General features: G+C 72.7%; 53 protein-coding genes, 2 pseudogenes and 1 riboswitch (1 of these 56 only partly in view). Of the genes and pseudogenes, 33 read left to right on the top strand and 22 right to left on the bottom strand.

The window, feature by feature from the left end; all coding sequences use genetic code 11:
- The 4 genes and pseudogenes from ACFWRO_RS01070 to ACFWRO_RS01085 form a co-directional block, all read right to left on the bottom strand.
- A protein-coding gene (locus ACFWRO_RS01070; protein ID WP_384503100.1) for an NUDIX domain-containing protein crosses the window boundary here: on the bottom strand, positions 1–254 show its 5' portion. It extends 184 nt beyond the left edge of the window; only the first 254 of its 438 coding nucleotides appear in the window; its start codon is at positions 252–254; its stop codon lies off the left edge, out of view.
- A 30-nt stretch (positions 255–284) separates the two neighbouring features.
- Positions 285–891, bottom strand: a pseudogene (locus tag ACFWRO_RS01075) (SDR family NAD(P)-dependent oxidoreductase).
- A 176-nt stretch (positions 892–1,067) separates the two neighbouring features.
- Positions 1,068–2,168 (bottom strand): serine hydrolase domain-containing protein, encoded by a 1,101-nt coding sequence (locus tag ACFWRO_RS01080; RefSeq protein ID WP_384503101.1) that lies wholly within the window; start codon positions 2,166–2,168, stop codon positions 1,068–1,070.
- 256 nt (positions 2,169–2,424) lie between these two features.
- Entirely contained in the window at positions 2,425–3,531 is a 1,107-nt protein-coding gene (locus ACFWRO_RS01085) for a LuxR C-terminal-related transcriptional regulator (RefSeq protein ID WP_384503103.1), read from the bottom strand.
- A gap of 189 nt (positions 3,532–3,720) precedes the next feature.
- Here ACFWRO_RS01085 and ACFWRO_RS01090 point away from each other — a divergent pair, with 189 nt between their 5' ends.
- Entirely contained in the window at positions 3,721–5,145 is a 1,425-nt protein-coding gene (locus tag ACFWRO_RS01090; RefSeq protein WP_384503104.1) for an FAD/NAD(P)-binding protein, read from the top strand.
- Between the two features lie 69 nt (positions 5,146–5,214).
- Positions 5,215–5,643, top strand: a complete 429-nt coding sequence (locus tag ACFWRO_RS01095; RefSeq protein WP_384503106.1) for a transposase — start codon at positions 5,215–5,217, stop codon at positions 5,641–5,643.
- A 298-nt stretch (positions 5,644–5,941) separates the two neighbouring features.
- Here the strand turns inward: ACFWRO_RS01095 and ACFWRO_RS01100 are convergent, their stop codons facing one another.
- On the bottom strand, positions 5,942–6,433 hold the full coding sequence (locus ACFWRO_RS01100) for a MarR family winged helix-turn-helix transcriptional regulator (RefSeq protein WP_384503108.1): 492 nt from the start codon (positions 6,431–6,433) through the stop codon (positions 5,942–5,944).
- Positions 6,434–6,491: 58 nt separating this feature from the next.
- Between ACFWRO_RS01100 and ACFWRO_RS01105 the strand changes: the two genes are divergently transcribed.
- The 3 genes from ACFWRO_RS01105 (at position 6,492) to ACFWRO_RS01115 (ending at position 9,935) form a co-directional block, all read left to right on the top strand.
- Entirely contained in the window at positions 6,492–7,616 is a 1,125-nt protein-coding gene (locus tag ACFWRO_RS01105) for a hypothetical protein (RefSeq protein WP_384503110.1), read from the top strand.
- Positions 7,613–8,377 carry an alpha/beta fold hydrolase gene (locus ACFWRO_RS01110; protein ID WP_384503111.1) on the top strand — a complete coding sequence of 255 codons (765 nt, stop codon included), beginning with the start codon at positions 7,613–7,615 and terminating at the stop codon, positions 8,375–8,377. The genes ACFWRO_RS01105 and ACFWRO_RS01110 overlap by 4 nt, the downstream gene beginning before the upstream one ends.
- A 166-nt stretch (positions 8,378–8,543) precedes the next feature.
- Entirely contained in the window at positions 8,544–9,935 is a 1,392-nt protein-coding gene (locus ACFWRO_RS01115) for a condensation domain-containing protein (protein WP_384503112.1), read from the top strand.
- Between the two features lie 133 nt (positions 9,936–10,068).
- On the opposite strand, the gene ACFWRO_RS01120 is transcribed toward ACFWRO_RS01115, so the two are convergent.
- Entirely contained in the window at positions 10,069–10,239 is a 171-nt protein-coding gene (locus tag ACFWRO_RS01120; protein ID WP_384503114.1) for a hypothetical protein, read from the bottom strand.
- Between the two features lie 45 nt (positions 10,240–10,284).
- A complete protein-coding gene (locus tag ACFWRO_RS01125; protein ID WP_384503116.1) occupies positions 10,285–10,641 on the bottom strand; it encodes a PRC-barrel domain-containing protein in 357 nt (118 codons plus the stop codon).
- A gap of 320 nt (positions 10,642–10,961) precedes the next feature.
- Between ACFWRO_RS01125 and ACFWRO_RS01130 the strand changes: the two genes are divergently transcribed.
- Positions 10,962–11,519 carry a DUF5994 family protein gene (locus ACFWRO_RS01130; protein ID WP_384503117.1) on the top strand — a complete coding sequence of 186 codons (558 nt, stop codon included), beginning with the start codon at positions 10,962–10,964 and terminating at the stop codon, positions 11,517–11,519.
- 118 nt (positions 11,520–11,637) lie between these two features.
- Entirely contained in the window at positions 11,638–11,904 is a 267-nt protein-coding gene (locus ACFWRO_RS01135; RefSeq protein WP_384503119.1) for a hypothetical protein, read from the top strand.
- A gap of 7 nt (positions 11,905–11,911) precedes the next feature.
- Here the strand turns inward: ACFWRO_RS01135 and ACFWRO_RS01140 are convergent, their stop codons facing one another.
- A complete protein-coding gene (locus tag ACFWRO_RS01140; protein ID WP_384503120.1) occupies positions 11,912–12,721 on the bottom strand; it encodes a hypothetical protein in 810 nt (269 codons plus the stop codon).
- Positions 12,722–12,955: 234 nt separating this feature from the next.
- Here ACFWRO_RS01140 and ACFWRO_RS01145 point away from each other — a divergent pair, with 234 nt between their 5' ends.
- The 4 genes from ACFWRO_RS01145 to ACFWRO_RS01160 all read left to right on the top strand — a co-directional run bounded on the left by ACFWRO_RS01145 (position 12,956) and on the right by ACFWRO_RS01160 (position 16,813).
- Positions 12,956–13,078, top strand: a complete 123-nt coding sequence (locus tag ACFWRO_RS01145) for a hypothetical protein (protein WP_384503122.1) — start codon at positions 12,956–12,958, stop codon at positions 13,076–13,078.
- Between the two features lie 2 nt (positions 13,079–13,080).
- Positions 13,081–13,542: a hypothetical protein gene (locus ACFWRO_RS01150; protein WP_384503123.1), complete on the top strand. Its 462-nt coding sequence runs from the start codon at positions 13,081–13,083 to the stop codon at positions 13,540–13,542.
- 348 nt (positions 13,543–13,890) lie between these two features.
- On the top strand, positions 13,891–14,463 hold the full coding sequence (locus ACFWRO_RS01155; RefSeq protein WP_384503125.1) for a hypothetical protein: 573 nt from the start codon (positions 13,891–13,893) through the stop codon (positions 14,461–14,463).
- A gap of 151 nt (positions 14,464–14,614) precedes the next feature.
- Positions 14,615–16,813: a choice-of-anchor A family protein gene (locus ACFWRO_RS01160; RefSeq protein WP_384503126.1), complete on the top strand. Its 2,199-nt coding sequence runs from the start codon at positions 14,615–14,617 to the stop codon at positions 16,811–16,813.
- Positions 16,814–16,905: 92 nt separating this feature from the next.
- Here ACFWRO_RS01160 and ACFWRO_RS01165 read toward each other — a convergent pair whose 3' ends face one another.
- Positions 16,906–17,223, bottom strand: coding sequence for a hypothetical protein (locus ACFWRO_RS01165; protein ID WP_384503128.1), 318 nt, complete (start codon positions 17,221–17,223; stop codon positions 16,906–16,908).
- A 131-nt stretch (positions 17,224–17,354) separates the two neighbouring features.
- Here ACFWRO_RS01165 and ACFWRO_RS01170 point away from each other — a divergent pair, with 131 nt between their 5' ends.
- On the top strand, positions 17,355–18,119 hold the full coding sequence (locus tag ACFWRO_RS01170) for a PP2C family protein-serine/threonine phosphatase (RefSeq protein WP_384503702.1): 765 nt from the start codon (positions 17,355–17,357) through the stop codon (positions 18,117–18,119).
- 7 nt (positions 18,120–18,126) lie between these two features.
- On the opposite strand, the gene ACFWRO_RS01175 is transcribed toward ACFWRO_RS01170, so the two are convergent.
- Positions 18,127–19,494, bottom strand: coding sequence for a hypothetical protein (locus ACFWRO_RS01175; RefSeq protein ID WP_384503130.1), 1,368 nt, complete (start codon positions 19,492–19,494; stop codon positions 18,127–18,129).
- Between the two features lie 150 nt (positions 19,495–19,644).
- Here ACFWRO_RS01175 and ACFWRO_RS01180 point away from each other — a divergent pair, with 150 nt between their 5' ends.
- Positions 19,645–20,604: a D-2-hydroxyacid dehydrogenase family protein gene (locus ACFWRO_RS01180; RefSeq protein ID WP_384503132.1), complete on the top strand. Its 960-nt coding sequence runs from the start codon at positions 19,645–19,647 to the stop codon at positions 20,602–20,604.
- 102 nt (positions 20,605–20,706) lie between these two features.
- The gene (locus ACFWRO_RS01185) at positions 20,707–21,669 is read left to right on the top strand and encodes a nucleoside hydrolase (RefSeq protein ID WP_384503134.1); all 963 of its coding nucleotides are present in this window, start codon (positions 20,707–20,709) and stop codon (positions 21,667–21,669) included.
- Between the two features lie 30 nt (positions 21,670–21,699).
- Here the strand turns inward: ACFWRO_RS01185 and ACFWRO_RS01190 are convergent, their stop codons facing one another.
- On the bottom strand, positions 21,700–22,566 hold the full coding sequence (locus ACFWRO_RS01190) for an alpha/beta fold hydrolase (protein WP_384503136.1): 867 nt from the start codon (positions 22,564–22,566) through the stop codon (positions 21,700–21,702).
- 184 nt (positions 22,567–22,750) lie between these two features.
- Between ACFWRO_RS01190 and abc-f the strand changes: the two genes are divergently transcribed.
- Positions 22,751–24,337: a ribosomal protection-like ABC-F family protein gene (gene abc-f / locus ACFWRO_RS01195; RefSeq protein WP_384503137.1), complete on the top strand. Its 1,587-nt coding sequence runs from the start codon at positions 22,751–22,753 to the stop codon at positions 24,335–24,337.
- Positions 24,338–24,350: 13 nt separating this feature from the next.
- On the opposite strand, the gene cobN is transcribed toward abc-f, so the two are convergent.
- Positions 24,351–27,953: a cobaltochelatase subunit CobN gene (gene cobN / locus ACFWRO_RS01200; protein ID WP_384503139.1), complete on the bottom strand. Its 3,603-nt coding sequence runs from the start codon at positions 27,951–27,953 to the stop codon at positions 24,351–24,353.
- Between the two features lie 36 nt (positions 27,954–27,989).
- A riboswitch (cobalamin riboswitch) is annotated at positions 27,990–28,129 on the bottom strand.
- Positions 28,130–28,172: 43 nt separating this feature from the next.
- Between cobN and ACFWRO_RS01205 the strand changes: the two genes are divergently transcribed.
- Genes ACFWRO_RS01205 through ACFWRO_RS01215 form a run of 3 tightly spaced genes read left to right on the top strand, consistent with a single transcriptional unit; the run spans position 28,173 to position 31,659 of the window.
- Positions 28,173–29,492, top strand: a complete 1,320-nt coding sequence (locus ACFWRO_RS01205) for a cobalamin biosynthesis protein CobG (RefSeq protein ID WP_384503703.1) — start codon at positions 28,173–28,175, stop codon at positions 29,490–29,492.
- 14 nt (positions 29,493–29,506) lie between these two features.
- Entirely contained in the window at positions 29,507–30,148 is a 642-nt protein-coding gene (locus ACFWRO_RS01210) for a precorrin-8X methylmutase (protein WP_384503704.1), read from the top strand.
- Entirely contained in the window at positions 30,145–31,659 is a 1,515-nt protein-coding gene (locus ACFWRO_RS01215) for a precorrin-2 C(20)-methyltransferase (protein ID WP_384503141.1), read from the top strand. Before ACFWRO_RS01210 ends, ACFWRO_RS01215 begins: the two co-directional genes overlap by 4 nt.
- Positions 31,660–31,728: 69 nt before the next feature.
- Here ACFWRO_RS01215 and ACFWRO_RS01220 read toward each other — a convergent pair whose 3' ends face one another.
- Positions 31,729–32,490, bottom strand: a complete 762-nt coding sequence (locus tag ACFWRO_RS01220; RefSeq protein WP_384503142.1) for a cobalt-precorrin-6A reductase — start codon at positions 32,488–32,490, stop codon at positions 31,729–31,731.
- Positions 32,491–32,511: 21 nt separating this feature from the next.
- Here ACFWRO_RS01220 and ACFWRO_RS01225 point away from each other — a divergent pair, with 21 nt between their 5' ends.
- Together ACFWRO_RS01225 and ACFWRO_RS01230 are read left to right on the top strand one after the other, a co-directional pair.
- The gene (locus tag ACFWRO_RS01225) at positions 32,512–33,639 is read left to right on the top strand and encodes a cobalt-precorrin-5B (C(1))-methyltransferase (protein WP_384503144.1); all 1,128 of its coding nucleotides are present in this window, start codon (positions 32,512–32,514) and stop codon (positions 33,637–33,639) included.
- Positions 33,640–33,718: 79 nt separating this feature from the next.
- Positions 33,719–33,793: a 50S ribosomal protein bL37 gene (locus tag ACFWRO_RS01230; RefSeq protein WP_100661309.1), complete on the top strand. Its 75-nt coding sequence runs from the start codon at positions 33,719–33,721 to the stop codon at positions 33,791–33,793.
- Positions 33,794–33,856: 63 nt separating this feature from the next.
- Here the strand turns inward: ACFWRO_RS01230 and cobM are convergent, their stop codons facing one another.
- Together cobM and cbiE are read right to left on the bottom strand one after the other, a co-directional pair.
- Positions 33,857–34,606 carry a precorrin-4 C(11)-methyltransferase gene (cobM, locus tag ACFWRO_RS01235; protein WP_384503146.1) on the bottom strand — a complete coding sequence of 250 codons (750 nt, stop codon included), beginning with the start codon at positions 34,604–34,606 and terminating at the stop codon, positions 33,857–33,859.
- Positions 34,603–35,862 (bottom strand): precorrin-6y C5,15-methyltransferase (decarboxylating) subunit CbiE, encoded by a 1,260-nt coding sequence (gene cbiE, locus ACFWRO_RS01240; RefSeq protein ID WP_384503148.1) that lies wholly within the window; start codon positions 35,860–35,862, stop codon positions 34,603–34,605. The genes cobM and cbiE overlap by 4 nt, the downstream gene beginning before the upstream one ends.
- Before the next feature lie 225 nt (positions 35,863–36,087).
- Between cbiE and ACFWRO_RS01245 the strand changes: the two genes are divergently transcribed.
- The 4 genes from ACFWRO_RS01245 (at position 36,088) to ACFWRO_RS01260 (ending at position 38,791) form a co-directional block, all read left to right on the top strand.
- Positions 36,088–37,176: an LLM class flavin-dependent oxidoreductase gene (locus ACFWRO_RS01245; RefSeq protein ID WP_384503149.1), complete on the top strand. Its 1,089-nt coding sequence runs from the start codon at positions 36,088–36,090 to the stop codon at positions 37,174–37,176.
- A 37-nt stretch (positions 37,177–37,213) separates the two neighbouring features.
- The gene (locus ACFWRO_RS01250) at positions 37,214–37,840 is read left to right on the top strand and encodes an FMN reductase (protein ID WP_384503151.1); all 627 of its coding nucleotides are present in this window, start codon (positions 37,214–37,216) and stop codon (positions 37,838–37,840) included.
- Positions 37,841–37,922: 82 nt separating this feature from the next.
- Complete coding sequence (locus ACFWRO_RS01255) at positions 37,923–38,354, top strand: universal stress protein (RefSeq protein WP_384503153.1); 432 nt, start codon at positions 37,923–37,925, stop codon at positions 38,352–38,354.
- A 65-nt stretch (positions 38,355–38,419) separates the two neighbouring features.
- Positions 38,420–38,791, top strand: a complete 372-nt coding sequence (locus ACFWRO_RS01260; protein ID WP_384503154.1) for a VOC family protein — start codon at positions 38,420–38,422, stop codon at positions 38,789–38,791.
- A gap of 13 nt (positions 38,792–38,804) precedes the next feature.
- On the opposite strand, the gene ACFWRO_RS01265 is transcribed toward ACFWRO_RS01260, so the two are convergent.
- The 6 genes from ACFWRO_RS01265 to ACFWRO_RS01290 all read right to left on the bottom strand — a co-directional run bounded on the left by ACFWRO_RS01265 (position 38,805) and on the right by ACFWRO_RS01290 (position 43,853).
- Entirely contained in the window at positions 38,805–39,671 is an 867-nt protein-coding gene (locus ACFWRO_RS01265; protein ID WP_384503156.1) for an ABC transporter permease, read from the bottom strand.
- A complete protein-coding gene (locus tag ACFWRO_RS01270) occupies positions 39,668–40,636 on the bottom strand; it encodes an ATP-binding cassette domain-containing protein (RefSeq protein ID WP_384503157.1) in 969 nt (322 codons plus the stop codon). Before ACFWRO_RS01270 ends, ACFWRO_RS01265 begins: the two co-directional genes overlap by 4 nt.
- 229 nt (positions 40,637–40,865) lie before the next feature.
- Entirely contained in the window at positions 40,866–41,246 is a 381-nt protein-coding gene (locus tag ACFWRO_RS01275; protein ID WP_384503159.1) for a hypothetical protein, read from the bottom strand.
- Between the two features lie 122 nt (positions 41,247–41,368).
- On the bottom strand, positions 41,369–41,803 hold the full coding sequence (locus tag ACFWRO_RS01280; RefSeq protein WP_384503160.1) for a RidA family protein: 435 nt from the start codon (positions 41,801–41,803) through the stop codon (positions 41,369–41,371).
- A 95-nt stretch (positions 41,804–41,898) separates the two neighbouring features.
- Positions 41,899–42,372 carry an RrF2 family transcriptional regulator gene (locus ACFWRO_RS01285; protein WP_384503705.1) on the bottom strand — a complete coding sequence of 158 codons (474 nt, stop codon included), beginning with the start codon at positions 42,370–42,372 and terminating at the stop codon, positions 41,899–41,901.
- A 68-nt stretch (positions 42,373–42,440) separates the two neighbouring features.
- Entirely contained in the window at positions 42,441–43,853 is a 1,413-nt protein-coding gene (locus ACFWRO_RS01290) for a PLP-dependent aminotransferase family protein (protein ID WP_384503161.1), read from the bottom strand.
- Between the two features lie 97 nt (positions 43,854–43,950).
- Between ACFWRO_RS01290 and ACFWRO_RS01295 the strand changes: the two genes are divergently transcribed.
- From ACFWRO_RS01295 to ACFWRO_RS01330, 8 genes are all read left to right on the top strand, one after another.
- Positions 43,951–44,760 carry an alpha/beta fold hydrolase gene (locus ACFWRO_RS01295; protein WP_384503163.1) on the top strand — a complete coding sequence of 270 codons (810 nt, stop codon included), beginning with the start codon at positions 43,951–43,953 and terminating at the stop codon, positions 44,758–44,760.
- A gap of 38 nt (positions 44,761–44,798) precedes the next feature.
- Positions 44,799–45,239 carry a hypothetical protein gene (locus tag ACFWRO_RS01300; protein WP_384503165.1) on the top strand — a complete coding sequence of 147 codons (441 nt, stop codon included), beginning with the start codon at positions 44,799–44,801 and terminating at the stop codon, positions 45,237–45,239.
- Positions 45,236–45,682 (top strand): hypothetical protein, encoded by a 447-nt coding sequence (locus ACFWRO_RS01305; protein WP_384503166.1) that lies wholly within the window; start codon positions 45,236–45,238, stop codon positions 45,680–45,682. Before ACFWRO_RS01300 ends, ACFWRO_RS01305 begins: the two co-directional genes overlap by 4 nt.
- A gap of 16 nt (positions 45,683–45,698) precedes the next feature.
- Positions 45,699–46,718: an endonuclease/exonuclease/phosphatase family protein gene (locus tag ACFWRO_RS01310; protein WP_384503168.1), complete on the top strand. Its 1,020-nt coding sequence runs from the start codon at positions 45,699–45,701 to the stop codon at positions 46,716–46,718.
- Between the two features lie 17 nt (positions 46,719–46,735).
- Positions 46,736–46,984, top strand: a complete 249-nt coding sequence (locus ACFWRO_RS01315; RefSeq protein WP_384503170.1) for a DUF2630 family protein — start codon at positions 46,736–46,738, stop codon at positions 46,982–46,984.
- A 104-nt stretch (positions 46,985–47,088) separates the two neighbouring features.
- Positions 47,089–49,056, top strand: coding sequence for an FUSC family protein (locus tag ACFWRO_RS01320; RefSeq protein WP_384503172.1), 1,968 nt, complete (start codon positions 47,089–47,091; stop codon positions 49,054–49,056).
- Positions 49,057–49,329: 273 nt separating this feature from the next.
- Entirely contained in the window at positions 49,330–50,802 is a 1,473-nt protein-coding gene (locus ACFWRO_RS01325) for an APC family permease (protein ID WP_384503173.1), read from the top strand.
- Positions 50,803–50,932: 130 nt separating this feature from the next.
- Complete coding sequence (locus tag ACFWRO_RS01330; RefSeq protein ID WP_384503174.1) at positions 50,933–51,934, top strand: hypothetical protein; 1,002 nt, start codon at positions 50,933–50,935, stop codon at positions 51,932–51,934.
- Positions 51,935–51,977: 43 nt separating this feature from the next.
- On the opposite strand, the gene ACFWRO_RS01335 is transcribed toward ACFWRO_RS01330, so the two are convergent.
- The gene (locus ACFWRO_RS01335; protein WP_384503175.1) at positions 51,978–54,053 is read right to left on the bottom strand and encodes a PhoX family protein; all 2,076 of its coding nucleotides are present in this window, start codon (positions 54,051–54,053) and stop codon (positions 51,978–51,980) included.
- Between the two features lie 320 nt (positions 54,054–54,373).
- Between ACFWRO_RS01335 and ACFWRO_RS01340 the strand changes: the two are divergent.
- Positions 54,374–55,665 (top strand): annotated as a pseudogene (locus tag ACFWRO_RS01340) (hypothetical protein); the annotation flags it as partial.

Below are 55,665 nucleotides of genomic sequence, written 5' to 3' on the forward strand. Positions count from 1 at the left end.
GTCGCGATGCGGGCGAGGTAGAAGAGCTGACCCTCGGTGTCGGACTCCATCGTGTGCAGGAGGCGGACGATGTCGGCCTTCCCCGCGATCTCCTCGTGGATCTCCCGGTGGAGAGCGGCCTCCCGGGACTCGTCGCTCTCCTCGACCCCGCCGCCGGGCAGCACCCAGTACACGGGGATTCCGGGCTTGGTGCGGCGGATGACCAGCATCGTGTCGTCCGCGGTGACGAGGACGGCTCGGACTCGTTCGATCATTTCGCTCTGTCTCCTTGCTTGTTGACGGTCTCAGTGCAGCAGCCAGCCGCCGTCGACGTGGACGGATTGCCCAGTGATGAACGACGCGGACGGGCCGACGAGGAACGCCACCAGGGCCGCCACGTCTTCGGGGCGTCCGCGGCGAGGGACGCACTGGCGGTTGATCTGGCCTTCCGGGCGAGCGCGGTGGTGGGCGGGGACGGCGGTCTCGGCTTCCACCTCGATGGCGCCGGGCAGGACGGTGTTGACGCAGATGCCGTACGGGCCGAGCTCACGGGCCAGGGAGCGGGTCAGGCCCAGGAGGCCGGCCTTGGCGGTGCTGTACGCGACGAGGTTGGTGCGGCCGGCGCGGGCGTTGACGCTGCCGGTGTTCACGATCCGGCCCCAGCGGCGTTCGATCATGCCAGGGGACGCGGGGGTAGGAGCCGGCGTTGTTGACGAGGATGTCGACGGGGCCGATCTCGGCGCGGACGAGGTCCGCCATCGTCTGCACGGCGGTCAGGTCGGTCAGGTCGGCGTTCACCGCGATGCCAGGGCTTCCGTCACGCTCCAAGGCGGCGAGGAGGGCGTGGGCCTCGGGGTCCTGGCCGAGGTGGTTGACGGCGACGGTGGCTCCGGCGGTCGCGAGGGCTCGCACAGGCTGACGACGGCGAACGGCCAGAGGTCGACAGGAGCGCCGTACGGGGCGCTGTCAACGTAATACCTTCTGCCGGCGCGGGAACTGGACCAACTGGAGCAAAGCCCCAGGTCAGCGACCTGGGGCTTGCTTATTGTCTAGACCTCTCAGGGCGTAGAAGCGGCTGCTCCAGGCGGCTAGCGCTTCTTGGCGCACAGGGCCGCGTCCACCGCCCCTTGGAGGTGGCGAAGGCTTTCGCCTTCGGCCGCCCAGGTCGTGGTGTAGACGGTCACGGTGCCGCGGCCCGCCGTGGCGCGGCCTCCGCCCACGGAGTCGCCGGGCAGGTCGCCGCCGTGGCCCCAGTAGACGCCGCCGCAGCTGAGGGGGATCGAGGCGATGCCGTAGCCGTAGCGGCTGCCCGCCGGGTAGACGTCGCGTCCACCGACAGCGGTGGTGTCCCGGGTCATCTGGCGCACCGCCCAGCCGGGCAGGAGGCGGCCGCCCAACAGCCCGTCCCAGAAGGCGTTGAGGTCCTTGGGCGTGGAGACGAGGCCGCCGGATGCCCCGAATTCGTACCCGGGAAGCTCGGTGACGTCCACCCGGCCGGCCTCCGGGGCGGCCGGGTGGATGCCGTAGTTGCGGGCGTGCGGTCCGCGCAGGGACAGCTCGCCAGGCGTGGGCCAGTAGGTGTCGTCCAGGTGCAGCGGGCGCAGGATCGCGCGCTCGATGTACGTGCGGAAGCCGACCCCCGACGCCTTGTCGATCACCATGCCGAGCGCGAGGTAGTTGGTGTTGGAGTAGCCCCAGCCGGTGCCGGGCTCGAAACCGGGCTTCTCCTTGAGCACGAGGGCCAGATAGTCCTCGGGCGTGCCGGGCCGGGTCCAGTCGACCAGCGTGGCGTACTCCGGCAGCCCGCTGGTCTGCTTGAGCAACTGCCTGATCGTGATCCTGTGCTCGGAGAGCTGTGGCACGTACCGGCCGGCGCGGTCGTCCAGCCGTATCCGCCCGTCCGCCACCAGGCGCATCACCGCTGCCGCGGTGAACGCCTTGGTGTTGCTGGCCACCCGGATCCGCCCCCGCTCATCGACCATGGGCCGGCCCGACTCCAGGTCCGCGACACCGGCGGTACGCGTCGTCCTGCCGTCGTAGGCCAGGGCGCCCGGGACCTTGTCGGCGTCGACGAGCAGATCCAACTGCCGCTGTACCGGGTCGATCGGCCGAGCCGCGGCCGCCGGAACGAACGCCCCGATGGTTGTTGCGGCGAGCAGAACCGCGGTGGCGATGCGCTTGCGGTACATGTGTCTTCCCCCTGGTCGTGGCCGGCCTGTACGGGCCGCTCGGTCGCTTGACGACGACTCTGCCAGGACACCGGCACAAGATCATTGGGCCCAACCCCCGAACAGGCGGGCGGCCAACCCCCTTGACACGTCGCGGCTTGCCACGTCAGTTCATCGGCCGGCCTGACCGGCTGCCGCATGTGTGCGGACGCTCGCCCCGTACCTCGGTCACATCGAGACCTCCCGCCGCCGCTTCGACGCCTGACGGGTGGGGCACTCACACGGGCCGGTAGTGCTCGGCGAAGAGTCGTGCGACGAGTTCGCCTCGGGTGGAGACCTCCGCCTTGCCGAAGACGGCCTTGAGGTGGTCGCGCACGGTGTGCGGGGAGATGAACAGCGTCGAGGCGATCTCGGTGGTGGGCAGCCCGCGCGTGATGAGCTGGGTGATTTCCAGCTCGCGCGGCGTCAGGCCGTACGCCTCGGCGATGAGGACCGCCCGGTCGCCGGCGGCCGTCTGCTCGATGACGAGTGCCACGGGGCCGGGTTGCCCGGCGGGGCCGCTGAGACAGGAGGCGTGGCAGGTCAACCAGCGGCCGTCGACGGTTCGGATGCGCACTCGCGCGCCGCCTGCTCGGTCGCGGCCCCGGGCGATCGCCCGTGCCTGCAGCGCGGTGGCGACCACCCAGATCGGCAGCCTCAGGCCCAACTGCGAGGGGATGGAGGGGCCTTCAGGGAGCTGCGAGAGGTGCTGCCGCGCCTCCTCGTTGATCGACGTCGGTTCGCCGGAGGGATCGAAGAGCACCAGTCCGGGCGCGGGTGCGTCGGTTGCGCCGCCGGACGCGGACGGGCGGGCGAACCGGCGTACCCGAGAGGCCAGCAGACCGGACAGGCCGGCGAGCAGCGTGGTCTCAGCCGGGCCGAACGGGGGGCCACCGCGCATGCGGAACAGGCTCACCACGGCCCATGGCCGGTCGCCGACCCGCAGCACGGCCCGTAGTTCGTCATCCACGCCCTGGCTCCCGAGCAGCCGGCGGAAGCGCGCGCTGCGTGCCGGCAGGTCGCCGGTGGCCGCGCGCAGGCCGGCCGCCGGGACGGCGGCGCGGGCGAGGTCCCGAAACGGGAGGACGTTCTCCTCCAGGAGTTCGCTTTCCCAGTATTCGGCGCAGCGCTCGCTGGAGCCGAGGTTCTCCACCAGCATCGGCGCGGTGATGAGGCCGGTCTCCGGGTCGGTGGCCGCCCATACGGCCGAGTCGAACGTCATGAGCCGTCGCAGGTGGGCGGACGTCAGGCTGAAGAGTTCGCGTGTGTCTGTGGCCCGCTCCGCACTCGACAGCACCTTGGCGTGACCTGACAGCACCTCGGCGTGGCTGCGCGCATCGGGCATGGAGATCCCTCCCGTGGTGTGGATGCAGGCCAGCCTGCCCGCCCTCCTGTCCTGCGCCAACCCCCCGTTTGAGGGGGTCATTCCCGGCAGGTCACCGCTCGTGGGGGATGGGGCTCGGCATGGGCGGCGGCGAGGCTCGAAGAGGCCGCGGCTCCTTTCGGTGGCGGCCTGGAATGTGAAGGGAAGAACATGGACATCGCAATCGTCGGAGCGGGTGCTGCCGCGGTCGGCCTGCTGGACACGCTGGCGGCCAGCGCCGACAGCCCTGGCGCCATCACGGTGTTCGAACCGTCCCCGCATCTTTGGCGAGGCCGCCCCTACGGCCCGGACCTGGACACGGTGTTGGTCAACGCACCACCGGCCATCATGTCGATCCGCCATCTGGACTTCGGGCACTACGCGGCCTGGCTGGGCACGCGTGGCCCGGCTCACCTCGACGACCGGCTGGGCCGGCCGCTGGTTCCGCGCGCGCTCTACGGCGAATACCTGACGCACACCGCGGAGACGGCGTTGGCCACCCTGCGCGAAGACGGCTGGCGGGTTCGCATCGTGACCGCCCGCGTCACCGGGGTAGCCCGGTCCGGGGCCAACTGGTCGCTGCGCACCGAGGACGGACGTGGGCACGAGGCCGGCCACGTGGCGCTGTGCGTGGGCGGGGGGACGCCGCAAGACCACTACGGTCTCGGCGGCGCCTCCGGTTTCGTGGATGATCCGTACCCGCTGGCACGCACACTCGACAGGGTGCCGCCCGGCAGCGACATCGCGGTCATCGGGAGCGGCCTGACCGCGGTCGACGTCGTCGTGTCGCTCGCCGCGCGCGGGCACACCGGGCCGATCACGCTGCTGTCCCGCAGCGGTGTGCTGCCCCACGTCTGGCAGCGCCCGGTCGAGCACCGGCCGCAGCATGTGACCGCCGAGCGGGTGGCGGCGCTGCACCGAAGGCACGGTGTCGTCACCCTCGAGGATCTCATCGGGCTGATGCGCGCCGAGCTGGCGGAGACGGGAGAGGACTTCGAAGCCTTCGCGGCCGAACTGCTGGCGACCACAACCGAAGAGCCGGTCCGGCGCTTGCGGGCGCAACTGGACGCAGTCGACGACTCCAGGATCGGCCGCCGGGTCCTCCAGGAGACGGCGCACAGTGTTGGTCCGTACGCGTGGCCGCTGCTGCCCGAGCCCGACCGCGTGCGGCTGCGGCATCACTTCCGTATGGCGACGAGCGTGGCCTCACCGATGGTCCCGGTGAACGCCGCCACCATGCTGCGGCTGTTGGACTCCGGGCAACTCACCGTCGTCGCGGGCGTCCGCAAGATCGAGGTTGCGGATGGGGTGTTCCGGGTGCACGGCGACGACGGCGTACGCACTTATGACGTCGTCGTCAACGCCGTGAATCCGCTGCCTCGAGCGATCCCTCGGACGGCCGCCTCGCTGGTCACGGCCCTGCTGGCCGACGGCTCGGCCGAGCTGCACCCGGCCGGGGGGCTGGTTCCTGCTGACCCGCGTCTGCACGTGGTGGGAGACCTCGCCGGGGGTGGTTCGTTCATTACGTCGAGCATTGCGGGCATCGCGGCCCAAGCGGCAGGGGTCGCGCGGACGATCGTCGCGGCCAGGGACTGAATCCCCACCCAGCCTGGCTGGAAGGCAGGGTTGGGCAGCCCGAGGGCTGCTGCCACCGCCAGATGCTCGATGCGATCCGTTCCCCTGGTCGCGGGCGGGATCTCCTGGCGGTCGATGTCCGCAGAGTTCCCCCATTGGGCCCGGGTCCATGCCATCTTCCGTTGCTGGCGCGAGAACGGGCTGGTCGCAGAGTTCCACGACCGGCTGCGCGGCCGGGTGCGGGAGCGTGAGGGGCGCGAGGCGGCGCCGACGGCGGGGGTCATCGACGCGCAGTCGGTGAAGGCCGCCGCCTCGGTGCCCTCAGCCTCACGCGGCTTCGACGGCGGCAAGTTGGTCAACGGAAGGAAGCGGCACATCGTGACCGACTGCCTGGGCCTGCTGCTGGTCGTGGCCGTGATCGCCGCGAACGTGGGCGACCGCGAAGCGGCCACCGGCCCGCTGACCCGGCTCCGCGAGCTGCACCGGAACATCTGCCTGGTCTGGGCCGACGGCGGCTGACCGCCGACTGACCGGAAGCAGCCGCAGACCATCCCCGCCTGAAAACGGTCAGGACGCGGCGAGGCCGGGAGGCGAGGGCCCAGGAGACAGGCGCTTCGAAGGGTCGATTCCCGCAGGTCAGGAGCCATGCGAACAGGTTCCGTGCCATAGATTCCCAAGCTTATGGCGCGGGTTCGATTCCCGTCATCCGCTCTTCTACGAAGCCCCAGGTCAGCGACCTGGGGCTTCGTCGTTGCCCGGGCCTCTCAGTGCGGGCTTCGATGTCCGGCGGTCGCCCGCGGAAGCGCGCACGGCACGCTCACCTCTGCACTTCGCTGACCCAGGCCGTGAGCCCCGTCAGGAATCCCGCCTTCTCCTCGGGCGACAGTCCCTCCAGTGCGCGCAGCAGGGGCTCGGTCCGTCGGACGATGAAGGCTTCCAGTGGCAGGCGGTGTTCTTCGGCCAGGGTCACCAGGACGCGGCGGCGGTTCGCCGGGTCCTCGGTCCTGTCCACGATGCCGGCCCGGCTCAGGGCTCCGACCAGTTCGCTGGCGGTGGACAGTGACACCTGAAGCCGTCGGGCGATCTCGCTGACGGCCAGCGGCTGTCCGGCCAGCAACTGGGGCAGTACCGCGCCGTGGCGCGGCGTCAGGCCGTGCGCCTCCATGGCGCCTCGCAAGGGCTCCGGCATCAGGTCCCGTACGACCGCACCGCGGAAGAACGGCTCCAACAGCGGTACGAGACCGGCGACTTCAAGCTCGTCCGGGGTCGGCTTCCGTGACGCCTTCCCGGCGTTCTCGCTGTGCGGCATGCTACAAGCGTATATGGTTTGGATATCCGAACTGTTTGGCTATACGAAGGGTTCTTCTATGCCGTCGATCAGTTACAGCGATGCGCTCAACGACGCCCTGGAACGCATGGACGACCTGGGCTACGAGCGAGGGCAGGGGGTGGATCTCGCCAACCACGGCCCGATGGGTGCCGAGGCGCTCGCCCTGCTCGGGCAAGTGGACGAAGTCGCCCGGTGGGTGGGGCGCTACCGGAAGGCGATGGAACACCACGAGCCTCCGGCGGCCCGCTTCGCCCTGGACCCCGCGGACGAGTCCTCGTGGCGTCCCGCCCTCGGCGTCTTCCGGCGGGCCAGGGACTGGGAGCGGCTCTTCGTCCGCGAACTGGCCGAGGCGCACTGGCGCGAGGTGCTCGTGCGCTGGTGGCCCCGCCTGCTTCCGGGGCTGTTCGCAGGCCTCACGCACGGCGTCATCCGCACCGCGCACGCCGTACGCGGCCTGTACGCGACCGGCGACGGAACCACAGCGCTCCAGCTGAAGGAACTGGCCCGGGGCCTGGCCTACTGGGCGGCCCGCTACAGCGAACTCCCCGGCCGCCCGCGACTGCACGGCCCCCACGAGCTGCCCGACGCGGTCGCCACGCTGCCCCGCGTACCGCTCGACGGCCCGATGGGGCCGGGTACCGCCCTCCACCGCCTGGACACGCTCGCCGAACTCCCCGGCTACGGCGCGTCCTTGGAGACGCTGGCCCCGCAGCAGGCACCCCGGCTGCTGAGCGAGATGACGGCCCAGTTCGCCGATGTCTATCTCGGCCACCCCGAGGTGTATCCCGTCCCGCTGATCCACGGCGTCACGGCCCCCGCCGCCGTCCGCCTCGTACTCCCGCATCTACCGCACGAGCTGCACGAGCCGACGCTGGCCCGGCTCTGGCAGGTGCAGTCGGCGTTCCTGTTCGCCTTCACCTCCGACCGGCGCGACGAGGGAACGGCGGCCTGGCAGTCGGAGATTCCGGATCTGCCCCCACTGGACGAGCTGGGCGCCCGCGCCGCCGAGCACGGCGACGAGCACGTCATCAAGTTCACCGAAGCGTGCCTGCGCGAATACGCCCTGCGGCCCGACCCGCGCTATCCGGCCGCCGCCTTCGCCGCGCAGCGGCGCATCACCCGCCTCGACGCCGGCGGCGGGGTCCGGGGAGCCGCGTCATGACGCACGGGCTGTCCTGCCTGTCGGCCGGCGAAGGACCGCCGTTGATCGTCCTGCTCTTCACGCCGGAGGCGGCCGTCCCCACCGGTGCGAGCCGCCGGCTCACCCTGCGGATGCTGCGACCCTTCTCCGAGCGGTTCACCACTCACCTCCTCATACGCCCGCCCGGCCTGCCGCCGACGACAACGATGGCCCAGCTCGCCGCTGTCCACGCCGACGCGATCCGGGCGACCTTCAGCGGCCCGGTGAACGTGCTGGGCCTGTCCACCGGAGGATCGCTCGCCCTCCAGCTCGCCGCCGACCACCCCGAGCTGATCGACCGCCTCGTCCTTGGCGGTACGGCCTGCACCCTCGGCCCGGTCGGCAGGCGCGCCCAGCGCCGCTACATCGAGCGCGCACGGCAAGGCAAGCGGCCGAGCCCCGCACTGGCCGAGATGCTCACCGGTTCGACGATCGGCCGGACGGCGCTGGGGGGCCTGCTCTGGCTCATGGACGGCAGCCGCGAACACCTCGACGCCGCCACCATGCTGGGTGCCGAGGACGGCTTCGACCTGCGCGGTCGACTGCACGAGATCAAAGCACCCACGCTGCTTCTCCAGGGCGAGAAGGACATCGTCTACCCACTCGACCTGGCCCGGCAGACCGTCAAGGGCATTCCGGACGCCCGGCTCGTCGTCTACCAGGACCGCAGCCATAGCGGAACCTTCACGGACAAGCGGTTCTCCGCCGACGCCCTGGCCTTCCTGCGGAACGATCAGACCTAGTACGGGCCGGCTCGCGATCACCGTCATTGTCGGCGCGCCCCCGGTCAGGCCCGCTCAGGCCCGGCCTCGCCTCCACGGCCCCACGTGACCCGAATCCTCCGGTGTCGTTGTTGGTTCGGGCGCCACATATGTGGTGACCTCGCCTTCCCGTGATCGGAGCCGCCTCGTGCGTGTCACAGACATCCAGCGGTGTGAGGTCAGGCCCGGGCGGCTCGTGGAATGGACGCTCTCACCGGCCACCGTCGCCAAGGCCGCGGCGCTGCCCGAGGACTCCCGGCCCCCCGCGTACCTTCAGGAATCCCACATCAGGACGTCCAGGAGCGTGCGTGAGGGCGGGCTGTTCGTGCCGACCTGGCTCGGTATCGCCTTCGACCTTCCCGGGCGGGTCGATCTCGATGTGCTGGAGGACTCGCTGCGCCGCTGGACGCTGCGGCACGAGACGCTGCGCAGTGGGTTCCGCTGGGTCGGCGACGAGATGCGGCGGTTCACGCTGTCCCCCCAGGACGTGGCGCTGCAGCGCGAGCCGGTCGGCGACTTCCCCGACGCGACGGGACTCGTCCAGCACCTCCAGGACCGGTTCGACGTCGCGGCCGACCCGCTCGGCTGGCCCAACTTCCTGTACACGGCGGTCGTCCGGGATGACGGCGCCAGCGTGTACATGGCCTTCGACCACAGCAACGTCGACTCGTACTCCCTTCAGCGCGTACCCGCCGAGATCCACGAGCTCTACGCGGCCGGAGTCGAGCGACGCGCCGTGGAGGAGACCCCGCCGCCCGGTAGTTACGTCGACTTCTGCCAGGTCGAGCGGGGGGACGCGGACCGGATCGACGAGGAGCACGACGTCGTCGTCCACTGGCGGGAGTTCATCCGCCGGTGTGGTGGAAGGCTTCCGAGTTTCCCCCTCGACCTCGGCCAGGATCCGGGGACCCTGACGCCCCAGACGCTCATGAGCGAGATGCTCGTCGACGCGGACGCCGCCGCCGCGTTCGAGGCGTACTGCCGGCCCTACGGAGGGAGCCTGATCGGGCTCCTGGCCGCCACCGGACTCATCGCCCACGAGATCGACGGTCAGCCCGTGTACCGCACGGTCGTGCCCTTCCACACGAGGGCGAAGTCGGAGTGGTCGGAGTCCGTCGGCTGGTACGTCGGCGGCGCCCCCATCGAGCTGGCCATGGGCCAGGTGTCCGACTTCCCCGGCGCGTTGCGGAGCGTGCGCGACCAGTTGCGTGCCAACCGACGGCTGTCCCGCGTCCCCCTCGCCCGCGTGCTCGGCCTGCTCGGCTCCGACTTCCGCCCGACGTCCCCGGACCTGTACTCGATCGTCTCGTTCGTCGACGCCCGTGTCCTTCCGCGCTCGGAACGGTGGTTCGACTGGAAGGTCCACGGCCTGATCAGGGTGTCGTACGGCACCCAGGCCTGCGTCTGGGTCAACCGGCTCCACGATGGGCTGCACCTGGCGAGTCGCCATCCGGACACCGACATCGCGCACAAGAACATGCGCCTCTACGTCGAGCGACTGCGGGACTTCATCCACTCGGTGACGGCGACTCAGCACTGACTCCCGGGCCTCCGCGCCCGGCGGAATCGAGCACACGGCCCCTGCCCACCGTAAGGGGCCCTCCAGTAGCCGTTCCGTCAGAGACCTGGGGCTTCGTCGTTGCGCGGAGGACGGGGTCGGCTGGTGCGGTGGGTCAGCGGATGGGGCGGTGGTGGGTGGAGTGGCGTATGCGTAGGGCGACGTAGATGAGGTCCGCCACCAGTACTGCGATGCCGATGATCAGGAGGAAGAGCAGTCCGTCGGCGGTGGCGCCGATGATGCCCAGCACGATCGCGATGATGGCCAGGGCCAGGAAGAGCGTCATGGGCGCGCCTCCTCAGTCGGGGGGGGTGGGCGGCGGGCCAGTGGCTCAGCGGCGGGCCAGTTGGCGTTCGCCGTTCGCGCCGGGTTCGTAGGGGAGTTGGTAGTGGTGGAAGACCGCTTCCTCGTCCCCGGCGGGGAGTACGTCGTCGGTGCCGATCGAAGGGCACTGCTTCACCAGTGCCTTGTCATGGGCGACCTTCACATAGCCCGGCCCCGCCGTCGCGCCGTCCAGGGGGACGAACACCAGACGGTGGCGGGTGGGCAGGCCGACCCGGATCGTGGCCATGGCCGGCTCGTCCGTGCTGGTGTCGACGTAGATCGCCTCCAGCTCGCCGATCCTGCGGCCCCGGGTGTCCACCACGTCGTAGGTCCGCCACTCACGGATGTCCGCCATCTCGATCATCCCGACTCCTCGCGCTCAGTCGCTGGTTCCTGGATGACGACGCAGTTGGAACAGTGCCCATGGTCTACCGTCCGCCTGCCTGCTCGGGCCCGCCGACGCCTCATGGCCGGCGAGAAATGCCGCCGTGGTCTCACGGTACTCCGCGTGCCCGTCGTCATGGCCGCCTCGGACTTCGCCTGGTCAGAACGGCTCCTCCGGCCGTTGCGCGGAGTACGCTGAAGATACCGGGAGTAACTCGAACACCCGCTCCCACGCGGACGTCGTTTCCGGCGATCAAGACACTGGGCCGCCCACGGGCGGCCCGGGGACGGGTCCGCGACATGACCGCCAGCCTCGCTCCCACCCTGTCGACCCGCCTGGCACTTACGCCGGAGACCTCACGCACGGGTCTGTTGGACGGTGCCTGGTGGCCTCGCTCACGCGACCTCCTGGTCGAGCTTCCGCTCCTGGTCGACGCGCTGGAGCGGCGCTGGGGACGCATTACGCGCGTCATAGTGAACCCCACCCGTTGGCCCGTCGTGCCGCACAAGGTTCGCGTCGCCGGGCACACCGTGCACGTGGGCTGGTTCACCGAACAGGATCCCGACAAGATGATCCTGCTCTCCTACACCGTCCGCCGCTGCGACCTGCTGGTGATCCCGCCCGAGACCGAACTCACCGCGGCCGCCCGGCTGATGACCGCCGCCGCGACCCCCGCCAGCGGCCTCACCGCCGGTGTCCTGATGTCCGACGAGGCCGCTACCGGCCGCCGTATGCGGGACGCCCGGAGCAGCGAGGACGCCTGGGAGACCGAAGGCGGGTCCGCCGCCCTGCCGTCGCTCCGGCACCCGGTCGTCGGAGCGCGGATGATCCCGCTGCCGGGGAACCCGCGGAGGTGACGTCGTGGAGACCTCAATCGCGATCGTGGGAGGCGCCCTCCTGATCACGCTCGGCGTGCGCCTGATCCATCGGCTCGCCCGCCGGCCTCTCGTTCGCCCTCCGAAAGGACCACGCACCTTGTACCCCACCGACACCGCGACCCTGCCCTCGGCCGGACACGCCGAGATCCGTATCGTCGCCTCCACCCCCGAAGCCGCCCGCGCAGTCGCCGAGTTGCTCCGGCACACCTTCGCCGGCACGGAACAGCGCAGCTACCCGGCGCCCGAGGGCGGTACCCGGCTCCACCTCACCGTCGACACCGGATCAGTCGCCGAGCCCTCCCACTCCTGGCTGGCCACCAGCAGACCGTCCACCGGCGCCGGAGTCCATGTCGACGAGGTCTGAGACGTCCTCATGTCGCCGCGCTGTGCTGGTGACCCACCTCGCGTGCGAGGTCCAGGCCCAGGACGCGGTCGAGGAAGGCGAACGTCTCGAACTTGGCACCCGCCGGTACGTCGGCGCGCGTCGTCACGTCGACCAGTGTGTCCAGGACGGCGGGGACGTCGAGGTCATCGGCCAGCACGGCGTGGGCGTGTCGCAGCACGTCGGCTGGGACCGGGCGGGACGGTTCCTGTGCCCAGTCGGCCACCAGTTGCCGCCAGTTCGCCAGCGTCCGCCGGGCGTCTTCGAGCACGGCATCGGCCAGCACGATCGGCGCGCGGTAGGGGTGGGCGAGCATCAGCATCCGCACGGCCAGCGGATCGGTCCCCTCTGGGGCAGACAGGGGGTGGGTGCCGTCCGCGAGGCCGCTCTCTCCAGACGCCGGGCCGACCTGGCCCACGTCGACGCGGACCCCGCCGACAGCGTCCTGGGCCTCAGTACCGTACGCGTGGATGTGTACGTCGGCGGCGGCGCAGAGCGTCCCGTTGGGGTGGTGGGCACCGACGGTGGTGGGCGGGTGGATGCCATGAGCGGACATGACGCGCTCAAGCGCCTCGACCTGCGCCTGCGGCAGGTCCGGCGTGGCGAGGAACGTGCGGGCCTGCAGGCCGTGCAACTCCGCCGCACGCGCCAGTACGTCACCGACCAGGAGCACCCGCAGGTCCACGATGCCGATCCCGGCGTCACTGGCCGGCAGGTGGACGCAGATGCTCAGCAGGTGGCGGCTTACGGAGGGAATCTCCACGAGGTGGCCGGTACGGGTGTCGACGATACGCAGCATGATGCGGAGGCTAGTGCTGGGAACCCCGGGCACCGGGGAGGACCTGGCCAGGCACTCCCCGTCGAGACGAGATCGGCAACGCGGCGGGCGCGGCGCGCGTGCGCCGTTCGTGCCCTCGGTAGGGGAACAGCGGTCGGGGAACGGCGGTCAGGGAACGGCGGTCGGGGAACGGTGGTCGGGGAACGGTGGTCGGCGCGCTCCTGATGTACTTCCCCTTTGGAAGGAGGGCCCGCAATGCCCATGACACTGCCCGTACCGATCGAGGTCCGCTTGCCTGAGGGCCGGCTCGCTGTCGTGCCCCTGAACGCCTTCGGCGCCGTGCGCACGGTTCGCCCGGACACCGGGGCGGGGGCGTAACGATGGGCCTCCTGGACAACTACTTCGGCACCCGGCACCCCGACGCGCGTGTCGTACCGCGTCCGTCCCTGGAGCTCCGGGCGGCGCTCCTCGCGCTCAACGGGCCGGGCGTGCCCTTCGTCGTACGCGACGGGACCGCGAAGGAGGGCGACCTGGTCGCCGACTGTCGGCTGCCCCAGCTGCGCGTACGGCTCTGGACCCGCATGCGCCTGGACGCGGCGAAGCACGAGGTGCGGGCCGTCGACGAGCAGTGGGAGGCCCCGCTGACCGGGAACACGCTCGGGCAGCGCTCCCGCGGGCCGGCGAACGCGGTGTACCGGGTGTGGGGGAAGGAGCCGGGGCCCGACGGGCGCTCGCGCGTGGTCGAGACGTTCCGCTTCGAGACCCGGGACATGAAGGACCCCCTGCGCCAGGCGGTCCTCGACGCCGGCTGGACCTGGCGGGGAGTGCTGTTCCGGCTCTGATCGGAATCCGCACAGGAGCCTCACACGGGCTGCGCACAGTCTTGCGGGGGCTTCGTTAGCGTGGCTGGCCGCTCGATTGCCTCTGCGAACGTGACCGGACCGCCGTCCTGGCGGGTCGACGGCATGTCAACTCAGGAAGACCGGGAACGGGAAATGGACTACTGCTCCTCGTGTCGGCGGCACCTCAACGGCGCGTTGGTGTGCCCCGGGTGTGGTGCGTACGCCCCGGATATCGCGCCAAGCATCGCGCTCGACATCGCCCCGCGTTCGGCAGCCACGGTTCCCACCGTTCCGACGGCTCCTGTCCCTCTCACCGTCGAGGTTGAGGAAGCTCTTGATGTGCCCGTCGTGCCCGAAGGGCGTGCCGCTCGGCGGCGGCAGCGGGAGCGGTGGCGGAAGAACCAGCGTCGGGCCGTCGTCGCGACCGCCTTCGCGCTCGTGGGCGGTGGGCTCACCGTGAGCGCGATGGAGCGGCAGTCCGGTGACCGGGCTCAGGCCGCGACGGCGCCGGAGAAGCCCGGGCTCGACCCCCTTGAGGAGACAGCCGAGGAGCCGATCAAGGAGCCCGGCGAGAAGCACGTCGAGGAGCAGGCCGTCCCGGACACCCTCCCCACCTCGCTATCTCCCGCGCCGCCCGTGCCTGCTTCCTCGATCTCGGTTCCGTCCGAACTCCCGCGTCAGGAACGCGCCGCCACACCGCCGCCCGCCCCGCCGACCGTCGCCCCGCCCGCGGTCCCCACTCAGCCTCGTACGCCGGCCACGCCACCGGCCGTGCCCACGCCTCCGCCCACGGCCGCACCCACCGAAGCGGCTCCGGCGCCGGTCACCCCTCCGCCCGCCGCTCCCGCTTCGCCGTCGGACGTCTGTCTGCCGCTGGTGTGTGTCGACCTCGGGCTCGGACTCGGTCTCGACCTCGGCTGACCGGTCTGCGGGCCTGAGACCCCCGCGCCGCCTCCGAATGGGCTGACTGGCCGGGTCCGGTCACGCCAACCGGTGAGCCGGGCTGCCGGAAGGCCCAACGCCGGCGGCCTCCCCGTGGTGGGCCCGGGATCGGAATCACAGACTCCGGATCATGAGACACCCCACGAGTGTCCGGCCCCGGGCGCGCGCCAGAACGCGCGTCAAAGCCGCCGGACTCGCCTACGCCGCCGCCCTCGCGGCCGTTCCCGTCATCCTCCTCGGCCCCGGCGCGGCTCCCGCGCAGGCCGCCCCGCTCCCGGGCGGGCTCGGGCCCTGCGTGCCCGGCAAGTGCCCGCCGGGCCGCTACCCCCCGATCAACAACGAGGGGATCGAGTACCGGGACAACGCGATCAACGTCTTCGTCGGCGAGGACTTCCTCGTCCGAGGCTCCGCCGCCGAGGCCGAGGGCCGGGTCGTCGTCCTGGACGACTTCGACATGAACAAGAACCGCCAGGCCGGCGGGAACTACAACATCGGCGAGGCGGGCGTCGGCTCCCGCGTCCCGCCCGAGGCCGGCAAGGACTGGCTGACCACCGGCGGCGACATCACCGTCGCGGCGAACCAGCAGGTGCTCGCCGAGGCCGGAGTCGTACGCCATGCCGGTACGGTCACCGGCACCGTGCGGGCCACCCTCGACGAGGACGCCGGCGCCACCGCCCCGTACACCGCCCTGCGGGACCAGCTGACCAGCGCCAGCCGCTGCTACGCCCGCGTCGACGGCAGCCCCCGTACGCCCACCGGCACCGCCGTCAACCAGAGCTACCGGACGCTCTTCACCGGTGACGGAACCTCACCGCTCCAGGTCTTCAACGTCGACTTCGACATGACCGGGACGAACGGCGCTCAGCAGGGCGTCGTCTTCGCCGGCATCCCGGCGAACGCCACGATCCTCGTCAACATCCTGGGCGCCAACCGCACCATCAACACCTACAGCGGTGGCATCGCCGACTCCACCGACCCGCTCAACGCCTACCGCGAGAAGCTGCTCTGGAACATCCCGGACGCCACCACGGTGAACCTCACCGGAACCGGCCAGTTCCAGGGGAGCTTCCTCATCGGCGAGCAGTCCTCCGCCACCACGGTCACCCTGCCGGGCATCAACGGGCGCTTCTTCACCACCGGTTCGCTCACCCACACCAGCGCCGCCACGGGCGGTGGCGGCCAGGAGTTCCACGCGTACCCCTTCACCGGCGACCTGCCCGCGTGCGACACCACCGGGCCCACCACCGGTGAGGTGGCGGTGATCAAGGAGGACTCCCAGACGGGCGATCCGCTGGGCGGGGCCGTGTTCCAGCTGTGGGAGGAGACCAACGGCGTCCCCGGTCTCCAGCCCGGCGGCGCCGACCCCGACCAGTCCATCGGCGCCCCCTGTACGACCCCCGCCGACGGTGTCTGCTCGCGGACGCTGCCGATCGGGACGTACTACTGGCAGGAGACGCAGGCCCCGCCCGGCTACGACCTGCCCCTCAACCCGGTCTTCGGGCCCCTGGTCCTGACCACGGAGAACATCTCCGAGGGCGTGACCGTCAGCGCCGAGAACACCCCCACCGTGAACCCGAACACCACGGGTCGGGTGCGGGTGGTGAAGACGGACTCCGCCACGGGCGCACCGCTCCCGGGAGCCTGGTTCCAGCTGTGGCGGGAGACCAACGGCACCACCGGCCTCCAGCCCAGCGGCAACGACCCCGACACCCAGGTGGGCCTGTTGTGCACCACCGACGCCGACGGTGTCTGCTCGCGGACCGTGGAGACCGGGACGTACTACTGGCAGGAGACCCGTGCCCCCGACGGCTACGACGTGCCCGACCCGAACGTCTTCGGGCCCCTCGTCCTGACCAGGGAGAACGCCTCCCAGGGCGTGACCGTCCAGGCCCCCAACACCGCGACCCCCGTCCCGCCCGTCGACGGCTCGCTCACCCTCACCAAGGTGGACGCCAAGACCGGACTGCCGCTCCGCGGCGCGGAGTTCGAGCTGTGGAAGGAGACCAACAACACCACCGGCCTCCAGACCATCGGCATCAACCCCGACACCCGCGTCGGGACCACCTGCACCACGAGCGCCGTGGGCGTCTGCTCCTTCGAGGACCTGGAGCAGGGCACGTACTACGCGCGTGAGACGGCCGTACCGGACGGGTACGTCCTGCCCGCCGACCCGGTCTTCGGCCCGTACGTCGTCGACGCCGGCCACGAGAACGTGACCGCCACGCTGCCGAACAGCCGCAAGGAGCCCTGCAAGGACACGGGCTACGGCGACGAGAACCCGTGCGAGGACACGGGGTACGGGGACCCTGGCCAGGGCGCGAGGGTCTGAGGGCATGAGGGTCTGAGGGCCTTACGTTCTGACCTTCTGACCTTCCGACGTTGTGAGCCCGGTCCCGGACTGTCGTCCGGGGCCGGGCTTCGTCACGTACCCATAGGCGTGTCTGCGGCCAGGCGGACGAACGCCACCTCGAAGTGCTCCACCGAGACCACCCGCTGCCCCTCCCGCTGGGACGACTCGGCCCTGACCCGGGCCGCCTCCTCCTCGCTCTCCACCATCGCGGCCTCGTTCTCCCACAGGGTCAGCGACCGCGCCTCGCCCGTCTCCCGCTCGACCAGGTAGTACGCGCCCCGGAAGCCCGGGAGGTTCTCGACCAGCTTGACGATCGCCTCCGACCTGGCGGTCAGGTCGCCCTCCGGCGGAACCGGTGACCCCTGGTAGGTGCTCAGCCTCGCGAACATCGACGGACGTCCCTTCCTCGGCGTTGTCACGACCAGCGTGCGACGGCGGGCCGCACCCCGCATGCCGGGGCGACAATGGGGGTGAGGGTGGGGATGAGAGACGTACGGGCCGTGAGGAGGCGGTGGCCTTGGTGCCGTACATCGCCGTGACCGCCCTGAGCCACGCCGGGCTGCTGCGCGAGCACAACGAGGACAGTCTCGTCGTCGGGCCCTGGACCCTGTGCGGGACCGTCACCGACAGCCCCCAGACCCTGGTGTTCCCGCTGGACAGGCCCCTCCTCGTGGCCGTCGCCGACGGGCTCGGCGGGCAGCCGGGCGGCGAGGTGGCCAGCTCCCTCGTGGTCCGGCGGCTCGCGGCGGTCGGGCCCGTGCTCGACGGGACGGAGACCGTCGGCGAGGCCCTGGAGGTGTGCAACCAGGCCGTGTACGACGCCGCCGAGGGCCACCCCGAGCTCACGACCATGGGCACGACGGTCGCCGGCGCCCTCGTGCTGCCGCCGGAGTCGCTGCTGTCGTTCAACGTCGGCGACAGCAAGGTCTTCCACGTGTCCGAGGAGGGCACCCTCCGCCAGGTCAGCGTGGACGACAGCCCGCCGCCCCTGCCCGGGCACCGCACCACCTCCGCCGTCACCCAGACCCTCGGCGGCAGCCACCTGTACGAGGCCGTCGTCCCGCACGTCGACGGCCTCCCGCTCGCCGCGGGCGACCGCTACCTCGTGTGCAGCGACGGGCTGACCGACCCCGTGCCCGAGGAGGACATCGAGGCGCTGCTCCGCGTGCACGACGACGGCAAGGCGGCCTTCGAGCTGTGGAAGGCCGCCATCGAGGCGGGCGGACCCGACAACATCACCCTCGCCCTGGTCCGGATCGGGGAGGCGGGAGAGGTCGGGGAGTGAGTCCGTCCTACTTGGGGCTCTGCTCGGGTTCCGGTTCGGGTTCCGGTTCCGGTTCCGGCTTCTTCCCGTCGCCCTCCCCCTCCCCCTCCGCCAGGAACTCCGTCACCGCCAGCGCGAACAGGAGCGCCAGCGCCAGGCCCACGACCACCCAGCCCGTCGGGTGGTCCCAGAAGACGTACGCCAGGACCGCCGCCGCCACCAGGATCCAGGTGATCCACCCCCTGAACCGGTGCACGAACGGACCGACCGGGCCCGTGCGCAGACCCACGCCGTCGGCCGCCGTGCGGGTCGCCGCGATGCCCGCGTGCCACATCTGGCGGGCCGCGGTGGCCCACCGCCCCGGACCCGACAGCCAGGCCGCCAGGGCCAGCACGAGCCCCAGGACCACCACCATCCGGATCGTCATCCGCAGCAGCCGGACCATGGCGTCGTAGACGGAGCCGGCCGCGGCCTGCGAGACGGTGTCGGGCAGGGCGTTGAGATAGACCGTACGGAACACCGTCAGGCCGATCGCGAGGACCAGCGCCGCCGCGACGAAACCGAGGGCCGCCGCGATCATGGAGCGCCGGCGGTGGGCCGAGAGCAGTACCCCTGCCGCCGCGAGCAGCACGGCGATCACCGGCAGCCACACGCCCATGATCTGGAGGAGCCGGAAGCCGGTCTTGACCTTCCCGATGTCGTCGGCCTTGAGCACCGTGAAGTCGGTGTGGACCTCGGGGATCTTCTCGGCGACGGTGAGGCCGGACTCGATCAGGCGCTGCTTGACCCGCTCGATCACGGGTGCGAGGTCGAGCGTCACCGTGTCGTTCTTGATCTCCACCGCGCCTTCGCCGCTGCCGGTCAAGGCGCGGACGACCGAGGTGTGGATGGCCCGGTTGGCGTCGGTCCAGACGGTCTCGAAGGCGTCCGAGGCGACGATCTCCTCCGCCTTCTCGTGGACGAAGCTCTGGACGGCGCTCTCCAGGGAGTTCCCGAGCCGGCCCAGGGCCTTGGCCAGGAGCGGGCGCTGCTCGGGGGCCACGCCCTCCAGGAGGGCGTTCAGGTCGATGTGTTCCATGACGGCGCCGGTGACCCGGTTCGCCACGGCGGCCTGGACGTCCGGGTCGGAGGCGAGCGGGGCGACCGTGGCGACGTACCGGTCGGTGTCGCCCACCTCGTCGGCCGTCCAGGCGGCGACGATGCCCAGCGGCGCGAGGACGCAGCCGAGGACGATCAGGAGCGCGGCGAAGAAGGAGCGCAGCCGGTGGCGCGGCGGCCGCGCCTTCGCGGCCTCGGCCTCCGTCTCCAGGGCGGCGATCCGGGCCCGGAGGGCTTCGAGCTCACCGTTGGAGCCCGAGCCCGAGGCTGGGGGTGGAGAATCCGGCGGCGTACTCATCTGCGTACCCCTCCTGAACGTCGGTCCTGAACTTCGGTCCTGAACAGCAGTACAAATCAGGCCAATTCTTCGGGCTGGCGGCCGGTCTGTCGCCGCGGGCGGGTCCGATCGGGTCTACGAAGCACGTCCCGGCCGCGCGATCATGAGGGCATGAAGCTGCGCTGCGCCGTACTCGACGACTTCCAGGGCGTCGCCCTCGCCTCCGCCGACTGGGGTCCGCTCGCCGACCGCGTCGACGTACGCGTCCTGCGCGAGCACGTCACCGACCGGGACGCGCTCGTGGCCGAGGTCGAGGACTGCGAGATCCTCGTCGTCATGCGGGAGCGGACCCCGCTGGACGCCGGGCTGCTGCACCGGCTGCCCCGGCTGCGGCTCGTCGTGACCTCGGGGATGCGCAACGCCTCCATCGACCTGGCGGCCGCCACCGCGCTCGGGATCACCGTCTGCGGTACGGCCAGCGCCTCCGAGCCGCCCGCCGAGCTGACCTGGGCGCTGATCCTGGGCCTCGCCCGGCACGTACCGGCCGAGGCGGGGGCGGTGCGTGAGGGCGGGCCCTGGCAGTCGACGGTCGGCGCGGACCTGTCCGGGCGCACCCTCGGCCTCGTCGGCCTGGGCAAGATCGGCGGCCGGGTCGCGCGGGTGGGGCTCGCGTTCGGCATGGACGTGGTCGCCTGGAGCCCGAACCTGACGGACGAGCGGGCGGCGGAGCACGGGGTCGCGCGGGCGGCGGACAAGCGGGAGCTGCTGGAGCGGGCGGACTTCGTCTCCCTCCACATGGTCCTCTCGGAGCGCACCCGGAACCTGGTCGGGGAGCCCGAACTGCGGGCGATGCGCCCGTCCGCGTACCTGGTCAACACCTCGCGGGCGGGCCTGGTCGACGGCCCCGCGCTGCTGCGCGCACTGCGGGAGGACTGGATCGCGGGCGCCGGCCTCGACGTCTTCGCCACCGAACCCCTTCCGGCGGACGACCCGCTGCGCACCCTCCCCAACGTCCTGGCCCTGCCGCACCTGGGGTACGTGACGCGCGCCAACTACGGCCGCTACTTCGGCCAGGCGGTCGAGGACATCGAGGCGTTCCTGGCGGGGGCGCCGGTGCGGACGCTGGGGTAGGCGGCGCGGAGCGGCATGGGCTCGACATGGGCTCTTGACGCGCCAAGGACTCGGGACGGCGGTGACCGTGACGGCCGGGCGCGGCTGTGGGACGGTGGACCCATGCCCGTACCCGTGATCCTCGACTGCGATCCCGGTCATGACGACGCGTTCAACATCCTGCTCGCCGCCGCCCATCCGGCCGTCGAGCTGCTCGGCATCACCACCGTGGCGGGCAATCAGACGGTCGAGAAGACCACCCTCAACGCGCGCCGCGTCTGCGATGTCGCCGGGATCCGCGGGGTGCCGATCGCGGCGGGCCGGGACCGGCCGCTGCGCGGGGCGCCGGACCGGGAGCCGCGCGTCGCCGAGGACATCCACGGCGGTACGGGGCTCGACGGCCCCGGCTTCGGCGAGGGCGAACCCGACGTCCCGCAGGACCCGCGCGACGCGCTGACCCTGATCCGGGACACCCTCCTCGCGCACCCGGCGCCCGTGACGCTCGTCCCGACCGGGCCGCTCACCAACATCGCCACGTTCCTGCTCGCCCACCCGGAGTTGATCCCCCGGATCGAGCGGATCGTGCTGATGGGCGGCTCGACCGGGCGCGGGAACACCACCCCGGCCGCGGAGTTCAACATCTTCTGCGACCCGGAGGCCGCGGACATCGTCTTCTCCAGCGGGCTGCCGGTCACGATGTTCGGGCTCAACGCCACCCACCAGGCCCGCGCGACGCCCGACGTCGTCGCCCGGATCGCGGCGCTCGGCACCCCGCTGGCCCGGCTCTGCGTCGAGCTACTCACGTACTTCGCCGGGACCTACCGCGAGGTGTACGGGTTCGACACCCCGCCACTGCACGATCCGCTCACCGTGGCGCACCTGATCGACCCGTCGCTGATCAGCCTGGTGCGCGCGGCGGTCTCGGTCGAGCTGACCGGCACGCACACCCGGGGCGCCACTGTCGTGGACCTGGACGGGGTGACGGGCCGGCCGGCGAACGCGGAGGTGGGGATGGAGGTCGACGTCCCGGGCTTCTGGGAACTGGTCATCGACGCGGTACGGATCCTGGGGGAGCGCACCGCCTAGGGGCTAGGCCCCTGATCCGCCGGACAGGCCCTAGCCCTCCAGTACCTCCCGCAGCGCCTTCGCGAACTCCGTCGGGGCGCCCTGCTGGCCGTACTCGCCGCCCAGGAAGCCGCCGTGGTTGCTGGGGAAGACGGCGGGCCCGGTGCCGAGGCCCGCGGCGACCTCCACGCCCGCGCGGTGGGCGAGTTCGCCCTCCGACTCCGCGCCCACGGCGACGACCACGCGGGTCGGCGCGGCGCGGAGCGCCTCGAAGTCGGGTACGTAGCCGGTGCAGGTGCGCATGTTCTGGCCGAGCAGCGCGTCGTCGCGCGAGCCGTCGTCCTCGGTCGGCAGGCCGAAGGCGGCGGGCGAGGGGGCGGGCTCGTCGGCCCAGTTCGCCGGGAACGGGCCCTTCCGGCTGCTGATGGCGATGAACTTGGCCATCGCGGGGCCCATCCCCTCGCGCAGGTACGTCGCGCGGACGTCCGCGCAGGCCGCGAGGGCCGCCTCGCGGTCCGGGAGCACGGGTACGGTCGGCGGCTCGTGCGCGACGAGGGTGCGGACGAGGTCGCCGTGGCGGGCCACGAGCGCGAGCGCGTTGACGGCGCCGCCGCTGCTGGCGAAGACGTCCACCGGGCCGGCTCCGACCGCCTCGATGACCCGCCGCAGGTCGTCGGCGTGCTCCTCGGGCGTCGTCTCGGCGGCGCCGTCGGTACGGACGCTGCGGGCCACGCCCCGGGGGTCGTAGGTGATGACGGTCCGGTCGGTGAAGTGGGACGCCAGCGTCCCGAAGCCGCTCGCGTCCATGGGCGAACCGATCAGGAAGAGCGGCGGTGCCATCGGCGACCCGCCGGGGCGGATGTCGTAGGTCAGGGTGGCACCGGTCGCGTCGAGCGTGTGGGTGTCGATCTCGGCCATGGTTCCTTCTCCTCAGGTCTCGCACGGTTCGAAGGGGTAGACGGCGGGCGGCCACGAAACTCATCGTTCCACGACTAACGAGACGAAGCGTCTTGCGGGATGACGCGAGGCGCCTTACAGTCGAGCACAACGAGACGAGACGTCTCGTATCCCTCGCCTCACTCACCCACCCCAGGAGTCGCTCTTGTTCCGTGTCCATCTCACCGACGTCACCAGGCGCTACGACGACCGGCTCGTCCTCGACCGGGTCTCCCTCACCGTCCGGCCCGGCGAACGCGTCGGCGTCGTCGGCGACAACGGTTCCGGCAAGTCCACCCTCCTCCGGCTCCTCGCCGGCCTGGAGCGGCCCGACAACGGCACCGTCGCCGTCGAGGCCCCCGGCGGTCTCGGCCACCTCGCCCAGACCCTGGACCTCCCCGGCACGGCGCGCGTCGGCGACGCCGTCGACCTCGCGCTCGCCGACGTACGGGAGCTGGAGCGGGCGATCCGGGCGGCGGAGGCGGCCCTGGACCGCACCGGGGACCTCGACGGGTACGCCGCGCTCCTCGCCGCGTACGAGGCGCGGGGTGGCCGGGACGCAGACCGGCGGGTCGAGACCACGCTGCGGCAGCTCGGCGAGAGCGCGCCGCTCGACCGCGACCGCCCGCTCGGCACGCTCTCCGGCGGACAGCGCTCGCGCCTCGCGCTCGCCGCCACCCTCGCCGCCGGCCCCGAACTGCTCCTCCTCGACGAGCCGACCAACGACCTCGACGACGAGGCCGTGGCCTGGCTGGAGGAGCGGCTGCGCGCCCACCGGGGGACGGTCGTCGCCGTCACCCACGACCGGGCCTTCCTCGACCGGGTCACGACCGCCGTCCTGGAGGTCGACCACGAGCTGCGGACGGTACGGCGGTACGGCAACGGTTACGCCGGCTACCTGACCGGCCGCGCCGCCGAACGGGCGTGCCGGGAGCGGGAGTACGAGGAGTGGCGGGCGGAACTCACCCGGTACTCGGCCCTCGCCGACACGAACATCGACCGCTTCTCCGCGATCCCGCGCAAGGCCCCGGCCTCCTTCAGCGGTGCGGGCGCCTTCCGGGCCCGGTCACGGGCGCACGGCGCGATGAGCAGGATCCGGGCGGCCCGCGAGAAGCTCCACCGGCTCACCGAGAACCCGGTGGCGGCGCCCCCGGAACCGCTGCGGTTCACGGCCGCCATCGAGGGCGAGGCGGCGGGTCCGGTCGCCCTGACGGACGTACGCGTGGAGGGGCGGCTGCACCTGGACTCGCTGCACCTCGCCCCCGGCGAACGCCTCCTCGTCACCGGCCCGAACGGCGCCGGCAAGACCACACTTCTCAAGGTCCTCGCGGGCGAACTCGCCCCGGACGGCGGAACGGTGACGACCCCGCCCCGGGTCGGGACGCTCCGCCAGGACACCGCGCCGCCGGACGACCCCCGCACGGTCGCCGAAGCGTTCGGGGCGGGCGGCCGGGAGGAGGAGCTGCTCCGGCTCGGGCTGTTCACGGCGGCCGATCTGGCCGTACCCGTACGGGAGTTGTCGACGGGCCAGCGCCGCAAGCTGGAACTGGCCCAGCTGGTCACCCGCCCGGCGGACCTGCTCCTCCTCGACGAACCGACCAACCACCTGGCCCCCGGCCTCGTGGAGGAGCTGGAGGCCGCACTCGCCACCTACCCCGGCACCCTGGTGATCGTCACCCACGACCGCCGCATCAGGTCCGGCTTCCGGGGCCGCCGGCTCGAACTGGCCCCGGCCCCGGCGCACATCGGCTGAGGATCTGGAGGACCTAGTCGTCGCCCTCCAAGTCGCCCTCCGTCTCCAGGAACACCTGGCGCAGCGCGGCGAGAGTCTCCGGGTCCGGCTTCTCCCACATGCCGCGGGACTCGGCCTCCAGGAGGCGTTCCGCGATGCCGTGGAGGGCCCAGGGGTTGGCCTCCTTCAGGAAGGCCTGGTTCTCCGGGTCGAGGACGTACGTCTCCGTCAGCTTGTCGTACATCCAGTCGGCGACCACGCCCGTCGTCGCGTCGTAGCCGAAGAGGTAGTCGACCGTCGCCGCCAGCTCGAACGCGCCCTTGTAGCCGTGGCGGCGCATCGCCTCGATCCACTTCGGGTTGACCACGCGGGCCCGGAAGACCCGCGAGGTCTCCTCGACCAGCGTCCGCGTGCGGACCGTCTCCGGGCGGGTGGAGTCGCCGATGTACGCCTCCGGGGCCGTGCCCGTCAGCGCGCGGACGGTCGCGACCATGCCGCCGTGGTACTGGAAGTAGTCGTCGGAGTCGGCGATGTCGTGCTCGCGCGTGTCCGTGTTCTTCGCGGCGACCGCAATCCGCTTGTACGCCGTCTCCATCTCCACGCGCGCCGGGCGGCCTTCGAGGCCACGGCCGTACGCGTAGCCGCCCCACACCGTGTACACCTCGGCGAGGTCCGCGTCCGTCCGCCAGTCGCGCGAGTCGATCAGCTGGAGGATGCCCGCGCCGTACGTGCCGGGGCGCGAGCCGAAGATCCGGGTGGTCGCGCGCCGCTCGTCGCCGTGCTCGGCGAGGTCCGCCTGCGCGTGCGCCCGTACGTAGTTGTCCTCGGCCGGCTCGTCGAGCCCGGCCGCCAGCCGTACGGCGTCGTCGAGAAGGCCGATGACGTGCGGGAACGCGTCCCGGAAGAAGCCCGAGATGCGCAGCGTGACGTCGACGCGCGGGCGGCCCAGCTCGGCGAGCGGGATGGCCTCCAGGCCGTTCACCCGGCGCGAGGCGTCGTCCCAGGTCGGGCGGACGCCGAGCAGCGCGAGCGCCTCCGCCACGTCGTCGCCGGCCGTGCGCATCGCGCTCGTACCCCACAAGGAGAGGCCGACGGAGGTCGGCCACTCGCCGTTGTCGGAGCGGTAGCGCTCCAGGAGCGAGTCGGCGAGCGCCTGGCCGGTCTCCCACGCGAGACGGGAGGGGACGGCCTTGGGGTCGACGGAGTAGAAGTTCCGGCCGGTCGGGAGCACGTTGACCAGGCCCCGGAGGGGCGAGCCCGAGGGGCCGGCGGGCACGAAGCCGCCGTTCAACGCGTGGACGGCGTGGGTGAGTTCGTCGGTCGTGGCGGCCAGGCGCGGGACGACCTGCTCGCACGCGAAGCGGAGGACCGCGGCGACATCGGGGCCGTGCGCGGCGGCGACCGACGCGACCGCGTCCACCGACCAGTCCGCCGACTCCATCGCCTCGACCAGCTCGCGCGCCGTCGCCTCCGCCTCGTCGGCGGTGGTCCGGGTCGCGGCCGACTCGTCCAGGCCGAGCGCCTCGCGGAGACCCGGCAGGGCCTGCGTACCGCCCCAGATCTGGCGGGCGCGCAGGATCGAGAGCACGAGGTTGACCCGCTCGGGGCCGGTCGGCGCCCCGCCGAGCACGTGCAGACCGTCGCGGATCTGCGCGTCCTTGACCTCGCAGAGCCAGCCGTCCACGTGCAGCAGGAAGTCGTCGAAGCCGTCGTCCTCCGGGCGGTCCTCCATCCCCAGGTCGTGGTCGAGCTTCGCCGCCTGGATCAGCGTCCAGATCTGCGCCCGGATCGCGGGCAGCTTGGAGGGGTCCATGGAGGAGATCTGCGCGTACTCGTCGAGCAGCTGCTCCAGGCGCGCGATGTCGCCGTACGAGTCGGCGCGGGCCATCGGCGGCACCAGGTGGTCGACGAGCGTGGCGTGCACGCGCCGCTTGGCCTGCGTGCCCTCGCCCGGGTCGTTGACCAGGAACGGGTAGATCAGCGGGATGTCGCCGAGCGCCGCGTCCGGGCCGCACGCGGCCGACAGGCCCGCGTTCTTGCCCGGCAGCCACTCCAGGTTGCCGTGCTTGCCGAGGTGGACCATCGCGTCCGCCCCGAAGCCCCCGTCCTCGGCGCGCGCCGCGATCCAGCGGTAGGCGGCCAAGTAGTGGTGGGACGGCGGGAGATCGGGGTCGTGGTAGATCGCGATCGGGTTCTCGCCGAAGCCGCGCGGCGGCTGGATGAGGATCAGCAGGTTCCCGCGCCGCAGCGCGGCGAGGACGATGTCGCCCTCCGGGTTGCGGGACCGGTCGAGGAACATCTCGCCGGGCGCCGGGCCCCAGTGCTCCTCGACGCCCTCGCGCAGCTCGGCCGGGAGGGTCGCGTACCAGCGCTTGTAGTCGGCCGCCGGGATGCGGACGGGGTTGCGGGCCAGCTGCTCCTCGGTCAGCCAGTCCTGGTCGTGGCCGCCGGCCTCGATCAGGGCGTAGATCAGCTCGTCGCCGTCGCCGGAGACCAGGCCCGGGATCTCGGCCTCGGCCCCGAAGTCGTACCCCTCGGCGATCAGCCGCCGCAGGAGGGCGACGGCGGAGGCGGGGGTGTCCAGGCCGACCGCGTTGCCGATCCGGGAGTGCTTCGTCGGGTACGCGGAGAGGACGAGCGCGAGCTTCTTCTCGGCGTTCGGGATGTGCCGCAGCCGGGCGTGGCGCACGGCGATCCCGGCGACGCGGGCGGCGCGCTCGGTGTCGGCGACGTACGCCGGGAGACCGTCCTCGTCGATCTCCTTGAAGGAGAACGGGACGGTGATCAGGCGGCCGTCGAACTCGGGCACGGCGATCTGGCTGGCAGCGTCCAGCGGCGAGAGACCCTCGTCGCTCTCCTCCCAGGCCGCGCGCGAACCGGTCAGGCAGAGCGCCTGCAGGATCGGTACGTCGAGGGCGGCGAGCGCGCCCGCGTCCCAGGCGTCCTCGTCGCCGCCGGCCTGCGCCTCGGCGGGCTTGGTGCCACCGGCGGCGAGGACCGTGGTGACGATCGCGTCGGCGCGCTTGAGCGTCTCGATCAGCTCGGGCTCGGGGGCGCGCAGGGAGGCGACGTAGAGCGGCAGGGCGCGGGCGCCGGCGTCCTCGATCGCCTCGCAGAGGGAGTCGACGAAGGCGGTGTTGCCGCTCATGTGGTGGGCGCGGTAGTACAGCACGGCGACGGTCGGGCCGTCGGTCGTCCGGGGCTTGCGCTCCAGCGGCCCCCAGGTCGGCGCGGCGGCCGGGGCCTCGAAGCCGTGGCCGGTCAGCAGCACGGTGTCGGAGAGGAACCGGGCGAGCTGCTCCAGGTTGGCCGGGCCGCCGTGCGCCAGGTAGGCGTGGGCCTCGGTGGCCACGCCGACGGGGACGGTGGAGGTCTCCATGAGCTGGGCGTCGGGGGCCTGTTCGCCGGAGAGCACGACCAGCGGCTTTCCGGCGGCGCGCAGCGCGTCGAGGCCGTCCTCCCAGGCCCGCAGCCCGCCGAGGAGCCGGACGAGCACGAGGTCGGCGCCGTCGAGGAGCCCGGGCAGGTCGTCCAGGGTCAGCCGGGAGGGGTTGGCGAACCGGTACTCGACCGGACGGCCGGCCGCGCGGGCGCTGAGCAGGTCGGTGTCGGAGTGCGACAGCAACAGAATTCGCATGCGTGCGCAGGCCTTCCTCGGGGTTGTCCGCGCCCCGGGTGGTCGTGTGGACGGCAGGAGTTCCTGACTCACCGGGCCCCTTCCGGGACCCGGCTCACAGTGGCGGGACCGCGCCGGATTCTCACCGGGCTTCCTCCCCGGGGTCCTGGGACCCCATGCCGATCTGCATAGTAGATCGTGCCTCTTCGGGGCCGGGTCTTGCCCGCCGGCGACGTGGGTATGCTCGCCGCCATGCCGCCCACCCCACCCACAACACCCAAGCCGGGCGAACCGCCCGTACGGGACCGTGGTGACGCCTGCCCCGGGGCGCTTCGGCTGCATGCCGCCGACGACGGGCGGCTCGCTCGACTTCGGCTGCCCGCAGGGGTGTTGACGGCACGTCAGGTACTCGTACTGGCATCGGTGGCGGAGGAGCTCGGCGACGGGCGGGTCAGTGTCACGTCGCGGGGGAACGTGGAGCTGCGCGGGCTCGGTGAGGGGTGCGGGGGCGAGCTGGCCGGGCGGCTCTCGGACGCCGGGCTGCTGCCCTCCCAGACCCATGAGCGGGTCCGGAACATCGTGGCCTCCCCGGCGGCCGGGCTCGACGGACTCGGCCACGGTGACGTGCAGTTGTGGGCCCGCGAGCTGGACGCGCTGCTGTGCGCGCGGCCGTGGACGGCGGCCCTGTCCGGCCGGTTCCTCTTCGTCCTGGACGACGGGCGGGGCGATGTGGCGGGGCTCGGCGGGGATGTGACGTTGGTCGCAGGACGGGGTTCGGTACGGGTACGGGTGGGCCGGCGGGACTTCCTGGTCCCCGCCGCCGACGCGCCCCGGGCCGCGCTCGCCGCCGCCGGGGCCTTCCTGGACGCCGCCCGCACAGCCGGGAACGGTGCCTGGCGGGTGCGGGAGCTGCCCGAGGGGCACGAGCCGGATCTGGCGGGCGCCCTCGCGGGGGCCGGGATCGCGGCGGAGGCTGTACCGGCATCGGAGCCCGTGTCGGCATCGGAGACCGTATCTGCGACCGCACCGCCACCCGCTGCCCCGCACGCTCCCGGGCTCCTCGGTGCGCACGCCCTGCACGTCCTCGCGCCCCTCGGGCGGCTGACCGCCGCCCAGCTGCGGGCGCTCGCCGCGAGCGGCGGCGAGGTGCGGCTCACCCCCTGGCGCGGGGCCGTCGTCACCGGCTTCGCCGACCGGACCGCCGTCGCGAGCCGGCTGCGCGAGCTCGACGCGTACGGGCTCATCACCGACCCCCGCTCCCCCTGGGCGGGCGTCGGCGCCTGCACCGGGCTTCCCGGCTGCGCCAAGTCCCTCGCCGATGTCCGCGCGGACGCCGTCCCGGGCGACGCCGTCCCGGACGCCGTTCCTGGCCTCCGCGGGCTGCTCCCCGTCCACTTCTCCGGGTGCGAGCGGCGCTGCGGCCACCCGCAGGCCCCCGCGTGGGTCGACGTCGTCGCCACCGGCGAGGGCGCGTACCTCGTCGATGGGCGCCCCACCCTCCGTACCGACCTCCCCGAAGCCGTCGCGGCGGCCCGCGTCCCCTCAGCAACCACGAGATGAGCGAGAGCACCAGGATGTTCGACTACGAGAAGGACGGCGCGGAGATCTACCGCCGGTCCTTTGCCACGATCCGCGCCGAGGCGGACCTCGGGGGGCTGCCCGCCGACGTCGCCCAGGTCGCCGTCCGCATGATCCACGCCTGCGGCATGACCGACCTCGTCCGAGACATCGCGCACTCCCCGCAGGTCGTCTCCCGCGCCCGCGCCGCCCTGCGCGCCGGGGCGCCGATCCTGTGCGACGCGCAGATGGTCGCCAGCGGCGTCACCCGCAAGCGGCTGCCCGCCGACAACGAGGTCGTCTGCACGCTCTCCGACCCGTCCGTGCCCGCGCTCGCCGCCGAACTCGGCACCACCCGCAGCGCCGCCGCCCTCGAACTCTGGCGCGACCGCCTCGAAGGCTCCGTCGTCGCCATCGGCAACGCGCCCACCGCGCTCTTCCACCTCCTGGAGATGGTCGCCAAGGGGGCGGGGAAACCCGCCGCCGTCCTCGGCATCCCGGTCGGGTTCATCGGCGCCGCCGAGTCCAAGGACGCCCTCGCCGACCGGGGCGAGCCGCTCGGCCTCGACTACCTCGTCGTACGCGGCCGGCGCGGCGGCAGCGCCATGACCGCCGCCGCGATCAACGCCCTCGCCCACGAAGCGGAGATCCAGGCATGAGCGGCCACTCCACGCCTCCCGGCAAGCTGTACGGGGTCGGCCTCGGGCCCGGCGACCCGGAGCTGCTCACGCTCGCCGCCGTCAAGGCCATCGCGGGCGCCGACGTGATCGCGTACCACTCGGCCCGGCACGGCCGGTCCATCGCGCGCTCGATAGCGGCCGAGCACATCCGTGCCGACCAGATCGAGGAGCGGCTGATGTACCCGCTCACGGTCGAGACCACGGACCACCCCGGCGGCTACCGGGGCGCCCTCGACGACTTCTACGAGGAGGCCGCCGCCCGGCTCGCCGCCCACCTGGACGCCGGCCGCACGGTCGCCGTGCTCGCGGAGGGCGACCCGCTGTTCTACGGCTCGTACCAGCACATGCACAAGCGGCTCGCGGACCGTTACGACACCACCGTCATCCCCGGTGTCACCTCGGTCAGCGCGGCGGCCGCCCGGCTCGGGCAGCCGCTGTGCGAGGCCGAGGAGGTCCTGACGATCGTCCCCGGCACCCTGCCCGAGGACGAGCTGACGGCCCGGCTCGCGGGCACCGACTCGGCGGTCGTGATGAAGCTCGGCCGGACGTTCCCGACCGTGCGGCGCGCCCTGGAGCGGGCGGGCCGCCTTGAGGACGCGCGGTACGTGGAGCGGGCGTTCATGGCGGGCGAGCGGACGGAGGCCCTGGCGGACGTGGACCCGGAGACGGTCCCGTACTTCTCGGTGGCCGTGCTGCCCTCCCGTATCGACGCCGTGACGCCCGAGTCCCGGGAGACCGGCGGCGAGGTCGTCGTCGTCGGCACAGGACCTGCGGGCGCGCCCTGGCTGACGCCGGAGTCGCGCGGCGCCCTGGTCAACGCCGACGACCTCGTCGGCTACACCACCTACCTCGACCGGGTCCCGGCCCTGCGCCCCGGGCAGCGCAGGCACGGCTCGGACAACAAGGTCGAGTCCGAGCGCGCCGAGTTCGCGCTCGACCTGGCGCGGCGCGGGCGGCGGGTCGCGGTCGTCTCGGGCGGCGACCCGGGCGTCTTCGCCATGGCGACTGCGGTCCTGGAGGTGGCGTCGGACCCCGCCTACACGGACGTGCCGGTACGCGTCCTGCCGGGCGTGACGGCCGCGAACGCGGCGGCGGCCGCGGCGGGCGCCCCGCTCGGCCACGACTACGCCACGATCTCGCTCTCCGACCGGCTCAAGCCCTGGGAGGTCATCGCGGCCCGGCTGCGCGCGGCGGCCGAGGCGGACCTGGTCCTCGCGCTCTACAACCCGGGCTCCAAGTCCCGTACGCACCAGGTGGCGGCCGCCCGCGAGCTGCTGCTCGAACTCCGCTCGCCCGAGACGCCCGTGGTCGTGGCGCGGGACGTCGGCGGCCCGGAGCAGTCGGTGCGGGTGGTGACCCTGAAGGCCCTGGAGCCGAGCGAGGTCGACATGCGCACGCTGCTGCTGATCGGCTCCTCGCAGACGCGCGCGGTCGAGCGCGCCGACGGCCGCACGATCACGTGGACACCGAGGCGCTACCCGGAGGCCTGACGGGGCTGCGTCTGCCGCTTCGTCGGAGCTCACCGCGTGAACGTACCGAGGGCTCATCACCCCCGGCCCTCAAGGCCGAGGGCCGAGCCCGCGCACCCAGACGGCCGCCTCCTCCACGGAGGCGGCCGTTTCCACGCCCTCGGGGACGGGCGGGCGGCGGACCACGATCACCGGGATGCCGGCCTCGCGGGCGGCCTGCAGCTTGGGGGCGGTGGCGGCGGCGCCGCTGTCCTTGGTGACGAGGACGTCGATGCGGTGCGACCGGAGGAGCTCCCGCTCGCCGTCGAGGGTGAACGGCCCCCGGTCCAGAAGGACTTCGGTGCGGGCGGGCATCGGGGGCTCGGGGGCGTCGACCGACCGCACGAGGAACCACTGCGGGCAGTCGGCGAAGGCGGCGAGCCCCATGCGCCCGGTCGTCAGGAAGACACGGTCCCCGAGCTCGTCGAGCGCGCGGGCCGCCTCCGCCAGGGAGCCGACCGGGTGCCAGTCGTCGCCGGCCCCCGGGACCCAGCCGGGGCGGCGCAGGGCCAGCAGGGGAACATGGGCGGTGGCGGCCGCTCGGGCCGCGTTGAAGCTGATCCGCTCGGCGAAAGGATGGGTGGCGTCGATGACCGCGTCCACGGCGTGCGCGCGCACCCACTCCACGAGCCCGTCGACGCCGCCGAACCCGCCGATCCTGACCTCCCCGGCGGGCAGCCGGGGCGCGGCGACCCGTCCGGCGAGTGAGCTGGTCACCCGTACAGTGCCGCCGTCCGTGCCGTCCTCCGTGCCGTGCAGGCGCTCGGCGAGGGCGCGGGCCTCGCTGGTCCCGCCGAGAATGAGTACGTGCACGGGAACCACGGGAGTCCCTTCGTGAGCGCGGGCGGCGGGCGTGACGCCCAACTCAAGCACACCGGTCTGCGGCCCGGCTGGACGACCGGTGCCTGCGCGACGGCGGCGACGACGGCCGCGTACACGGCGCTGCTCACCGGCGACTTCCCCGACCCGGTGACGATCACGCTGCCGAAGGGCCAGCGGCCCGCGTTCGCGCTCGCGGCGGAGGAGCTGTCCGGCGGCGCGGCGATGGCCGCGGTCGTGAAGGACGCGGGCGACGACCCGGACGTCACGCACGGCGCGCTGATCCGCTCGACGGTACGGCTCCTCCCGGCCGGCTCCGGCGTCGTCTTCAAGGCCGGTCCCGGCGTCGGCACGGTCACGCTGCCCGGTCTGCCCCTGGAGGTCGGCGAACCCGCGATCAACCCCGTCCCGCGCCAGATGATGCGCGAGCACGTGGCGGAGGTGGCGGCCGCGCACGGGGGCGGCGGCGACGTGGAGATCACGGTCTCCGTCGACCACGGCGAGGAGATCGCCCGCTCCACGTGGAACCCGCGGATCGGGATCCTGGGCGGCCTGTCGATCCTCGGCACGACGGGCGTGGTCGTCCCGTACTCCTGCTCGGCGTGGATCGACTCGATCCGCCGGGGCGTGGACGTGGCGCGCGCGGCGGGCCTCACGCACGTGGCGGGCTGCACCGGCTCCACCTCGGAGAAGACGGTGGCGACGCTCTACGACCTCCCGGAGATCGCCCTGCTCGACATGGGCGACTTCGCGGGCGCGGTCCTGAAGTACATCCGCCGCCACCCGGTCGACCGCCTCACGGTCTGCGGCGGCTTCGCCAAGCTCTCCAAGCTGGCCGCGGGCCACCTGGACCTCCACTCCGCCCGCTCCCAGGTCGACAAGTCCTTCCTCGCCGACCTGGCCCGCACGGGCGGCGCGTCCGACTCCCTGGCCGAGGAGATCGCCGCCGCCAACACCGGCCTGGCGGCCCTCCGACTCTGCGAGTCCGCCGGCGTCCCCCTGGGCGACCTGGTGGCCACCCGCTCCCGCGACGAGGCCCTCGCGGTCCTGCGCGGCGCCCCGGTCGCGGTCGACGTCATCTGCATCGACCGCGCGGGCACGGTCGTCGGCCGCTCGACACCGGCGGGGCCCAGCAGCGGCTGACATGCGCCGCCCTGCCCTCGAACCTAGGCTTTCAGGACAGAAGGGCATAAGGGTAGAAACCCTACTGAAAGGGAGTCCCATGGCGAAGCGTGGCAACAAGAGGCGGGCGCGCAAGAAGAAGAAGGCCAACCACGGCAAGCGGCCCAACGCCTGAGCCGCCCGTCGAGTCGACGCCTTGCGGAGGCCGGGTCCCGTCACGGGCCCGGTCTCCGTCGGTTCAGCAGGTGTGTCGGTCGCGGGCCGGGTCGTAGAGGTGGCTGTCGCGGAACTGGGAGGCCGCCAGGGTGCGGCCGACCAGGATGACCGCCGTCTTCGTGATCCCCGCCGCCTTCGTCTGCTCCGCGATGTCCGCCAGGGTGCCCCGCAGCACGACCTCGTCCGGGCGGCTGGCCATCGCCACGACCGCGGCCGGGCAGTCCGTGCCGTAGTGCGGCTCCAGTTCGGCGACGACCCGGTCGACGTAGCGGGCCGCCAGGTGGAGGACGAGCAGCGCGCCGCTGCGGCCGAGGGTCGCCAGGTCCTCGCCCTCCGGCATCGGGGTCGCCTGCTGGGCGATCCGGGTGAGGATCACGGTCTGGCCGACCGTCGGGACGGTCAGCTCGCGCTTGAGCGCGGCCGCTGCCGCCGCGAAGGCCGGGACGCCCGGCACGACCTCGTACGGGATGTCCAGCGCGTCCAGCCGTCGCATCTGCTCCGCCACCGCGCTGAAGACCGACGGGTCGCCCGAGTGCAGCCGCGCCACGTCCTGGCCCGCCTCGTGGGCGCGGACGAACTCCGCCTCGATCCGGTCCAGGTCCAGGTCCGCCGTGTCCACCAGGCGCGCGTCCGGCGGGCACTCGGCGAGCAGCTCGCGCGGCACCAGGGAGCCCGCGTACAGGCACACCCCGCAGGACGCCAGCGTGCGGGCGCCCCGCAGCGTGATCAGGTCGGCCGCTCCCGGGCCCGCGCCGATGAAGTAGACGGTCATGCTCCAGCTCCTGCTTTCGTTACGGACCACTGCGTGACCGGCATCGCCTGCCGCCAGCCGGTGAAGCCGCCCACCGGGACGGCTTGCGCGACGGCCAGCCGGACCAGCTCCCCGCCGTGCTCGCCGTACCACCGCGCGAGCAGCGCCTCGGACTCCAGCGTCACGGTGTTCGCGACCAGCCTCCCGCCCGCGGGCAGCGCCGCCCAGCAGGCGTCGAGCAGGCCGGGGGCCGTCAGGCCGCCGCCGATGAAGATCGCGTCCGGGGCCGGCAGGCCGGCGAGGCCTTCGGGGGCCGCCGCCGTGACGACACCGAGCGCCGGGACGCCGAGCGCGGAGGCGTTGCGCGCGATCCGCTCAGCCCGCACCGGGTCCTTCTCCACCGCGACCGCCCGGCAGGAACGGTCCGTACGCATCCACTCGATGCCGATCGAGCCCGAGCCGCCGCCGATGTCCCAGAGCAGTTCCCCGGGCGCGGGCGCGAGCGCGGCGAGCGTCGCCGCGCGGACGTACCGCTTGGTGAGCTGGCCGTCGTGCTCGTACGCCTCGTCCGGCAGACCGGGTACGGCGCCGAGCCGCGGCGCTCCGGGGGAGCGGACGAGGTCGAGGGCGATCACGTTCAGGGGGTCCACCGGCCCCGCCTGCGGCCAGGTCTCCGCCGTGGCCTCGACCGTCCGCTCGCGGTCCGCGCCGAGCTGCTCCAGGACCCGCATCCGGGTCCCCCCGAAGCCCTTCTCGCGCAGCAGCCCCGCGACCTCCGCCGGGGTCGAGCCGTCCGCGCTGAGCACGAGGAGCCGGCGGCCGTCGTGCAGGGCGGCGGAGAGCCCCGCGAGGGGCCGGCCCACCAGCGAGACCGTCTCCACGGCCTCCCCGGCCCAGCCCAGGCGGGCGCAGGCGTACGAGACGGAGGAGGGGTGCGGCAGGACGTTCAGGCGCTCGGCGCCCACCGTCTCGGCGAGCGTGCGCCCGATCCCGTAGAACGTCGGGTCCCCGCTCGCGAGCACGGCCACAGAACGGCCCTCGTGGGCGGCGAGGAGTCCCGGCACGGCGGGCCGCAGCGGCGAGGGCCAGGCGACCCGCTCACCGGGGCACTCGGCGGCGGGCAGCAGATCGAGCTGCCGGGGGCCACCGATCAGTACCTCGGCGGAGCCGAGAACGCGGCGGGACCGCGCGGGAAGGCCGTCCCAGCCGTCCGCGCCGATCCCGACGACCGATATCGCGGCCGGTGCGGCCGGTGCGGCTGGAGGAACGGTGCTCACGTCGGCGAACTCTACGGGAGCCCCGGCGAGGCCCCTCGGGCCCGGCGGACCCCGGCGGACCCCGACGGGCCCCGACGGGCGGCCCCGGGTATACGGATAGCTATCCGGTACGGTGGAGGCGGCGAGGAACCCCGCGGAATACCGGACCCAGGTGCGCCGTTCCACGTGATGGTTTAAGATTCAACCACTAGCCCCGGGAAACCGCCCCAGCGAGAGGTGAGCACGATGCAGTTCGGGATCTTCACCGTCGGCGACGTGACGACCGACCCCACCACCGGCCGCACGCAGAGCGAGCACGAGCGGATCAAGAACACCGTCGCCATCGCGCTCAAGGCCGAGGAGGTCGGGCTCGACGTCTTCGCCACCGGAGAGCACCACAACCCGCCCTTCGTGCCGTCCTCCCCGACCACCCTCCTCGGGCACATCGCCGCGCGGACCGAGAACCTGATCCTCTCCACCTCCACCACGCTGATCACCACCAACGACCCGGTGAAGATCGCCGAGGACTACGCCACCCTCCAGCACCTCGCCGACGGCCGCGTGGACCTGATGATGGGGCGCGGCAACACCGGTCCCGTCTACCCGTGGTTCGGGCAGGACATCCGCCAGGGCATCCCGCTCGCCATCGAGAACTACGCGCTCCTCCACAGGCTGTGGAGGGAGGACGTGGTCGACTGGGAGGGCAAGTTCCGCAGCGCCCTCCAGGGCTTCACCGCCACGCCCCGCCCGCTCGACGGCGTCCCGCCGTTCGTCTGGCACGGCTCGATCCGCTCCCCCGAGATCGCCGAGCAGGCCGCGTACTACGGCGACGGATTCTTCGCCAACCACATCTTCTGGCCCAAGCAGCACACCGAGAAGATGGTCCGCCTCTACCGCCAGCGGTACGCGCACTACGGCCACGGCGCCCCCGAGCAGGCCGTCGTCGGCCTCGGCGGCCAGATCTTCATGCGCAAGAACTCCCAGGACGCCGTACGGGAGTTCCGCCCGTACTTCGACAACGCGCCCGTCTACGGCCACGGCCCCTCCCTGGAGGAGTTCACCCGCGAGACCCCGCTGACCGTCGGCTCCCCGCAGGAGGTCATCGAACGCACCCTGTCCTTCCGGGAGTACGTCGGCGACTACCAGCGCCAGCTCTTCCTGGTCGACCACGCGGGCCTGCCCCTGAAGACGGTCCTGGAGCAGCTCGACCTGCTCGGCGAGGAGGTCGTCCCGGTGCTGCGCAAGGAGTTCGCCGACCTGCGGCCCGCCGGCGTCCCGGAGACCGCCCCGCTCCACCCCGCCGTACAGCAGAAGCAGCAGAAGCAGCCCAAGTAGTCGAAGTAGTCGAAGCAGAAGCAGGAGGCCTGACACCATGCAGACCCTGAAGCTCGTCGCCGTGTCCGCCGGACTCAGCGCGCCCTCCTCCACCCGGCTGCTCGCCGACCGCCTCACCAAGGCGGCCGAGCAGCGGCTGATCGAGCAGGAGTACGTCGTCGAGGTCCAGGTGGTCGAACTGCGCGACCTCGCCGTCGACATCGCGAAGCACTTCGTGACCGGCTTCCCCTCCGGGCAGCTCCAGGCGGCGCTCGACGCGGTGACCGACGCCGACGGGGTGATCGCGGTGACACCCGTCTTCACCGCCTCGTACAGCGGTCTGTTCAAGTCCTTCTTCGACCTGATCGACCCGGCCGCGCTCACCGGCAAGCCCGTCCTCGTCGGCGCGACCGGCGGCACCGCCCGGCACTCCCTCGTCCTCGACCACGCGCTGCGCCCGCTCTTCGCCTACCTGCGGGCCCTCGTCGTCCCGACGGCCGTCTACGCCGCCTCGGAGGACTGGGGTTCCGGCGGCGACGAGTGGACGGACGGCCTGCCGTCCCGGATCGCCCGCGCCGGGCACGAACTCGCCGACCTGGTCGCGGCCCGGGGCCCGGCCGGGGACGAGGACGACGACGAGGTCGTGCCCTTCGAGCGGCAGCTCGCCGACCTGCGCCTGGATTGACCGTCTTTGTTACGTTGGGGGCGTCGGGGACGTCGAGGGCTGATGTGCCGTACGACGAGCCGCACAACGAACGGAGATCCACATGACCGGCAGGATCGTGGTGGGCGTCGACGGTTCGGAGCCGTCCCTGAAGGCGCTGCGGTGGGCGGCCGGGCAGGCCGCCCTCACCGGGGACGAGCTCCAGGCGGTGACCGGCTGGGAGTACCCGGCGTCCTGGGCGACGCTCATGCCCGGAGTGCCGCCGGAGTTCGACCCGGAGCGGCTCGCGAAGGAGATCCTGGACCAGTCCCTGGCCGAGGCGCTGGCCCCGGACATCGCCGCGACGGTCACCCGCACGGTCGTCAGCGGCAACCCGGCCCAGGCCCTGATCGACCAGGCCAAGGGCGCGTCCCTGCTGGTCGTCGGCGACCGCGGTTACGCGGGCTTCAAGGCGGCGGTCCTGGGCTCCGTCTCCACCAACGTGGCCCAGCACGCGCCGTGTCCGGTGGTCGTGGTCCGGGGCGAGCAGCTCTGAGAAGTCGCGGGCGCGGGTGACGGGTTTGCCGTGCGGCGAGGGCGCCGCGGGAGCATGATGCCCTCATGGACATCAAGCTGGAACTGATCGGCGTGCCCGTCACCGACATCGACCGGGCCAAGGCCTTCTACGAGCAGGTGGGGTTCAACGCCGACCACGACATCCCGGTCAGCGACGACATCCGTTTCGTCCAGATGACCCCGCCCGGCTCGGCCTGCTCGATCGCCTTCGGCAAGGGCATCACGGAGATGGCGCCGGGCTCCCTCGACAACATGCAGGTCGTCGTCACCGACATCGAGGAGGCCCACGCCGACCTCACCAAGCGCGGCATCGAGGTCAGCCCGATCGACGACCAGCCGTGGGGCTCCTTCGTCTACTTCGCCGACCCCGACGGCAACCGCTGGGCGGTCCAGCAGACCACTCCGCGCGGGAAATGACCGAGGCCGGTGCTCACTTGCGGTTGTAGAGCCGCATCGTGATCGCGCCGAAGACCACCACCAGCAGCGCCGACCACCCGAGCGACCAGGCGATGTCCGCCGCCGGCCAGTTCCCGGCCATCAACTCCCGTACCGCCGTCGCGAGATGCGACACCGGGCTGTTGTTCACGAAGGCCTGCAGCCAGCCGGGCATCGTCTTCGGGTCGACGAAGACGTTGGACAGGAACGTCAGCGGGAAGATCACCATCATGCTGACGCCCATGACGGACTTCTCGCTGCGCAGCAGCAGCCCGAACATGGTCCAGATCCACGAGAACGCGAACGAGAAGACCACGAGCAGCGCGACACCGAGCAGCACGCCGACCACTCCGCCCTCCGCGCGGTAGCCGATGATCATGCCGACGGTGAGCATCACCGCAGAGGCGATCAGATAGCGCACCACGTCGCCGAGGAGATAGCCGACCATCGGCGCGGGCCGCCAGATCGGCAGCGTACGGAACCGGTCGAAGACGCCCTTCTCGATGTCCGTGTTGACCGAGACACCCGTGTACATCGTGATCATCACGACGCTCATCACGAGGATGCCCGGCAGCAGGAACTGGATGTACGCCGAGACCGAGCCGGCCAGCGCGCCCCCGAAGAGGTACGTGTACATCAGCACCATCATGATCGGGAAGGCCGTCACGTCGAACAGCTGCTCCGGCACGTGCTTGATCTTCAGCATGGCCCGCCAGCCGAAGGTCAGCGACGCGGAGAGCGCGCTGGGGCGTGGCGGGCGGGACTGCCCGACGAGCAGCGCCGCGAGCTCGTCCGCCTTCGGGGCGACGAAGTCGAGGGTGTCGGTGGCCTGCGCGTCCTTGCCGGTGGTGACGGTGGTCATGCCGCCGTTCCTTTCCTGTCCGTCAGCGCCAGGAAGACCTCGTCGAGGCTGGGCTGACCGAGCCCGAAGTTGTCGACCGTGATGCCCGCCCGCGCCAGCTCCGACAGGGCCCGGGCCGCCTGCTCGGCGGCGCCCAGGTCCGTGCCGTGACCGTTCACGGTGGCGGTGAGCGCGACCGGGTCCGGGTCGAGCTGCACGGTGGCCTTGAGGGCCTCCCGGAGGACCCGCTCGGCCTCCGGGCGCTGCTCGGGGTCCCGGAGCCGTACGTGCACGGAGCCCGAGCCCACGGACGCCTTCAGCTCGCCCTTCGTGCCCTCCGCGATGACCTTGCCGTGGTCGATGACGGCGATACGGGAGGCCAGCTGGTCCGCCTCGTCCAGGTACTGGGTGGTGAGCAGGACCGTGGTGCCCTGGGCGACCACGGCGCGGACGATGTCCCAGACCTGGTTGCGGGAGCGCGGGTCGAGGCCGGTGGTCGGTTCGTCGAGGAAGAGCAGGTCGGGGGTGTTGAGGATGGACGCGGCGATGTCGATACGGCGCCGCATGCCGCCCGAGTAGTTCTTGATCTGCTTGTCGGCCGCCTCCGCGAGCCCGAACGCCTCCAGGAGCTGCCCGGAGCGTTCGCGGGCGGCGGGGCGGGTGTGGCCGAGGAGCCTGGCGAGCAGGACGAGGTTCTCGGTGCCGGTGAGGTCCTCGTCGACGGAGGCGTACTGGCCGGTGAGGCTGACGCGCCCGCGCACGGTGTCGGCGTCCTTGACGACGTCGTGGCCGAAGACGCGGGCCCGGCCGCCGTCGGGGCGCAGCAGGGTCGCGAGCATCTTGACGGCCGTCGTCTTGCCGGCGCCGTTGGGGCCGAGGACGCCGTAGACCGTGCCGGCCGGTACGCGCAGGTCGATCCCGTCGACGGCACGGTTCGTGCCGAAGACCTTGACCAGGCCCTCGGTCTCGATGGCGAGGTCGGTCATCCGCTGTCCCTCCCGCTGCCGGGTACGGGGCCGCTTGCCGGGTGCGGGCCCGCTCCGACCAGTCTCCGACGGTTCCCGCCGGGATGCCAGGGGGAACGCGTGTGCGTCGGGGCGGGGGGAGTGCCGGTTGGGCTCACATCAGGCCTGACCAGCGCCCCCCGACGGCCGCGCAGCGGAGGCGGCCCGGCCGTCGGGGCGGCGCCCGGGATGGCGCTCCTACGCCACGCGCCTAGGGCTCGTGCGTGTAGATGAGATAGAACGCGGAGACGCCGATGGCCGCCCCCACGATCAGGCCGAGAACCACCGCGGACAGGATGCTCACGTCGGACAGGCTGAACAGGAAGCCGATCGCGCAGCCGGCGAGCGCCCCCCAGGCCGCCGCGCGCACTTCGCGGAACAGGCCGCGGCCCCACGTCCGCAGCGCGTACACACCTCCCGCGAGGACGACCCCGCAGACCACTCCGAGCAGGACCTCGCCCCAGTTGATAACGCCTCCGGAGCGCTGGATGGCGGCGGCGTAGATGCCGTAGGAGAGGCCCAGCATCATGGGCAGGACCAGGCCGTGGGTGCTGAACTGCCGTCGCGTCGGTACCGCTGCGTGTGCGGCCATGGCAGGCGCTCCTTCGTGCTCGCCCCCTCACCCTCAAGGGCACACCCGGAGCGCCCGCCCCCGCAACCGGACGACGGACGGACCGACAGACCGACAGACCGACGGACCGACGGACCGACGGCTCAGCTCGTGGGCCGTACCGCGACCGCGTCGATCTCGAAGAGCATCCCGGGCAGCGCGAGCGCCGCCACGCCGCTGAGCGTCTGCGCGGGCAGCCGGTCACCGAACGCCCCGTGCAGCGCCTTGCCGAGGACCTCCAGCTTCGCGAGGTCGTGATCGACGATGTACGAGCCGAGGCGCACGACGTGCTCGAAGCCGAGCCCGGCGCCTTCGAGGGCGAGCCGGAGGTTGGTGAAGGCCAGCTCGACCTGGGCGGCGAAGTCCCCGGGGACGGGCGCGCCGGTCGCGTCGGAGGCGTACTGGCCGCCGATGAAGACGAGTTCGCCGGGCGCGGAGACGGCGTGGCTGTAGCCGAAGGGGGACGGGTCGTGGAGGGTGCCGGGGTTGGTGATGGTGCGCTGGTCGGTGGCCGGAGTGGTGGTCGTACCTGTGGTCATGAGGTGTGCTTCCTTCCGGAGAGTGGGGCCGCCGGGCAGGCGGCCGGGGTGGAGCACGGCGCTCAAGCGGCACTCAAGCGGCGCGCGGATGCCGCTCAGACGTTCGCGAACCAGCGGCGGATGGTGTCCGGGGCGGACGGCGCCTGGCGTTCCGCCTGTTCCCGTACGCCGTCCAGCGTTCGGGCCGCCAGTTCCCGGCGCCAGGCCAGCTCCGCGGCGCCCATCGCGCCCGCGATCGCGCACTCGGCGGCGTACGCGTCCGGCGGGCCCGCGCCCGGGCCCTGTTGCCGGATCTCGCCGCAGCGGAACGCCTCGTCCGGGCCCTCGATCGCCGTGACGACGTCCATCAGGGTGATCCGGTCCAGCGGTCGCGCCAGCCGGAAGCCGCCCTTGGGCCCGGAGGTGGAGCTGAGGATGCCGGCCCGGGTGAGCGCCTGGAGCTGCTTGTTGAGGTAGGCCGCGGGCAGCTCGTGGTACGCGGCGAGACGCGCCGCCGTCACCGCCCGATCCGGCCCGATCCAGGCGAGGTTGAGACAGCTGTGCAGCGCCCACTCGACGCCCTCGTTCATCCTCATATCCTGGATATTAGATATCCAGGATCCCTCCCGCAACCCGAATTGCCTCCCGCAGCCCCGAACTACTCGTGCCGCAGCCCGCTCCCGTCCGGACCCCGCTCCACCAGCTCCGCAAGGCGCGCGAGCGCCCCCGCCAGGACCGGGAGCGGAGGCGACGCAAGGCCCACCCGGACCGCGTCCGCCGCGCCCCGCGCGAGCCCGCGCCGCGATGCCGGCCTGCCCACGCCTCCACCCCCGCGCCCGCCGTCGACCGCGAACGAGGGGCCCGGGGTCAGGGCGATGCCACGCTCCGCCGCCGCGGCCACGAAGGTCTCCGCGCGCCAGGGCGCCGGCAGCTCCCACCAGCAGTAGTACGCGTGCGGCGAGGTACGGATCCGGTACGGGCCCAAGTGCCGCAGCACCAGCGCGTGCCGGGCCGCCGCGTCCGCGCGCTTCGCCGCCACGAGCGCGTCGACCGTGCCGTCCGCCGCCCACCGCGTCGCCGCCGCGAGCGCGAGCCCGCCCGCCGTCCACGCGCCCGAGCGCAGCGCCCGCGCGAGGTCCTCGACCATGGAAGGTTCCGGCGCGACCAGGTGGCCGACGGTGAGCCCGGGCGCGAGGCGCTTGGAGAGGCTGTCCACGAGCACCACGCGCTCCGGGGCGTGCGCGGCGAGCGGCGCGGGGGCGTCCGGGACGAGGAACGCCCAGGTGGTGTCCTCGATCGCGGTGAGCCCCGACTCCCGCAGCACGTCCGCCAGTTCGGCCCTTCGCCCCGGACTCGCCGTCAGGGAGAGCGGGTTGTGCAGGGTCGGCTGGACGTACACGGCGGAGAGCGGGCCCGTGCGGTGGGCCGCCGCCAGCGCGTCCGGCCGCATCCCCTCCCCGTCGAGCCCGATCGGCACAAGCCGTACCCCGAGTCGCTCCGCCACCGTCTTGACCAGCGGATACGTCAACGCCTCGATGCCCAGCGAGCCGCCGGGCGGTACGAGCGCGGAGAGCGCCGCCGCGATGGCCTGGCGGCCGTTGCCCGCGAAGAGCACCCGGTCGGGGTCGGGCGCCCAGCCCGGCCGCGCGAGGACCCGCGCGGCGGCGGCCCGCGCCTCCGCCGTACCGGTGGCCGCCGCCGGACGGCTGGTCTCCTCGCCCAGGACGTCGGCGCGGGCGAGCGCCGTGAGCGCCCGCGCCATCAGCTCCGACTGCCCTTCCGCCACCGGGTAGTTGAGCTGGAGGTCGACCGGCGCGTCCCCGGTCGCCTCGGCGAGCGCGAGCGCGGCGCCCGGCGGCGGCGGAGCCGCGCGTACGAACGTCCCGCGCCCCACCTCGCCGACGACCAGACCGCGCCGCGCGAGCTCTCCGTACACCCGGATCGCCGTGGAGTTGGCGATCCGGTGGCGGCGCGCGAGCACCCGCTGCGGGGGCAGCCGGTCGCCGGGGCGCAGCCGCCCGTCCGCGATCCGCCGCGCGAACAGATCGGCGATCCGCCGGTACTCCTCCACCGCTGTGCCTCCCTCGCATGAAGCTCATCGCACTTCATTGCACCGAGAGCAAAGGATCTCATTGCACCGAGGACGAGCCTCTGCCTAGCCTCTGACCATGCCTTCCGCAGAGATCAACGGACTCACGATCGGCTACGAGGACCAGGGGCCCCATGGTCCCCAGGGCTCAGGCCCCGCGCTCGTCCTGGTCCACGGCCATCCCTTCGACCGCTCGATGTGGCGGCACCAGATCGACCGCTTCTCGGCCACGCACCGCGTCGTCGCCCCCGACCTGCGCGGCTACGGCGCCACCACCGTCGTCCCCGGCACCACCCCGCTCTCCGTCTTCGCAGGCGACCTCGCCGCGCTCCTGGACCACCTGGGCGTCGAGGAGTTCGTGCTCGGCGGGCTCTCCATGGGCGGCCAGATCGTCATGGAGTGCTACCGCCTCTGCCCCGGCCGGATCCGCGGCCTGGTCCTCGCCGACACCTTCCCCGCCGCCGAGACCGAGGAGGGCAGGGCGGGCCGGTACGCGATGGCCGAGCGGCTCGTCCGCGAGGGCATGCGGGGGTACGCCGACGAGGTCTTGGACCGGATGGTCGCCCCGTACAACACGCACGCAGCGCCCCACGTCCACCGGATGATGCTCGGCACCGACCCGGAGGGCGCGGCGGCGGCGCTGCGCGGCCGCGCCGCGCGCCCGGACTACCGCGCGCTGCTCACCACCGTCTCCGTACCGGCCCTTGTGGTGGTCGGCCGGGACGACGCGTTCACGCCGGTCGCGGACGCGGAGGCGATGCACGCGGCGCTGCCGCACTCCACGCTCGTGGTCGTCGAGCGGGCGGCGCACATGCCGAACCTGGAGCGGCCGGAGGAGTTCGACGCGGCGCTCACGGCCTTCCTCGACTCACTCGTTCGGCCCAGCTGAACAGGTCGCTCCCGGGAGAGCGCCCGGACGATGGGCCCATGAGCCAGAACACCGCACCTCCCCGCAGACAGAACACCGGTTCCGGCGGCGCTTGGGCGTCCGGCGGCACCATGTTCGCCGGTGTCCTCATGCTGGTCATCGGCGTCCTGGACATCCTCCAGGGCATCGCCGCGATCGCCGAGGACGACGTCTACCAGCGCGTAGGCGACTACGTCTTCAAGTGGGACCTGACCGGCTGGGGCTGGGTCCATCTGATCCTCGGCATCCTCGTCGCCGCCGCCGGCGCCGGGATCCTCAAGGGCTCCGAGTGGGGGCGGGTGGGCGGCATCACCCTTGCCTCCCTGAACGTCATCGCCCAGTTCATGTTCCTGCCGTACCACCCGTGGTGGGCGCTGTTCTCCATGGCCATCTCGATCTTCGTGATCTGGGCCCTGGCCACGGACGACACCTCCTTCGGCAAGGACAGGGACAAGGTGTGACGCGTATCCCCACCCGCACCCGAGCCCTCGCCACCACTGCCGCCGTCCTCCTCGCCCTGGCCGTCACCGGCTGCACCGAGGAGGACAAGCAGAAGGCGGGCGACATCGTCTCCTCGGCGACGGCGGCCGTGGCCTCGGCCGCCGAGGAGAAGATGAACCAGGTCAAGGACGGGGTGAACGCCACCGAAGAGGTGAAGGCGGGCGCCACCGAGACGGACGGCGACCGGACCACGGCCGAGATCACCGCGACCAACCCGCAGGACAAGAACGCCGACTACACCGTCATGGTCAACTTCCGTGACGACGGCGGGAACCTGCTCGACGCCGTCGTCCTGAACATCGACGGGGTCGAGCCGGGCAAGTCCAAGACCGGTACGGCGCGCAGCAACCGCACCCTGTCGGGCACGACGACGGCCGAGGTGGCCCAGGCGCTGCGACACTGACTGCGACACTGACGGAGTGGAGCAACTCCTGGCAGCTCACCCGTCCTCCGTGCCCGAACCCGCCCCGACGACCCCCCGGCCCAGGCGCCGCGTCGCCGCCTGGGCCGCCGGTCTGCTCGTGGCCGTGCCGACGGTGGTCACCGGCTGCCGGCTCCTCGACACCGACGCGCTGACCCCCGTACCGCAGGCGCTGTCGTTCCTGCCCTGGCTCACCGTCCCGGCCGCGCTCGCGGCCCTGCTCGCCCTGACGGCCCGGCGCCGCCTGCTTGCCGCCTGGTCGGTGCTCGTCCTCCTGCTGACCGCCTGGTTCACGCTCCCGTACGGCCCGGACACCACGACCGCCCGCGGCCCGGTCGTCGAGCGGCTGCGGGTGCTCGCGGCGAACGTCGAGTTCGGCGAGGCGACGGACGCGCTCGTCGAGGCGGCCCGGCGGGAGCGACCGCAGCTCGTGTACGTCTCGGAGTGCGACCCCGCGTGCGTCCGCACCCTCACCGGAGCCCTTGGCGCGAGCCTCCCGCACCGGGCCGTGGTGGACGGCGAGGGCTCGACGGGCTCGGTGATCCTCAGCGCGTACCCGCTGACCGCACGGCCCCCGATCCCGGCGGCGATGGGCATGCCGGGCGCCACGGCCCTGATCGGGGGCCGGAGCGTCGAACTGCGCCTCGCGCACCCGCTGCCGCCGATCCCCCGGCAGGTCGGGGCGTGGCAGCGCGAGCTGGGGCGGGTGGCGGACTTCGCGGGCGCCGCGCACCGCGCGGGCGGCCCGGTGCTGATCGCCGGCGACTTCAACGCCTCGCAGGACCACGCCGCCTTCCGCGCCGTCCTCGACACGGGCCGGCTCCACGACGCGGCCCGCCTCGCGGGCGCCGCCCGGACCCCGACCTGGCCGCGCGAGCTGCCCCTGCCGCCGTACGTCCAGATCGACCACGTGCTGGTCAGCGACGACTTCCGGGTGCGCGGAGCCCGCTTCCTCGACCTGCGGGGCTCGGACCACCGGGCCGTACTGACCGCTCTCGACCTGCATGCGGGCCGCTGATCGGCCACGCTGGACTTATGGACCACGTGCACGACGACCAGCAGATCCTGGCGAACATCGGCACCCTCGTCGAGGAGGAGCGGGCGCTGCGGCAGCGGATGGGCGGCCTCCTCCCGGAGGAGCTGACCCGCCTCGCCGAGCTGGAGGTCCAACTGGACCAGGCGTGGGACCTGTTGCGCCAGCGCCGCGCGAAGACCGAGTTCGGCGAGGACCCGGACACAGCCGCCGTCCGCCCGGCGGCGGAGGTGGAGGGCTACCGCAACTGACGGCCCCCGCTCCCGCAACGAGACCTACGAGACCTACGGGAACGGCTGCCCCCAACTCGGGGCGAACCGCCATAACCCGCGCACCGCCCGCGTACCGTGACCCCATGGCACGCCCCGGACGCCTCACCCCGCCCACCTGGCTCACCGCAGGCCTGCGGCCGGCGCCCGCGCCGATTCCGTGGGCGGCCGTCGCACGTGCCTCCGTCGCGCTGTCCGCGCCGCTCGCCGTGGGCCTCGTCGTCGACGAGCCCGTCTACGGGGCCCTGGTCTCCATGGGCGCGCTCTCCGGGGTCATCGGGGACACCGCCGACGCGTACCGGATGCGGTTCTACAACATCGCCGTCCCCCAGCTCTTCGGCGCCCTCGGCGTCACCCTCGGCAGCCTCGTGTACGGCTACGGCTGGCCGGCCGTCGTCGTGCTCACGCTCATCGCGCTCGTCTCCGGGATGATCTCCTCGATCGGCGCGGTCGCCTCCGTGTCCGGGCTGCTCCTGCTCCTCAACGCGGTCGTCGGCGCCGGGCTCCCGATGCCCGAGCCCTGGTGGAAGCCGCCGCTCCTGCTGGCCCTCGGCGGCGCCGTCGTCCTCGTCCTGACCCTGCTCGGCTGGCCGCTGCGCGGCCTCGCCCCCGAGCGGACGGCCGTGGCCGGCACCTACCGGGCCGTCGCCGACGTCCTCGAAGCCGCCGGAACGACACCCGCGTACGAGGAGCGGCGCCAGGCCGTCACCACCTCGCTCAACCAGGCGTACGACCTCGTCCTCGCCCGCCGCGCCCGCGAGCACGGCCGCGCGCCGATCCTCGTCCGGCTGCTCGCCCAGCTCAACGCCGTCATCCCGCTCGTGGAAGCCGCCCCGGCCGCGCACATCGCCGCCGTCCGCTTCCACCGCCCGCTGCCGCCCGCGATCCCCGCCGCCGTGCGTGACCTCGCCGACGCCGTCGAGGAGGGCCGCACCGGCACCCCCGTCCTGGACCTCCCCCAGGCGACCCGGCCCGCCGAGAAGGCCGTCGACCACGCGCTGCGCCACGCGGCGACCGTCGTCCACAGCGCGGAGCCCAACCCGTTCAACGTGGACGACCGGCTCGGCCGCCCCGCCGCCCTGCGGGTCCGGGTCCGCCGAGTCGCCCGGGGCGTGCTGTTCTCCGAGGCATCCTGGCGGTACGGACTGCGGCTCGCGCTCTGCATCGGCCTCGCCCAGGCGCTGGTCTCGCTGATCGACGTACCCCGCTCGTACTGGGTCGCCCTCACCGTCACCTTCGTCATGAAGCCCGACTTCGGCTCCGTCTTCTCCCGGGCCGTGCTGCGCGCGTTCGGTACGGCCATCGGCCTCGTCACCGCCGCGCTCGTCCTCTCCGAGGTGCCGCGCGGCTGGTGGGACGTACCGGTGATGTTCGTGCTCGCCGGGCTGATCCCCGCCTTCTCCGCGAAGGGGTACGCCTTCCAGACCGCGGCGATCACCCCCGTCATCCTGCTGCTCTCCGACCTCCTCAACCAGCAGGGCTTCGACCTGGTCCTGCCCCGGCTCTACGACTCCCTCATCGGCTGCGGGATCGCGCTGATCGCCGGTTACCTCCTCTGGCCCGAGTCCTGGCACAGCCGCATCGGCGACCGGCTCGCCGACTCCGTCGCCGACACGGCCGCTTACGTGGCCCAGGCGTTCTGCGCGCCCGAGGAGGAGGACCCGGCCGCCCGGGTGCGGGCCCGGCGCAAGCTGTACCGCGACCTGTCGGCCGTACGCTCCGAGTTCCAGCGCGCCCTCACCGAACCGCCGCCGACCGGCACGGTCGCCTCCGCCTGGTGGCCGCTTGTCGTCGCCGTGGAACGGATCGTCGACGCGACGACCGCCGCCCGGGTCCGCGTGAACCACGGCGCCCCGCCGCCCGACCCGGCGGAAGTGGAAGCCGTGGAGCAGCAGTTGCGGGAGCTCGCGGACGGACTGCGCGGCACGGACGTGCTGGTGGAGGTACGGGCCGAACTGACCGGCGACGAGGAGGGGGCGCTGGCGCCGCTGCGCCAGGAGGTGAGCGCGGCACGGGCGATCGCGACACCCCGTGCGGCGGCTACGAAGGAGTGAGCGGAGGAGGACCGAGCCGCGAAGGAGCGAGCCGTACGGGATCGGCCGCTCCTCCCCTCCCAAGATCGACCCAAACGCCCCTACGGGGGCGCACCGATGCCCTTACCGGCGGTCACTGAACGGAACCCTCCATGCCGCCGTTACCGGAATCCGCCGGGGCGACTACGATGCGCTCGATTCACCTTGATCCGTGCCCGAACCGGCGAACAACTCACTCGACGAGCACGGTCACTTCGTCCTGCACCGCTCCCGTGCCCCCCAAGGACATCCGCCATGCGCACCACCACCGGCAGAGGGCTCCAGCCCAATGTCCTCGGGACCTTCGACACCATCGTCATGGCCGTCGCGGGCAGTGCGCCCGCCTACTCCCTGGCCGCCACCACGGCCGTGCTCTTCGGCGCGGTCGGCCTGGCGGGTCCCGCGGCGCTGCTGTACTGCGCGATCCCGATGCTCGGCATCGTCCTCGCCTACGCGCGCCTGGGCCGGATCGACGTCAACGCGGGTGCCGGATACTCCTGGGTGGGCCGTACCCTCCACCCCTTCCTCGGCTTCCTCTCCGGCTGGGCCCTCGTCGTCTCCGCGACGGTGTTCATGGTCGCCGGTTCGCTGCCCGCCGGAGCCCTGACGCTCTCCCTGATCGACCCCTCGCTCGCCGACAACACCCCGCTCGCCGCCGCCGTCGGCGCGGGCTGGTTCCTGATGATGCTGCTCGTCGTCCTCGGCGGCGCCCGGCTCACCGTACGGGCCCAACTGCTCATGTCGGGCGTCGAGATGCTCATCCTCGTCGCGTTCATCCTGGCCGCCCTGGTGCATCGGGGGCACGCGACCGCCTTCGACTGGTCCTGGCTCGGCTTCGGCCACTTCGACGGCCCGGCCGGCTTCGCCTCGGGCGCGCTGATCGCCGCCTTCTACTACTGGGGCTGGGACGTCACCAGCAACCTCAGCGAGGAGACCCGCAACAGCCGCCGTACGGCCGGCCTCGCGGCGCTCATCGGCGTCGGCGTGGTCTTCCTGCTCTTCGAGGCGTTCACGATCGCGGTCAACGTGCTCCTGACCTCCGACCAGATCCAGCAGGGCGGCGCGAACATACTCGCCGTCCTCGGCCAGGAGATCTGGCCGGGCGTCGGCGGAAAGCTGCTGGTCGTGGCGGTGCTGCTGTCGACGGTCGCCACTCTGGAGACCACCCTGATCCAGGTGACCCGCTCGCTCTTCGCGATGGGCCGCGACCGCACGATGCCGGCGGCGCTCGGCACCGTGCACCCCCGCTGGAACACCCCGTGGGTGGCGATCGCCGCCGTCGGGGGCGCCGCGCTGCTGATGTTCTGCGCGGCGGCGGCCGCAGGTTCGATGAACCGGATCCTGCGGGACGCGGTCTCGGCGATCGGCCTCCTGATCGCGTTCTACTACGCGCTCGCGGGCCTCGCGGCGGTCGTCGCGTACCGGAAGATGCTGCTGACGTCCGTACGGAACTTCCTGATCGGCGGCGTCTGGCCGCTTCTCGGCTCGGCGTTCATGCTGTGGGCCTTCGTCGAGTCCCTCAGCGAACTGTCGACGACGGCACGGGTGGTGGGCCTCGGCGGTCTGCTGGTGGGGCTTGTGCCGATGCTCGTGTACTGGCGCCGTGGCAGCGCGTACTACCGCCCGGCCCGGCTCGACGCGGCGCGGGCCCTGGCGGCGGCGGAACCGTTCGCGCCGAGCACGCCGAGGGCGCGCAGGGCGGACGAATCGCTGTCGACGGACTTCTGACGCGGCGGCTTTTGACGGGCGGCAGAAGCAACGCAAGCCCCAACTTCCGCCTCCTGCCTACTGGCAACTGGCAACTCGTATATCCGACTCCTGGCTTCTGACTTCTTCCGACTTCCGAGGGAGGACCTGGATGGCCGCACTCCGCCGATCGGCGCGCTCGGCACGATCGACCCGCTTCACGCCCGTCTTCGACCCCGACTTCGGCGACCGGGCGCTGACCGTGGCACGGCACGACATCGTCATCGGCCGCTGGCAGGGCGTACGGGACCTGCTGCGTGAGACGGGCGAGGACTGGGCGCGCCGGACGCACCGGGTACGGCTCCTCGCGCACGCGGCGGCGGGCAGTTCGGCGGTCGAGTCGTGGCGGGCGGCCGAGCCCGACAGCCCGGACGCGGCGGTGCTGCGGGCCGCGACCGAGGTGGTACGGATCTTCGACACGGCGATCGCGGCCGGTCGCGGCACGGTCGTGGACCGGGGGCGGGTCGACGCGACGGTCGACGCGTGCCTGCGGGCGGCGGAGGCGGCACCGGCCGACCCGATGCCGTGGGTCTCGCTGCTCTCGGTGGCGCGGCTGTACGAGGGCGGGGTGACGCGCCGCCAACTGCGGCAGTGGTTCGACGAGCTGCGGCACCGGGACCCGTACAACACCGAGGGTCACGCGCAGGTGATGCGGTACCTGTCGGCGCGCTGGCACGGGACGCACGGGGCGATGTACGACTTCGCGCGGGACGCGGCGGGCGTGGCGCCGCCCGGTTCGCCGCTGCCGGTCCTGGTGCAGGTGGCGCGGGTGGAGGAGTACCGCTACATCGCGGACGGCGCACTGGGGCGGGGCCCGGTGCGCGGGTTCGACCAGCACTGGAAGCACGAGCTGGCGGTGGACGAGCTGCGCCGCACGTACCAGCGCTGGATCGGCGGCCGGGAGCCGGGCGGGGAGGTGGCGCCTGAGGAGGTGCCGGACCTCAACTACCTGGCGCACGCGGCCTGTTATGCCGGCCAGGTGGAGGTGGCGCGGGAGGTCCTCGGGATGCTCGGAACGCGGGCGGCGTGGGTGCCGTGGGCGTATACGGGGGAGCCGGAGGAGCAGTTCACACGGTTCAGGGAGGGCTTGGGTCTTGGGGCGGGCCCGGTGTGAGGGGCGAGCGCCCCTCACACCGAGTGCCTCATCAGGACGGGACTCAGACGCCGATGTCGCGGCCGTCGCGGCGCCAGACGGAGACGACGGACGGGCGGACGATCTTGCCGGGTCCGTCGGGCCACTCCGACTTCGGGTTCTCGACGGACGCGCCGTCGAGCTCGCCCGGGTGCTGGACGGCGACGATGACGCGGCGGTCCTGGATGATCGGACCACAGGTCTCGGCGCCCTTGGGGACGGTCAGGAACTGCTTGAGCTCACCGCGCCGCTCGCCCTGGGTGGCGACACCGAACAGGCCGTCGTGCGAGCCGAGCTGGGCACCGTCGGTGGAGATCCACAGGTTGCCGTGCGGGTCGAACGCGACGTTGTCGGGGCAGGAGATCTGGGAGACCTTCTCCTTCGGGTAGCCCGCGAAGTACGTGGCCGGGTCGTTCGGGTCGCCGGCGACGAGGAAGAGGCGCCAGGCGAAGCCGTCGGAGGTCGGGTCGTCCCAGTTCTCGGCGAGCTCCAGGATCTGGCCGTGCTTGTTCAGGTTGCGCGGGTTGGCCTCGTCGGCGGGAGCCTTGCCGGCCTTGCCGCGGTCGGTGTTGTTGGTGAGCGCGACGTAGACGCGGCCGGTGCGGGGGCTCGGCTCGACGTCCTCGGGGCGGTCCATCTTCGTCGCGCCGACCTTGTCACCGGCGAGGCGGGTGAAGACGTACACCTCCTCGGCGGTCATGCCCTCGACGTGCGAGACGTTGCCGGTGGCCAGCGGGATCCAGACGCCGGAGCCGTCGAACTCGCCGTCGGAGGGGTGCTTGCCGGTGCCGTCGATCTGGGCGGCGGGGCTGTCGCCGGTCAGCTTGGCGACGTAGAGGGTGCCCTCGTCGAGGAGCGTGAGGTTGTGCTCGCGGGCGGCCCGCGAGTTGCCCTTCTTCATCCGCTTCGAGGAGACGAACTTGTAGAAGTAGTCGAAGCGCTCGTCGTCGCCCATGTAGACGACCGGGCGGCCGTCGTCGGTGAGGCGGGGCTGCGCGGCCTCGTGCTTGAAGCGGCCGAGCGCGGTGCGCTTGCGCGGGGTCGAGTGGGGGTCGTACGGGTCGAGCTCGACGACCCAGCCCTGGCGGTGGACCTCGTTGGGCTCCTGCTTGAGGTCGAAGCGCTTGTCGAACCGCTCCCACTTGCGCTCGGTGGCACCGGTGCCGACGCCGTAGCGCTTGTCGGTGGCGCTGGAGCCGTTGGCGAAGTACTGGTTGAAGTTCTCCTCGCCGTGCAGCGTGGTGCCCCACGGGGTGGTGCCGCCGGCGCAGTTGTTCAGGGTGCCGAGGACCTTGCGGCCGGTCGGGTCGACGGAGGTCTTCAGGAGCTCGGAGCCGGCGGCCGGGCCGGTCAGCTCGAACTCGCTGGTGGTGTGGAGGCGGCGGTTGAGCGAGTGCCGGGTGACGGGCGTGAGCTTCCCCGAGCGGCGCTCCTCCTGGACCACGACGACGGAGAGACCGTGGGCGGCCCAGGCGATCTCGACCTGCTCGCGGGTCGGGTTGGCGGCGTCGTACCCCCGGAACATCAGGATCTCGTCGGTGTACTCGTGGTTCGCGACCAGGAGCTGACGGTCCCGCTCCCCGTGGAGGGGGAGGAGGCTCAGGAAGTCGTTGTTGTAGCCGAACTGGCCGGCCTGCGCGGCGGCGGTCTGCTTGTCGGCGTCGAAGGCCGGGGCGCCGCGGAGGATGGGCTCGCCCCAGCGGATGACGACGTTCTGCTCGTAGCCGGTGGGGACGGTGACCTTGTCGGCGGTGTTGGGCGCGACGGGCGTGAAGCGCAGTCCGCGGGCACCGTCGGGGCGGTGGGCGCCCTTGGCGGCGGCGGAGGCGGCGTCGGAGTCGGCGCCGGGGGCGGCGACGGCCGGCGAGCCGCCCGAGCCGACGACGGCGCTGCCGGCGGCGGTGGCGACGGTCACGACGGCGGCGGCGCGCATCATGGAACGGCGGGAGTAGACGCCGGCTATGACGTCGCCGACGTACTCGTTGCCGCTGGTGTTGGGCACCTCGTGGAAGCAGGCGTCACCACAGCGGAACCGGCAGGTGAGGGCGGAACGGCCGCCTCCGTGCGGGTTGGTGCTCAGCAGCGGCAGCAGTTTGCGCACTTGGTCCTCCTCCGGCGCACAGTGCGCCGCCCCTTGGTCCCGACATGGTGTCGGGAATTGGTCCGGCGGTGACGTTATGTGCACACATCTGCACGGGGGCGGCGCGGAAGTGAACGCTGCATGAATGGGCAGGAACGGAGGTTCCTTCGGGGGCCGTTCACGGGCGTGGCGCGGGCCGCGCGGGGGCCAGGAAGGGTCGATTATGGGCCACCGAAGGCGCGACATTCGGGGCCGCTAACCTTACGTGTCCGCCCTGGCCAGGGATGATTCCTCCCAGTACGGACATTCACCGCACTCAACTCATGCGAAAGGCCTCGCCCATGGGCATTCGGAGCTTGCTGCGCAAGGTGTTCGGACGCGATCGCGCGGAACAGCACGCTGATTCCCCGGCAACCTCCGTCCCGCCCCAGGCCGGTGCGGAAGAGACCCGTACGGCGCCGGTGGCGGCGGGGGCGGTCGCTTCGGCGTCGGCTCCGGCGGCCGCTTCGGTGCCGGAGGCGGTGCCCGCTTCGGTGCCGGCGACGGAGGCGGTGGCTGCTTCGGTGCCGGCTCCGGCGGGCGGGGCGGCCCCGAAGAAGGACGCGGCCCAGCGTGCGGCGGACGACCTGGTGGCAGCCGCCTTCGACAACCCGAAGGTCCCGGCGGCGAGAACGGCGGAGGCGGAGACTGCGGTGGCAGCGGAGCCGGTCGCGGTGCCGGCGGAGCCGTCCGCGGCCGCGGACGAGGCCGTTGAGGTGACCGAGGCCGTCACCGAGCCGGCGAAGCCGGTCGCGCCGACGGCGGAGGTCGCGGAGGAGCCGCAGCCCGAGGCGACGGACGAGCCCAAGGCGGAGGCCAAGGCCAAGACGGAGGAAGCCACCGCCCAGGCGGAGGAGACCCCGTCGACCGAGCCGGTCACGGCGGAGCCGGAGACCGAGGCGGTCGAGGCGACGGGCGAAGCTGCGACCGAGGTCGAGGCGGAGCCGGAGGCTGAGGCCGAGGCTGAGGCCGAGGCTGAGGCCAAGGCCGAGGGAACCACCGCCCAGGCGGAGGAATCCCCGTCGACCGAGCCGGTCTCGGCGGAGCCGGAGACCGAGGCGGCCGCCGCCCCGGCGGAAGCAGAGCCGGTCGTCGCGGCGGCGGAGCCCGCTGCAGACGAGCAGGCCACCGCCACCGAGCCCGAGGCAACCGAGGCTGCCGCCAAGGCGGACGAGCCGGAAGCCGCCGCCCCGGCGGAGCCGCAGAACGACGAGCCCGCCGCCGACGTGGCGGAGGAGCCCGAGGCAGCCGAGGCGGAGCCGGTCGTTGCCGAGGAGCCCCAGGCCGTCGCGGCAAAGCCGGAAGCAGCCGTCACCGAAGAGCCCAAGGCAGCCCAGGCGGAGCCGAAGACGGCCACCACCAAGAAGGCCAAGGCCGTCGCAGCGAAGGCGGAAGCCGCCGACGCCGGACAGCCCGAGGCAGTCGCGGCGAAGCCCGAAGCCACCGTCGCCGAGCAGCCCGAGGCAACCGAGGCGAAGCCCGAAGCCACCGTCGACAAGCAGCCCGAGGCAACCGAGGCGAAGCCCGAAGCCACCGTCGACAAGCAGCCCGAGGCAACCGAGGCGAAGCCCGAAGCCACCGTCGACAAGCAGCC

The organism is Streptomyces sp. NPDC058579 (assembly GCF_042718575.1).
In the GTDB taxonomy this organism is placed as follows: Bacteria; Actinomycetota; Actinomycetes; order Streptomycetales; family Streptomycetaceae; genus Streptomyces.

Excerpts from the sequence above, each read along its gene's own strand:
- ACFWRO_RS01080 (WP_384503101.1), bottom strand. The coding sequence starts at position 2,168 with ATGTACCGCAAGCGCATCGCCACCGCGGTTCTGCTCGCCGCAACAACC.
- ACFWRO_RS01085 (WP_384503103.1), bottom strand. The coding sequence starts at position 3,531 with ATGCCCGATGCGCGCAGCCACGCCGAGGTGCTGTCAGGTCACGCCAAG.
- ACFWRO_RS01090 (WP_384503104.1), top strand. The coding sequence starts at position 3,721 with ATGGACATCGCAATCGTCGGAGCGGGTGCTGCCGCGGTCGGCCTGCTG.
- ACFWRO_RS01095 (WP_384503106.1), top strand. The coding sequence starts at position 5,215 with ATGCGATCCGTTCCCCTGGTCGCGGGCGGGATCTCCTGGCGGTCGATG.
- ACFWRO_RS01100 (WP_384503108.1), bottom strand. The coding sequence starts at position 6,433 with ATGCCGCACAGCGAGAACGCCGGGAAGGCGTCACGGAAGCCGACCCCG.
- ACFWRO_RS01105 (WP_384503110.1), top strand. The coding sequence starts at position 6,492 with ATGCCGTCGATCAGTTACAGCGATGCGCTCAACGACGCCCTGGAACGC.
- ACFWRO_RS01110 (WP_384503111.1), top strand. The coding sequence starts at position 7,613 with ATGACGCACGGGCTGTCCTGCCTGTCGGCCGGCGAAGGACCGCCGTTG.
- ACFWRO_RS01120 (WP_384503114.1), bottom strand. The coding sequence starts at position 10,239 with ATGACGCTCTTCCTGGCCCTGGCCATCATCGCGATCGTGCTGGGCATC.
- ACFWRO_RS01125 (WP_384503116.1), bottom strand. The coding sequence starts at position 10,641 with ATGATCGAGATGGCGGACATCCGTGAGTGGCGGACCTACGACGTGGTG.
- ACFWRO_RS01130 (WP_384503117.1), top strand. The coding sequence starts at position 10,962 with ATGACCGCCAGCCTCGCTCCCACCCTGTCGACCCGCCTGGCACTTACG.
- ACFWRO_RS01140 (WP_384503120.1), bottom strand. The coding sequence starts at position 12,721 with ATGCTGCGTATCGTCGACACCCGTACCGGCCACCTCGTGGAGATTCCC.
- ACFWRO_RS01145 (WP_384503122.1), top strand. The coding sequence starts at position 12,956 with ATGCCCATGACACTGCCCGTACCGATCGAGGTCCGCTTGCCTGAGGGC.
- ACFWRO_RS01150 (WP_384503123.1), top strand. The coding sequence starts at position 13,081 with ATGGGCCTCCTGGACAACTACTTCGGCACCCGGCACCCCGACGCGCGT.
- ACFWRO_RS01160 (WP_384503126.1), top strand. The coding sequence starts at position 14,615 with ATGAGACACCCCACGAGTGTCCGGCCCCGGGCGCGCGCCAGAACGCGC.
- ACFWRO_RS01165 (WP_384503128.1), bottom strand. The coding sequence starts at position 17,223 with ATGTTCGCGAGGCTGAGCACCTACCAGGGGTCACCGGTTCCGCCGGAG.
- ACFWRO_RS01175 (WP_384503130.1), bottom strand. The coding sequence starts at position 19,494 with ATGAGTACGCCGCCGGATTCTCCACCCCCAGCCTCGGGCTCGGGCTCC.
- ACFWRO_RS01180 (WP_384503132.1), top strand. The coding sequence starts at position 19,645 with ATGAAGCTGCGCTGCGCCGTACTCGACGACTTCCAGGGCGTCGCCCTC.
- ACFWRO_RS01185 (WP_384503134.1), top strand. The coding sequence starts at position 20,707 with ATGCCCGTACCCGTGATCCTCGACTGCGATCCCGGTCATGACGACGCG.
- ACFWRO_RS01190 (WP_384503136.1), bottom strand. The coding sequence starts at position 22,566 with ATGGCCGAGATCGACACCCACACGCTCGACGCGACCGGTGCCACCCTG.
- cobN (WP_384503139.1), bottom strand. The coding sequence starts at position 27,953 with ATGCGAATTCTGTTGCTGTCGCACTCCGACACCGACCTGCTCAGCGCC.
- ACFWRO_RS01205 (WP_384503703.1), top strand. The coding sequence starts at position 28,173 with ATGCTCGCCGCCATGCCGCCCACCCCACCCACAACACCCAAGCCGGGC.
- ACFWRO_RS01210 (WP_384503704.1), top strand. The coding sequence starts at position 29,507 with ATGTTCGACTACGAGAAGGACGGCGCGGAGATCTACCGCCGGTCCTTT.
- ACFWRO_RS01215 (WP_384503141.1), top strand. The coding sequence starts at position 30,145 with ATGAGCGGCCACTCCACGCCTCCCGGCAAGCTGTACGGGGTCGGCCTC.
- cobM (WP_384503146.1), bottom strand. The coding sequence starts at position 34,606 with ATGACCGTCTACTTCATCGGCGCGGGCCCGGGAGCGGCCGACCTGATC.
- ACFWRO_RS01245 (WP_384503149.1), top strand. The coding sequence starts at position 36,088 with ATGCAGTTCGGGATCTTCACCGTCGGCGACGTGACGACCGACCCCACC.
- ACFWRO_RS01250 (WP_384503151.1), top strand. The coding sequence starts at position 37,214 with ATGCAGACCCTGAAGCTCGTCGCCGTGTCCGCCGGACTCAGCGCGCCC.
- ACFWRO_RS01255 (WP_384503153.1), top strand. The coding sequence starts at position 37,923 with ATGACCGGCAGGATCGTGGTGGGCGTCGACGGTTCGGAGCCGTCCCTG.
- ACFWRO_RS01260 (WP_384503154.1), top strand. The coding sequence starts at position 38,420 with ATGGACATCAAGCTGGAACTGATCGGCGTGCCCGTCACCGACATCGAC.
- ACFWRO_RS01265 (WP_384503156.1), bottom strand. The coding sequence starts at position 39,671 with ATGACCACCGTCACCACCGGCAAGGACGCGCAGGCCACCGACACCCTC.
- ACFWRO_RS01270 (WP_384503157.1), bottom strand. The coding sequence starts at position 40,636 with ATGACCGACCTCGCCATCGAGACCGAGGGCCTGGTCAAGGTCTTCGGC.
- ACFWRO_RS01275 (WP_384503159.1), bottom strand. The coding sequence starts at position 41,246 with ATGGCCGCACACGCAGCGGTACCGACGCGACGGCAGTTCAGCACCCAC.
- ACFWRO_RS01280 (WP_384503160.1), bottom strand. The coding sequence starts at position 41,803 with ATGACCACAGGTACGACCACCACTCCGGCCACCGACCAGCGCACCATC.
- ACFWRO_RS01285 (WP_384503705.1), bottom strand. The coding sequence starts at position 42,372 with ATGAACGAGGGCGTCGAGTGGGCGCTGCACAGCTGTCTCAACCTCGCC.
- ACFWRO_RS01295 (WP_384503163.1), top strand. The coding sequence starts at position 43,951 with ATGCCTTCCGCAGAGATCAACGGACTCACGATCGGCTACGAGGACCAG.
- ACFWRO_RS01300 (WP_384503165.1), top strand. The coding sequence starts at position 44,799 with ATGAGCCAGAACACCGCACCTCCCCGCAGACAGAACACCGGTTCCGGC.
- ACFWRO_RS01315 (WP_384503170.1), top strand. The coding sequence starts at position 46,736 with ATGGACCACGTGCACGACGACCAGCAGATCCTGGCGAACATCGGCACC.
- ACFWRO_RS01320 (WP_384503172.1), top strand. The coding sequence starts at position 47,089 with ATGGCACGCCCCGGACGCCTCACCCCGCCCACCTGGCTCACCGCAGGC.
- ACFWRO_RS01325 (WP_384503173.1), top strand. The coding sequence starts at position 49,330 with ATGCGCACCACCACCGGCAGAGGGCTCCAGCCCAATGTCCTCGGGACC.
- ACFWRO_RS01330 (WP_384503174.1), top strand. The coding sequence starts at position 50,933 with ATGGCCGCACTCCGCCGATCGGCGCGCTCGGCACGATCGACCCGCTTC.